Genomic DNA, 51,449 nt, shown 5'->3' on the forward strand with positions numbered 1-51,449 from the left:
GTACAACGTACCTGCCAGACCACATTGTTTGGTGGTTGGTTGGTTCCTTTTACTTTCTGGGGCTGGCAAGCTGTTATTGTTCTGGCGGCCATTACCCTGCCATTGGGAATGACTTCTGCGAAAGAATACGCAGAGCTGGAGTGGCCAATCGATATCCTGTTGGCGCTGGTGTGGATCTCCTACGCAATCGTGTTCTTCGGCACCATCGTTAAGCGTAAAACCTCGCACATCTATGTTGCTAACTGGTTCTACGGCGGTTTCATCGTCACTGTTGCGGTGCTGCACATCGTTAACAGTGCATTTATCCCGGTTACCCTGACCAAATCTTACTCAGCTTATGCTGGTGCCGCTGACGCTATGGTGCAGTGGTGGTACGGCCACAACGCGGTAGGTTTCTTCCTGACTGCGGGCTTCCTTGGCATGATGTACTATTTCGTACCCAAGCAAGCGGGTCGTCCTGTTTACTCTTACCAATTGTCTATCGTGCACTTCTGGGCGTTGATCTCCCTGTACATCTGGGCTGGTTCGCACCACTTGCACTACTCAGCATTGCCAGACTGGACCCAATCTTTGGGTATGGTGATGTCCCTGATCCTGCTCGCGCCAAGCTGGGGCGGTATGATCAACGGTATTATGACCCTGTCAGGTGCATGGCATAAATTGCGCACCGACCCTACCTTGCGTTTCCTCGTGGTAGCTCTTTCTTTCTACGGTATGTCGACGTTTGAAGGCCCGATGATGGCAATCAAAAACGTAAACGCACTGTCGCACAACACCGACTGGACCGTAGGTCACGTTCACTCAGGCGCTCTCGGCTGGGTAGCAATGATTTCTATCGGCGCGCTGTACCACATGCTGCCTAAACTGTTTAACCGCGAAGAGATGTTCAGCGTAAAACTGATCAACTTGCACTTCTGGTTGGCGACTGTAGGTACTGTACTTTACGTAGTGGCTATGTGGATCAACGGTATCGGCCAAGGTTTGATGTGGCGTGCGTTTAACCCGGATGGTTCTTTGACCTACAGCTTCATCGAAACTGTTGTGTTCAGCAAAGGTGGTTACATCATGCGCGCAATCGGCGGTGCCTTCTTCCTGACTGGCATGCTGATCATGGCATACAACACTTACCGCACCGTAAAAGCAGCTGGTTCAGCTGCTGATACTGCTAATCAGCCTGCTCAGGCACCAGCTGTTTAAGGGGAACGCCGTGAAAGGTCATGAAATAGTAGAAAAGAACATCGGTCTGATGACCGTATTTATGGTTGTTGCTATCAGTTTCGGTGGTTTGGTGGAAATCGTTCCACAATTCTTCCTGAAGCAAACTACCACTCCAGTTGAAGGTTTGAAGCCTTACACCGCTGTGCAATTGGAAGGTCGCGACGTGTATATCCGTGAAGGCTGCCACGTTTGCCACACCCAAATGGTTCGTCCATTGCGTGCTGAAGTAGAGCGTTATGGCCACTATTCAGTAGCGGGCGAATCAGTTTACGAGCACCCGTTCCTGTGGGGCTCCAAGCGTACTGGTCCAGACCTGGCACGTGTTGGTGGCCGTTACTCGGACGATTGGCACAAAGTGCATTTGTTTAATCCGCGTATCGTAGTACCTGAGTCGATCATGCCTGCTTATCCGCACTTGTATGACAACAAGTTGGATGGCAAGCACACCGAAGCCAAAATGCGCGCGCTGGCTAAAGTAGGTGTTCCATACACCGAAGAAGACTTCGCGGGCGCCAAGCAAGCGGTACAGGGCGTAACTGAGATGGACGCACTGGTAGCTTACTTGCAAAACCTGGGCTTGCTGCTCAAAGAGAAGCGCTAATGGACGCAGGGACTATTGGCGCAATTTCAACGGTACTGGTAACTATCGCCTTCTTCGGCGTGTGCTTTTGGGCGTTTTCGCCCAAGCTTAAAAAGCGCTTTGAAGAAGATGCCAAGTTGCCATTTGCCGATGAACCTACAGACAAGCAGACAGATGATCACAAGTAATCATCGATAGGGCGGATTTACTATGAGTACTTTTTGGAGTTTTTGGATCATTATCCTGACAACTACCAACCTGGTGTTGTTGTTCTGGATTCTTATGGCCAACCGCAGACGTGCGGTTACTGGCGAAGAAAGCACGGAAGCCAAAACCACCGGTCATGTGTATGACGGTATTGAAGAATATGACAATCCATTGCCGCGCTGGTGGTTCTGGATGTTCATCCTGACGTTCATTTTCTCAATCGGCTACCTGATTATTTATCCTGGTTATGGCGCTTACGAAGGCTTGAAATTTAAAGACAGTCCCGCATGGACATCAGTAGGCGAATTGCGTGGCGATCAGGCAAAAGCTGAAACTGTGTATGCCGAGACTTACGGTGTCTATTCCAAGATGCCAATTGAAGAAGTTGCCAAGAACCCGGATGCGCTCAAAATGGGCTTCCGTCTGTTCTCTAACAACTGCGCCGTATGTCATGGTGCGGACGGCGGTGGTAACCCCGGCTTCCCGAACCTGACCGACAAAGATTGGCTCTATGGCGGCACCCCGGAAAAAATTCATGAAACCATCGTTCATGGCCGTAAAGCAGCTATGCCAGCATGGGGCGGAATTTTGGGTGAACAAGGCGTAGTAGATGTTACTGAATATGTTCTACAGCTTTCAGGTGGCAAGCACGATGCAGCAAAAGCAGAAGCTGGCGCCAAGTTGTACACCGCAAACTGCGTGGTTTGCCACGGTACCGATGGTAAGGGCAACCAACTGGTTGGTGCACCTAACCTGACTGACAAAATTTGGTTGTATGGCGGTGAGCCAGCGACTATCCGCCAAACAATTCGTGATGGCCGCAACGGCGTGATGCCAGCGCAGCAAGAGTTGTTGAAGGAAGATCGTATCCACTTGCTAGCAGCCTACGTTTACAGTTTGTCATTGGAAGAGTAACTAACCACTCTTCCTGCAAGGAAGGCAGGCTCAGGCCTGCTTTTTTTTCGCACTCAATTAGCGTTTCTGTCGATAAAGTAACCAAGTTGGCAGGAGTAGTGAGGTAATACCTTGAGTGAAAAACCGTCGTTAGAAAGTTCGTCAAAACCTGCAGAACCCGTTATCCGCTACGTAAATCTCTACGAGGCGGACGATAAAATCTACACCCGCCGTATTACCGGTTTCTATCAGCGCCTGCGCCGCTACACCGGCATTCCCCTGATGCTGGGTTTTTTGTTGATGCCCTGGTTTGTTATTGATGGGCGTCCGGCGATCTTGTTCGATTTGCCTGAGCGCAAATTCCATATTCTCTGGCTGACTTTTTGGCCACAAGACGCTATTTATCTCGCTTGGTTATTGGTAATCGCTGCCTTCCTGCTGTTTACCGTGACGGTGATGGTGGGGCGAGTCTGGTGCGGGTTTACCTGCCCGCAAACTGTCTGGACGCAGATGTTTATCTGGGCGGAACACCTCTGTGAAGGCGACCGCAACAAGCGGATAAAGCTCGATGCGCAGCCTTGGAACTTTGAAAAAATCTGGCGCAAGAGCGCGACACAATCCATTTGGATTGCGATTTCGCTGGTTACATCGCTGACGTTTATCGGTTACTTCGTGCCCATTCGCAGCCTGATCGTCAATTTCTTCACCTTCAACCTGGATTTGATGACGGCGTTTTGGGTGCTGTTTTATCTCGGCGCTACCTACATGAATGCCGGTTTTATGCGCGAGCAGTTCTGTAAATACATCTGCCCTTACGCGCGTTTTCAGGCGGTGATGTACGACAAAGACACGCTTACTGTGTCTTACAACGCCGTACGCGGTGAAGCGCGCGGCCCGCGTAAACCAAGTGACGATTACAAAGCCAAAGGTTTGGGTGATTGCATCGATTGCTCCTGGTGTGTGCAGGTGTGTCCGGTGGATATTGATATCCGCGATGGTTTGCAAGCCGAATGTATCGATTGCGGGCTCTGTGTTGATGCGTGTAATACCGTTATGGATCGAATGGGCTACGAACGTGGTCTGATTAGCTTCACTACTGAGGATGCCATCAATAATGGCAAAACCAAAATTCTCCGTCCGCGCTTATTTGGCTACGGTGCAATGTTACTGGTGATGGTGTCGCTATTTATTTATTCCATCGCCACCCGTGTACCCGTGGGCTTGGAAGCACAGCGCGACCGGGGTGTAAGGCTGTTCCGCGAAGTGGAAGATACTATCCAGAACGTTTATACCCTGAAAATCAGCAATATGGATCGCGGCACCCACACCTACGATGTCACCGTGGAGGGCGATTATGACTTTAAAGTGTTAGGTTACAAATCAATCCCGGCGCTTGAAGGTGAGATGCTGACTATTCCTGTGCGGGTATCGGTGAATAAAGAAGATCTAAAAGACAAGAAGTCTGAAATTCGTTTCCGCATCCGTGCGCGTGAAAATCCGGAAATTACTGCGACCAATACCACCACGTTTATTGGTCCATAATCATCAACCCATTACTATAATGGGCTGAGTTAAAGGTGTCTGAATGAGTGCTTCTCCGAATAGTGTTTCTCCAAAAGGTGTTTCGCAAATTATGAACGACTCAACCAAAGAAGTTGTAAAACCCTGGTACCGCGAGTTCTGGTTCTGGTTTGTATTCGCCCCGCTGATCTACATCATTATTATGTGTTCGATTACCGTGACCATTGCCCTTAAAGGCGCAGATGATGTGATCATCGATAACTACTACAAAGAAGGGCGCATGATTAACCAGGCGCTTGAGCAGGACAAACGGGCGCACGAATTGGGTTTGAGCGGCGAGCTGCGTTTTGACCGTACCAGCGGTGATGTTTTACTCACTGTTACTAATGCGCCGACCGATGCCAAGTTGATGCCGAACGAGTTGCTGCTAATGATGGGGCATCCGGTAAAAGCAGCGAAAGACCAACTCATTAGCTTGAAGGAAGTTGCGCCCGGTCATTATCGAGGTGAGTTGAAAACCGAGCCGGAATATTCCTGGTACCTGACTCTTTATCCAATCAATGATCTTGCAATGCGCAACGATGCCCCTTGGACATTGAGCGGTGAAATCAACTTCCGTGAATCCGAAGTAACGGCATTGACGCCACGAGTTGAGTAACCAAGGCTAGATGACATCCACCGCGCCCTCTGGTGCCCCTCTTGAGCAGGCCTGTTATCACTGTGGCCTGCCGGTTCCCGCTGCCAGTTATTATCCAGTCGTTATTCAAGGTAAAGAGCAGCGCATGTGCTGCCCCGGTTGTCAGGCGGTTGCCATGGCGATTGTCGATGGCGGTCTGGAGAATTTCTACCAATTCCGCACCGCCAGTAGTGACCGCCCGGAGTTATCAGGGCAGGGCGGCGAACGCTGGGATATCTACGATTTACCCGAAGTTCAAGCCGAGTTTGTGATTCCGTTTGATGGCAATCTCAAACAGGCCAATCTATTGCTCGAAGGTATCAGCTGTGCTGCCTGCAGCTGGTTGATCGAAACTCATCTCAAAAAAAATTCGGCAATCCAGTCAGTCACTGTCAACCTGAGCACCCATCGCTGTGCGATTGTGTGGGATTCAGCCAGTTCCTTAAGTGAGATATTCCAGTCCCTCGCTGCGATTGGTTACACACCGCGCCCAGCTACCGATGACCAGCAACAACAGCTGATCAAAAAAGAGAACCGTATCGCCTTGTTCCGTATTGGCGTTGCAGGTTTTGGCACCATGCAGGCGATGATGGTGGCGGTGGGTATGTATACCGGCGCGACCGATTTCTGGTTGGACTTTTTGCGTTGGCTATCAATGCTGGTGGCGGCGCCGGTAGTGTTTTTCTCGGCTTGGCCGTTTTTCCAGGCAGCTTGGCGCAGCATCAAAATGCGCCATCTGGTGATGGATGTTCCCGTCGCACTTGCGATTGGCTTGGCTTACATCGCCAGTGTGTGGGCGACGGTTTCCGGCACCGGCGAGGTGTATTTTGAATCCGTCTCCATGTTTACCTTATTCTTGTTGATTGGTCGCTATGTGGAATTGCGCGCGCGCCATCGCAACCGCCTCGCATTTGGCAATCTCGCCCAACTCATGCCACTGACAGCTTGCTGTGTACGGGAAGAAAACGGCTGCGATATTGAAGAGTCGAGGCCGATTAAAACCCTGCAACTGGGTGATCTGATTCTGGTGAAAGCGGGTGAAACCTTTCCCTGCGATGGCCGTGTGATCGCCGGTGAAAGCGCGGTGGTAGAAGCGCTGCTCACAGGAGAGTCGCGCCCGGTGAGCAAAGCAGTGGGTGATACGGTAATCGCCGGCACGCTCAATAATCACAGCCCGCTCAAAGTAGTGGTGACGGCTTTGGGCGCGGCAACCCAGCTTTCGGCAATCGAGCGTTTGGCTACCCAAGCGGCGGATGAAAAACCGCAGCAGGTGATGGTGGCAGATCGCATTGCACGGTTTTTTATCGCCCGCCTGTTAATTGTCTGCAGTGTGGTGTTTGCCTTCTGGCTCTGGTATCGCCCGGAACAAGCGCTCTGGGTGACCTTGTCGGTATTGGTAGTTACTTGCCCTTGTGCCTTGGCACTGGCGATGCCGGCGGCCTTATCGGCGGCGACAGCGAATCTGCGCAAGCGTGGCTTTCTAGTCGCGCGTGGTCATGTGATTGAAACCCTTAGCAGTGTTAACCGCGTTATTTTTGATAAAACCGGCACGCTCACCAAAGGCAAATTTGCGGTGGCGGAGGTCAAACCTTTCGTGGGTGTCAGCCACAGCGAGCAGGAGCTATTAGGAATAGCCGCCGCCTTGGAGGCAGGGTCAAACCATCCATTGGCTGCCGCATTCCGCCCTTGGCAAGATGTATTCAAAGCGCAGGACATCAAGCAAACCACAGCAGCCGGTGTGGAAGGGCGTATCGGGGATGAAACCTACCGCTTGGGCACTGCGGAGTTTGCCGCAGGGGAGCTGGCTTCATCACTTGAACTACCTGATGCACTCCATAGCTGGCTGTTGCTCGCCAATACCCAGGCACCACTGGCCTGGATTGCCTTGGTTGATGAGGTTCGGCCTGATGCCGCCCCGCTAATCCAGCAGCTCAAAGCGCGGGGCATTGCGGTTGAATTACTCAGTGGCGATCAATCCGGTACAGTTGCCCAGTTGGCGCAACAATTAGGAATTGATGACTATATTGCCGGTGCAAAACCAGGCGACAAATTGTCGCATTTAAGCCAGCGACAGGCGGCAGGTGATAAAGTATTAATGATTGGCGATGGCATTAATGATGTGCCAGTCCTGTCGGGTGCGGATGTTTCTGTCGCCATGGCCTCTGCCTCGGATCTGGCGCAGACCCGCGCGGATTCCGTGCTGCTTAATGATCGTTTGGAAGTGTTGGCGGATGCCATCGAAATCGCCCATCGCACCAAAGCGGTCATCAAGCAAAACCTGCGTTATTCGCTGGTTTATAATTTGCTCGCGTTGCCACTGGCGGCGGCGGGTATGATCCCACCTTGGCTGGCTGCAATAGGGATGACCGCCAGCTCGTTGATCGTGATCTTTAACGCACTGCGTTTAACCAAGTAATTTCAATCCGTGAGCCGTTAATGGAAAGTCTGTATTTTCTTGTCCCCTGTGCACTGATCTTTATTGGTCTGGCGATCAAGGTGCTGTTTTGGGCGCTCAACAATGGTCAGTACGATAATCTCGATACTGAAGCGCACCGCATCTTGTTCGACACGGAAAAGTCCAAAAAAGACAACTCCGCTACCACCACTGACGCCGCTCCCGACGATAAGACTCCCTCCGTATGATGATTGAATGGTCAGCCCTCACGGCCGCGTTCCTTCTCGGCCTCTTTAGCAGTGCCCATTGTGTGGGTATGTGCGGCGGTATTATGGGCGCCTTGAGTATGGCTGTGCCAGCCAATGCCAAGGCGCGCCGCTGGTTTATCCTGCTCAGCTACAACCTCGGCCGAATTTTCAGCTATGCCCTGATGGGTGCCATAGTCGGCATCTTCGCCCAACAAATTACCGCATCTGGCGGCGCGATCTGGTTGCGTTGGTTCGCCGGTCTGCTGTTGATCGCGATGGGTTTGTATCTCGCTAATTGGTGGCGCGGACTCACATATCTGGAGACGGGTGGTCGTTACTTGTGGGCTTATTTACAGCCCTTGGGTAAGGCCTTGATGCCCGTTGATAACCCTGCCAAAGCAGTGGTGTTGGGTGGAATTTGGGGCTGGTTGCCCTGCGGTTTAGTCTACTCGGCACTTGCTTATGCGATGGCGCAAGGCCATGCACTTGGTGGCGGATTAATTATGTTGGCGTTCGGTTTGGGCACTTTGCCCGCAGTGCTTGCAACGGGTTTTGTAGCGCAGCAATTAGGCCGATTATTACAGCGTCGCCACGTCCGCTGGAGTTTCGCCCTCCTGATAATCCTGTTTGGATTGTGGACTGTTTGGGGCGGTGGCCACACCGGGCACGAGCATCATCACGGTGATGGTGCAGAAACTCATCAACACTCGCCTGATGCTACTTCTGATTCCACGCACGATCACCACGGACATCAAATGGAAGGTGCTGCGGATGAACATGAAATGCACAATCATCTAGACGCATCGTCTGAGCACGACCATTCGACAATGGACCACTCAGGAATGGACCACGCAACAATGGATCACGAGATGATGGATCACTCAGGAATGAACCATTCCGATATGGATCACTCTCAACATGAAAGTGGAAATGAAACAGTTGTGGATGATCAATAACCAGCTTTCTCGTCTCCCGCTTGCGCTCGCCATCACTAAAAACTTTTTAACAGCTTCCCGCTAGGTTCGCTAATACTCGCGTGCTAAGGTGCGCGTTCTTAAATGGGGCGCGTAACCGTCGTAACTGCAAGTGCAGTGCGGTTCAAACAATAATTGCCCTCTACAGCTAAGCTCGAAACCGAACAGATATTCGTTAGGGCGGTTACTTATTATTCCTAACGACAGGCTGATCTCTTTCACCGGAACGTCTATCCTTCTGTAATAGAAGATTGCAGAGCTGCATTGCGCAAGATAGATGTGAAACGAGAAGAGTATGGGAATTAGCTGCAAAAATCAGGGCGTTAACGAATATCAGTAAGTGAGCGATGAGGCATCAATATGATTAAGACCCCGTATGTCGGGTTGTTCAGTATGTTGGCATTATTCCCTGTATGGGCGAATGCTGATGAGCCTCCTGTTGCTGCGGAAGACGATCCAACTTGTGAAAATTTTTATATCTCCGGAAAAAAATTTTCCGATATCAAAAACACTCGTATCACCTCAACCCGCTTTGATGGCTTGGAAGGAAAAACCGTTCGCCATATCGAATACAACACCAAATCCGTATTTGATCCAGATGATCCGGATGAAAATAATGGCCTGTATATGTTTCTGAATAAATTGCATGTCAACACTCGTCCGAGTGTTATTCGCACGCAATTATTATTTCGTGAAGGCGACAAATTCAATCAGCAAAAAGTAGAGGAAAGCGAGCGTATTTTGCGCACGCGTCCGTATCTTTCCAATGCCTACATACTGCCAAAAAAAATCTGTGCCGATCAGGTCGATATAGTCGTAATTACTCAAGACTCCTGGGCATTGGAGCCGCAAGTGTCGGTGAGCAAAGAATCGCAGGGAACTGAGTCAGGTTTCGCTATTTCTGATGGCAACATCATGGGGACGGGAACCGAGTTCACTATTGGTTATGAGCAAAATAATGATCGCAATCTGATCAGCTACGACATTAGCAATCCGCACATTTTTAATTCGCAGATATCTACTCGCGTGTATTACGCCGATACTAGCGATGGCCGCGATACGATTGTAAAAGTAGAGCATCCGTTTTATTCATTGGAAACCCCTTGGGCGACTGGTTTTTATACACAGGATGTAACCCAGGAATTGCGCATTCGCCATCAGGATGAAGAAATAAATCGTTTTCGTCACCAGAGCATGTTTAATGAAGTTTACATAGGTATGGCGACTGATGTTCAGGATACCCACACACAGCGTTGGATTGTGGGTATATCCAATGAAGAAGATAATTTCTTTGAAATGAATGAGATTCTTCAGCCGGTACCGCAAGCACGTAAAACGGCCTACCCATGGATTGAGTACCAATACTTGGAAAACCGTTTTGGTGTATTTAAAAATTTAAATCAAATCCAGCGTGCGGAAGACGTTGCGATTGGCCAGAATTTTTCGTTGCGTTTGGGATATGCCGGAACTGGATTTGACAACCCTGATGATGTGACCCGCTTTATTGGTAAATACACCAATATTATCGGTTTGGGTGAAGAGCACATTATGGAAGCTGGCGTGAATATCGATGGCCGCCATCATTCAAAATTGGAGCAAGCCAATAGTACGGTGTTGGGAGTGAATTTTTCCTACAACTATTTTGCGGATGAAAAAAACCGCTGGTATATGGGATTCCAATATGAAGTAGGGCAGGATCTCGCCCAGTACGAAGAGTTAACGGTGGGTGATATCACTGGGCTGCGCGGCTATCCATCGGACTATCAGCGCGGTGATGAGCGTTATGTGTTTACGGTCGAGCGTCGTTATTTTTCCGATATCCATATTTTCAATATTTTGCGTGTAGGTGCTGTAGCCTTTTTCGATGTGGGCAAAGCCTGGGGGTTGGAGCAATATGGTGAAAGTCCAACACTCGCGGATGTTGGTTTTGGTCTGCGCCTCAGCTCAACTAAAGTACGTATTGGTAATGTAGTGCATATTGATGTTGCTACACCTTTGACCGCACGTGAAGGATTGGGAGAGTACCAGCTCACCATCGGTGCCCAGAAAAAGTTCTAGTCTTTTTGCAGCTGCCACCGGTATTTATCCGGTGGTTGGTTTGCCCATCTTTGTTGATAGTTATTTCTAATTAAGACTATTTTAAGGTTGTTTCTATAGCCTTTGGATAACGATTTTCTTTGCGGTTAATTTTCTGTAATTCAATGCATATCACTTTATAATCACCTCATTCTGGTTAAGTCTTATTAAATCCACAGGTTTACGATTATGCGAATTCTTCACACTATGCTCCGCGTTGGTAATTTACAAAAATCTATCGATTTTTATACCCAGGTATTGGGCATGAAATTACTGCGTCAGCACGATTATCCTGAAGGAAAGTTTAGCCTCGCATTTATTGGCTACGGCGACGAAGCTAACAATACCGTTATCGAACTTACGTACAATTACGGAGTGGAGAGTTACGATCTGGGCAAGGGGTACGGCCATATCGCTTTGGGTTGCGAAGATGTTTATGTCACCTGCGATAAAATCCGTGCAGCCGGTGGAAAAATTGTACGTGAGCCTGGCCCTATGTTGCATGGCACTACTATTTTGGCGTTTGTTGAAGATCCCGATGGTTACAAAGTTGAATTGCTGGGTATTGAATAGTTTTTCTTATTGATTTTTATTGTGGGTAAATTCAAATACAACTGGACGACCCTCGGTCGGTATCTATGATCACACAGCTCGACAAACTTCAATTTGATAACCGTTTGGTGCGCGAGCTACCGGCCGATCCTATTGCGGAAAATTATCGCCGTCAGGTTGCCGGTGCAGTTTATTCGCGGGTAAATCCGACCGCGGTAAAAAAACCGCAGTTGGTTGCCGGTGCAGCAGCAGTTGCCGCATTGATCGATTTACCGGAATCAATTTTTACCCAAACGGAATTTGCGCAAGTATTTGGTGGCAACCAATTGCTCACTGGTATGGAGCCCCATGCCTGCTGTTACGGCGGCCATCAATTTGGCAACTGGGCAGGGCAGTTGGGCGATGGCCGTGCAATCAATCTCGGTGAAGTTCGCAATCAACAAGGCGAGCACTGGACGCTGCAATTAAAAGGCGCTGGCCCGACACCTTACTCGCGCACTGCTGATGGTTTAGCGGTGTTGCGCTCTTCGGTGCGTGAATTTTTATGCAGCGAAGCAATGTTTCATTTGCGTGTTCCCACCACGCGTGCGCTCAGCCTTGTCACCACGGGCGAATGGGTGCGACGCGATATGTTTTATGACGGAAATCCGCAGTTGGAAGCGGGTGCGGTTGTCTGTCGTGTTGCGCCCAGTTTTACCCGTTTTGGCAATTTTGAAATTTTGTCGGCGCGTGGTGATGTTGAGTTATTAAAAAAATTGGCTGATTTCACTATCCGTACCGACTTTCCACATTTGCTGGATGAAGCATCCGTTATCGATACCGATATTTATGTGCAATGGTTTAACGAGGTTTGTATCAGCACTGCGCGCATGATTGCGCATTGGATGCGTGTGGGTTTTGTACACGGTGTAATGAATACCGACAATATGTCGATTCTTGGATTGACGATTGATTACGGTCCCTACGGTTGGCTGGAAGGTTACGAGCCGGATTGGACTCCCAACACGACCGATGCCCAAGGGCGCCGCTATAGATATATTAATCAGCCGCGTATTGCGCTGTGGAATCTTACCCAGCTTGCCAATGCAATTTATCCGTTGATTAATGCGGTGGAGCCATTGCAGCAGGCGCTGGAAAATTATCGCGCTGAATATGAGCGCTGCGCGCAACGCGATATGGCGAACAAGTTAGGTTTGAGTAAGTTTGATCCGGCGCAAGATCAAGCGCTCACCGACAATTTATTACAGGCGTTGCAAACCGCTGAAATTGATATGACGATTTTTTATCGCCAACTTGCCCATCTGACGCTTGATGACATTCATCAATACACCGATCAGCAGTGGGTTGATATTGTAAGATACGCCTATTATTCCGCACCGGATGCCGCCGCAGAAGCGGAAATGGCCAAGTGGATGCGCGCTTATGCACAGCGGTTGCAGCAGGATTATGTCTTGAATGGCAATGACGATGAGCAGCGTCGCGCACGCATGAATGCAGTGAATCCAAAATACGTATTGCGCAATTATCTTGCCCAGCAAGCGATTGATAAAGCAGCTGAGGGCGACAATTCCGAAGTTGAAAAATTATTGCAGATTTTGCGCAACCCTTACGCCGAACAGCCTGAATATGAGTCCTATTTTGCCAAACGTCCGGAATGGGCGCGGCACAAAGCGGGTTGCTCTATGTTGTCGTGCAGTTCGTAAGTATTTTTTAACAGGTTTTATCGGGTTTATTTGATTTGCGGGATATGTTCTGTTCAGGAATATGCTCGCTTTTTTTATGGGTGATTAAGAGAATATTATGATCGGAAAAGTATTGGGTTTTATCGCTGGTATTTTTGTTGGCGGTCCCTTTGGCGCAATCGTTGGTGCGATCCTCGGGCATTTTTTGGTGGATCGGAAAAGAAATGCTGCGCCCAAAATGTCCAGCGAACAGCTGCATGCAGTTCAGGCAAATTTCTTCACTACTGTGTTTTTATTGCTGGGGCATTTGGCAAAATCAGATGGTCGTGTCAGTGAAACTGAAATTCAGTTAACTGAATCGCTGATGAGTAAAATGGGTTTAACTCCCGATCACCGCCGCGAAGCCATCCGTTTGTTTAAAGTGGGCGCGGGCGATGATTTTAATTTTGATGCAGTGATCAGCGATTTCAAACAGCACTGCGGCGGCAGCCCCAATCTGGTCAATATGTTACTGGTTAATCTTGTCAATTTGGCGATGTCAGACGGCGTGCTTGATGAGCAGGAAGCGCAAGTGCTGCGTCAGGTTGCTGAACGCCTCGGGTTTTCGCGTTTTGCGTTCGAGCAATTGCTGCGTATGCTCAGTGCGCAAAATGCGTTTCGACAAGAGCAAGGCAATTATCAGGGGCAGTCCCAGGGTAGTTACCAGCGTGCGCCTCGCCCCGATGAATTGGCTCTTGCATATGAAGCCTTGGGGGTAGAAAAAACGGTGACTGATGCTGAATTGAAAAAAGCCTATCGTAAATTAATGAGCGAATACCATCCCGATAAACTGATTGGCCAGGGGATGCCAGACGATATGATTAAGGCTGCCACTGAGCGCTCACAGGAAATTCAAGCAGCTTATGATTTAATTAAAAAGTCGCGTTAGTTGTATATTTTAACCGGGGTTGCGTAATTGGCGATCCCGGTATTCGCTCGGTGTCATTCCTTCGCTGCGTTTGAAAAAGCTGTTAAATACCGACTTGTTGTTAAATCCCACCTCTAGATAAATATCCGTAATGGTTTTGTCGGCATAGTCCCGACGTGCAAGCAACTGTTTTGCCTCGCTAATGCGATAGCGATTAATAAACTGATAAAAATTGAGTTGATAATGCACCTTGAGCACAAGCGATAATTTTTTAGGTTGGAGCTTTACCGCACTGGCCAACTTGTCGAGGGTAATGTCCGGGTTGGTGTAGTATTTTTTCTCAGTCATAACCTGTTCAATATTGCTTATCGATTGTGGATCAATAGCCGGTGTTTTTTCTTCTTTTAATTCAAGCGTTGGTTCTTCATCTACCGACTGAACAGAGGAGAACAAAATAAACTTTAAGAAGATAAGTATATTGATCACGGCAAAATTTAAGTAGTAACCACTCAGCCCCACTATATTCAATAGATCCAGATCGAACCTACCTATAAATAATTCCGCCAGTTTTATCGACAACAACACACTATCCCAGGCAAAAAGTGCGACAAAGGATACCAGCATAATTTTAAGCCATACCAGATCGCCCAATTTCAAGTTCGCATACACATGTTGGAGTTGCTTGCTGTAGTTAAATATCAGTGAGAAGCACAGCAATGCGTAGAGCAAACGCAAATATCTACCTGCTGATTCGAGATACAAATAGGGCGAAGAGTAGGCGATATGTTGGGATTCGATAAGCCAATATTTTTGCGAATAATCTTTGCTGTAGAAAATAAAGATCATCCAACTCAAATAAACTCCGACAGGCAACAAGTGCCAGGCGTGTTGTTTTTTTAGCGCAAAGTCCTTAAATAGCATCGCCCGAACAAAGAAGTAAAGCAGGCAACCATCCAGAAAGTAGGCGTAGCTGCCGATAAAGAAATAGTTGGGTGAATGGTTCAACAACCAAATACGAAATTGGCTTCCCCAAAATGTCAATTCATGCAGCGTAATAAGCACATGTGCCAGTAAAAAGCCGACTAAAAAATAGGTGCTGAGCGCCTTCTCCTTATTAGTTGCCGCCAGGAGTATTGCAAATAGCAGACACTCAAAGGCGGTTAGCACCATGAGGACATCGTGAAAATTAAAAAGGATCGTATTCATAAGTGTGGTTATTAACTAACGTTATTATGTGTAACAACTTCGGGTGATGAAATTGTTCGCTCTATGAAGTTAATGTCTGCGTGTTATCTGTTTCCTGTAAATTTAGCACCTACTACAAAATACGCGTGAAGTTTTTATCGGCAGTGTGATCCACAAACAAAAAACCACGCCCTGGGGCGTGGAAAACTGCAGCAATTAAGGATAACGATTGGCTGCAGGGAGCTAGTGCCAGCGAGGCTGGCACAGACAGGTACAACCTATTTTGGCTGGAATTGCCATTGTTGATGAGCTCCGCCGGAATAGTCCCACTGTTGGATTGCTGTTCCATCGCTTGATGAAAGGTCTTTGACATCCAGCGATTTGTTACTGTTTTTTGCAATCACTTTGAAATAACCATTACCCAAATCAGTAATGATCCAGTTTTGATTGGTACCGTTGGAAAAGTCCCACTGTTGAATAGCTGCGCCGTTGCTGGTAGATACACCGCTGACATCGAGCGATTTACCGCTGCTATTGCTAATAATTTTATAGGTGTTGCCTGACAACTGCGTCACGGTCCACAACTGGTTTGTCCCACCTCCAAAACTCCATTGCTGAATCAGCGCACCGTTAGTGTTGGAGTTGTCGCGCACATCCAGCGCCTTACCGCTGTGTTTGGAAATGATTGCGTAAGTGCGTCCGGAAATAATTCCGGCGGCAACACTTGAACTGGATTTGCTGGAGCTGACTGAGCTGCTGCTTAGGCTTTGTGAGCTGGAGGAGCGGCTTGAACTAACAGCGCTTGAACTTTTGCTGGAGCTTACAACGCTGGATGATTTACTTGAGCTGATCGCACTGCTACTTGGCGTAATAGAACTGCTGGCGTTGCTCGCGAGGCTCAACGTGAAATTATTCAAATTGACTTCTGCACCGCTAAAGCGAATACGAATAATCTGATCGCCAGCAGTGAGTGAAATATTGCCTGCGTTTACACTGCTCCAGCTATTCCAATCACCGGTAGAGGGAATATTGGTTGTCGCTAACACTTGTCCATTTAATAGAAATTGAATCTGGCCAGTAGTTTGTGGTGTAGCGACACGATAGCTCAGATTGTAATTGCCGGCCTGTTGTACCTTGACGCTGTATTCCAGCCATTCACCTTGTGCGACCCAGCCGATGTTGTAACCGGATTGTCCGTTATCAGTCGTCGTTGAGATATCGACATCGGTGGTGCGATAAGCTCCGCCATTATTTCCACTTGTCGTGTCCGAATAAGTTAATCCCTGGCAGCCAAAATCAAAACTTTCTGCCTCAATGGTGCCAGGCAGAGTGAATGCTTGTCCGGTGTAAGGCGAGCGTGTGCCGTTGCAAGGTGTGCAGACCCTGACATCGGCGCTGCTGGTGCAAGAGCCGAGCGTTGTCACTGAATAGTTGTAACAAGTTTCTCCCATTAAGCCGACATCGTTAAACGACGTGCTATTTGCAGCAAGGGTAGTCAGTGGAACTCCATCGCGAGCGATTCGGTAACCGTCTTCTCCCGCGTTATTGTCTTGCCAATTGAGCGTGACATTAGAAAAAGAAGTTGCGTTACCAGTGAGTAATCCCGGTGCTTTTATTGAACACGCGGGTTTGGTTCCGTTGTAAAAATCCTGATGCCAGATTAATCCCGGTGCGCCGTTGCGAATATTGTTTTGCGCAAAACTAATCATCCCGGAATAACTGCTTGCCACAGTGCTGTTGCTGTTAATGGCAGAGACCACCGAGCTGTAAACGGAATTGGGAAGAATGGTCCAGAGGGTTTTATCGTGAGACATTTTTTTAAATGACCACGCAAAAGAACCAGCAATATTTGCTGCCGACCAATCGGCCATGGTGCGCAGGTTTGCGCTGGTATCTTCACCGTATTCACCGAGAATTAGCGGAACCCCCATGCGGTTGGTAATGTCATCGCGCAAATATAAATCGGCTAACCATGCGGTGTTGCCAAAAATATAATGGTGGGTTTCCACTACCAGATTATTATCCCAGCGACTGTTAATACCGGTTCTACTTTGGGTAGTGGCGTTGGTCCAATCCAGCACGTTTAAATCAGATCCCCACCAATCGCCTTCCACCACAATAATGTGGTTGTTATCGACTTCGCGAATCGCGTTGCGCATCGCAATAAGTGATGGAAGTAATTCGTAACTTCTGTTCGGTTGGGTTACCGGCTCATTGATTAAATCGTAACCCCAGATAATCGGCTCATTTTTATAATAGTTGGCGATGTGTCGCCAAATCTGGCTGGCAATCGCAACATTATTGCCGTCCCAGAATTTTACTGAGGTGCGCGGTTGGCTTGAATTAGAATCGACATTGTCGCTATGGTCGCCGGGATTCTGGTATCCGGGAGCGGCATGCATGTCCAGTAGGACGTACATCTTATTCGTTCTGCAATAGCTTATAAGTCGATCAAGGTATTGGAAACCGTGATTACTCAGTGCACCATTTTGCCAAAACATATTGTAATGAAATGGAACACGCACCGAGTTATAACCTAAATTTTTCAGATCAATAATGGTTTGTTCGGTTACATAGTTCAATCGCCACTGGTGTTCAAATTCTTTTGCTTTGGCCATATCACCAAAAGCGGTACCCAAGCTGTTTAAAAACTGGGTGTGGGTGCGGTAATTAAAATCACCCATCATCAGGTAACCTTCCCACAGCAGCCAATTACCAAGATTCATGCCGTTGAAATACAGCGGTGCACCATTTTCATCGACAATTTTGGTGCCGTTGGTGTGCACATATTGCGCAGATGCATCAGCACCAAACAGGCTGGCAGTCATCAGCGTAGCGATAGAGACAACTTTTTTTAGTTTTGTCCCTGACCGGATGGAACTGAATAGTTGATATATTCTGGACATAAATTCCTCACATTATTCATTTATTAAAAGGAGATTGATGTGTTGCAATCCTGCTGTTCCTTCTGCGCTTATTATTAAAATGCTCAACCTTGCAGAAAGAAAACCGGATAAACCGCTGGGCGATTTACCAGGAAAAGTACAAAAAATAGATTCTGTTGTAGTCTGAAAAAAGGAGAGAGTGTCACGAGTAAATATGCTTACTCGTCAATTCGATTGAGAATTTTATTCGTACGCTATATTGATGGCGCACCGCTAATCTTATTGAGCTTGTGTGATCTATCTGCCTTGTTATCAGGAATATTTTAATTTCTTAGATTTCAATGGTTTGCTTCAGTAGGGCAGTTATTCGTACGCGTAGCTACAAAAGTGGGAGAGATATTCGTGTGCCAGAGTTATTGTGGCTGCACTGGGGAGGACAAAATTTGTCGGATATAACAATTGAGCGGGCGTGAGCGATAATTTGTTGGTTGTATCCTGTTAAATCCCAAGCCGATAGCGCGCTGGATAGATTAAAATAAGTCCCAAATCACAACACTATCGTTAATGACTTGAGTATTCCCATGACATCAATTGAAAACTTTCCTATCTATGAACTGACTGTTGGCCAGACTGCCAGTTATAGCAAGACCTTGACCGAGCAAGATGTAATTCTGTTTGCGGCTTGCTCAGGCGATTTGAATCCTGTGCATCTTGATAAAGACTTTGCTGCTACTACGCCGTTTGGTGAACCTATTGCTCATGGTATGTGGACCGGGGCATTGGTTTCAGCGGCTATCGCAATGCGTTTGCCCGGGCCTGGGTCTGTTTATCGCGGCCAAAGTATCAGTTTTAAACATCCGGTAAAAATCGGCGATACAGTGACTATCACCCTGACCGTCAGTGAGATTAAAGAGCGAGTTAAATTGGTCACGCTGGATTGTGAAGCTCATAACCAAGACGGAAAGCTGATTGCTAAAGGTGTTGCGGAGGTTATTGCCCCCGCACAAAAACAACAGGTGGCGATCGGGGTGCTTCCTGCTATTGTGATCGGATAACTGGCATTTTTCGTAAGTTGTTCCGGTTTTATCAACTATACTTGTAAAAAGCCAAGCTTTACGATTTCTGTTTTCTAATTCCTGCTGCAGCACTGAGCGCTATTGCAATGAAAACCATTCAGTATTTTGTAATAGCGTTAATGGTGCTTGCCCCCAACCTGTGCATCGCATCTTCCTCATCCGCATCGGCGGAGCCATCGCCCATTGTTATTTTGGTTCCGCCATCAGTGCTGGAAAGCGCACGCACTTTTTTACAGCCAGATGAAACCCCGGAAACCTTTGCAGACTTTACCCGCGCAGGAAGCTATCGCGACCTTACCGATTATTTATTGTTGCGCCGTGCATTGGCATTGGGCGGGAATACATTGCCGATTGTGGCTGAGCCCTGGTTTGATGTGAGTTACGACCGCGTGGTGTTGCGTTTGCGCTCGGGGCATGCCTCTGTATTTAGTAACGGAATTTGGCGTGAAGATTTTGCACCGTCTGATGCGCAACTGAAAACCTCATCGCCATTGTTTCGCTACGGTGAAATGGAGGCGGGCATTTATATGAACCCGCAAAATCCCAAGCTGCAATCAACCAAAACTCTGGATGATGTGCAAAAGCTGACCGCGGTATCGAGTAAGCAGTGGCGACCTGATTGGAACGCGCTACAACAATTGGGCTTGGCAAAATTGCACGATAACGTCCACTGGGAAAGCATGATGAAGATGGTGCACACCCGCCGCGTGGATTTTATGCTGAGCGGTTTTTCCTCGCGCGAGGATTTGAGTTATCAGGCAATGGGAATAACCCTGCTGCCAGTACCGGGGTTAAAGGTCAAACTTGCCGGTAGCCGCGGTTGGATTGTTAGCCAAACCCATCCTGCCGGAGCTGATGCTTATCGCGCGATTGAAAAAGGCTTGGTGATACTGCGCGATGAAGGTGTAATTACGCAGGCTTATCGCGCGTCCGGTGTGATCAATGAGCGGGTGGCAGATTGGAAAGTGTTAAATCCGGATATGGGTGGTTTTCAGCGTAAGAATCAATAATGTCGCCCCTCCGTAATTATCCGGAGGGGCATATTTTTATTTTGCTACTTTTTTATTGGCTTGAAAGAGTTCGACTGATTTTTCAACAAAATAGGTGTTACTGCTGACTAAATCCCATCCATGTCCCTCCGATTGGATGATTCGAACAGGAATGTTTAACTTTTTCTTCTCAACTAATTTTTTAAAGTCTTCCGCCTGCTCTTTAGGGATTATGTTGTCCCTGTCTCCATGAAAAATGAGTAATGGGATTTTGATGTCGTCTATGCGTTGATAGGGTGAAATAGAATCCACAAATTTTTTGCCTTGCTGCTTCACGCCAATTAGGTCTTGCCAAAACTCATAAGCAAACCAAAGATCTTCTTTCTTATAATGTTTTAACTGTTCATTCAAATCGAGCGGTGCTGCTGCAGAAACGGCCGCGCTGTATAAATCAGGATATTTGATCGCGCTCATAATTGCCGCGTAACCACCATAGCTGAAACCAAGAATATAAACCCGGGAGGGATCTACTTTATTTTCTTTGATTAACGCTTTTACACCATCTGCCATATCAGCCAGCATCAAATCTGCAATTTGCTGTTTTCCCGCCAGCAGGTGTTGCACTCCGTAGCCGGTGGAACCTCTGAAGTTAGGCTCGAGCACCGCGTACCCGCGAGTAGAGAAATACTGCATGTGGCCATCGTAGCCATAGTAGCTGCGAGAGAAAGGTCCTCCATGTGGCATTACAATCAGTGGCCACTTTTGGTTGGCTGTTGCAACCGGTGGTGTTAGATATGAGGTGATAGTATTTCCATCTTGTGTTTTGTATTTATAAACCTCGGTGTCCTTCATCTGCGAGGGACTTAAAATTTTGGAGTAATCGGTTTGAACTATAGATTTGTTTTTGATGGCATCGAAAACAATAATCTTACCCTTTGTTTTAGCATCGCTACTAACCACTAATAACTTATCTGCTGATTCATTCCAGTCATAAATTTGGTTGATTTGTTCTGGGTATCTATTGTCCAGGGCTTGCTGGTATTTTTTGAAACGTTCATCTAACCAGACGGTTTTACGTTTGTCCGCATTGTAGCTAAAGCCTATCAATTTTTTATTTTTGTAATCGTAGTGAAGGGCAGCTTTCTCATCAGGGCTGCCTACATCATATATAGGGTCACTACCAATGACCTCTCTGGTATTGGTGATGTAGTTATACTTTACAAGTTGGTATCTATCTCCCGACGTTTTTTCCGAAAGGTACATAGTGTCTTTATCGTAGCCAATCTCATTTACCACTACCGACCGGTTTAAGTAGGATTTTGCATCGTAACTTAATTGGTAGCGTTGATTGGCGATATCGAGGTTAGCCAGTTCCAGATCATTCTGGTCACCTACCAAGCGATAAAACGAATGCTGTTCCTTTTTAATTTTTTCAACCAGGATGACTTTGCCATCACGATCTGTGTAGAGACCATCCGCTTTCAGTTTTTTTGCATCGTACAGATCTGTTTTTTCGCCGGTGTATATATTGATCTTATGAACATTTGCATGCCCATCAATATTGTAGGAGAGAAATAAAACATCTTCTTCATTTCCGCTCGGGCGTTTCAGCAGTGACCAATAGCGCAGGTTATTGACAAAGGATCTATAGCCTTTCACTTTGTCCGCGTCGTAGATGTTGCTAATTAAAACCCGCAGGTCTGCGCCATCCCGATTAACTGAATAAATAACACCACCCAAACCAAACACCAAACGATTATTGCTTATCCAGGTGAGTTGCTCCGGTGAGTTTTTAGCAACGGCAAATTCGTGTACTTCTACGAACTTTTCCAAGTCTGTGATGACGATGTTGTAGGTTTGTGTGTATTTTCGAATAAACGCTAGCTGTTTACCGTCGGGTGATATGCGGTAACTATACTCAGTGTTTTCCTTGAAGAAGTTTTCGGCAGGAATTTGTTTCGGGTCTGTAATCCCATCCAATCCATATGCTGATGACATGATGCTAGCATGGAAAAAAATCATTAGAAGGAAACAGTATTTCAACCTTGTCATAAACGCTCCTGGTAAGTTTTTATTGTTTAAAGAAGATGTGCCGCTGACCTGCCCATTTTTTTGACAACCAATGCATAAGAGTTGTCGATCATTCTTTTTATTTCTGCATCGGGAACTGAGCCGTTGATAATGACGGTATTCCAGTGCTTTTTATTCATGTGGTAGCCCGGTATTACCGCATCAAATACCATTCGTAATTGTTCGGCTTCAATTGGATCGCATTTCAGGTTGATACGTGTTTCGTCCGCGTTGCTGAAAACGAGTGCAAACATTTTATCGCGGACTTTGTATACGGCGGCCTCGGGGCCGAAGGGAAAATCCTCGACGGCCTCGGGTTTGGTGAGCAGATATTTTTTCAGGTTAAACGCCATCGTTGACCCTGTGTGGAACCTAATTGCTGCAGGAATTATTCAAGCTCGTCATCGGCATTGTCGGCAAATGAATCCCAGCCACCCAATTCCTTCCAGCGGTTTACGATCAGGCAAAATAATTCAGCGGTTTTTTCGGCATCGTAGGCGGCGGAGTGCGCAGCGCTATTGCTGAATTCCAATCCGGCCACCTGACAGGCTTTGGCGAGTACGGTTTGGCCAAAAGCGAGTCCGGCGAGTGTTGCGGTATCGAACACTGAAAACGGATGGAACGGACTGCGCTTGATATTGCAGCGCTCAATTACAGCGTTTACAAAATTCAAATCAAAATGCGCGTTGTGCCCGACAATCACTGCACGCGTGCAGCCATTTTCTTTTACGGCGCGACGCACGGCGTTGAGCAAATCGGTCATCACCATTAATTCCGGTTCTGCCATGCGCTCTGGGTCGTCGAGGTCAATGCCGGTAAAATCCAGCGCAGCTTGCTCGATGTTCGCGCCTTCAAAAGGTTCGACATGAAACGAAAAGGTTTCGTGGCGATGTAAAAAACCCTCTTGATCCATGCGGATTGTGACGGCGGCAATTTCCAACAAGGCGTCGGTTTGCGAATTAAAGCCGCCGGTTTCCACATCGACAATCACTGGCAGAAAGCCGCGAAAGCGCTGCGCCAAAGGTGAGTCGGGATCGCGGGAATTTTCAGGTGGATTCACAAATAAACCTTAAGCAGTTTGTAACTGCCAGCGAAGGGTTTCACCAGCGCGCAATGGCACTAGCGGTTGGTCGCCCAAATTCAAAGTGTCTGGCACTTGCCAGTCTTTTTTGATCAGGGTGACGGTGTCGGTATTGCGTGGGAGATTATAAAAATCTGCGCCAAAATGACTCGCAAACGCTTCGAGTTTATCCAGCGCACCAGCATCTTCAAATGCTTCGGCGTAAAGCTCGATTGCAGCGTAGGCGGTGTAGCTACCGGCACAACCACAGGCAGCTTCTTTTTTGTCTTTAGCGTGAGGCGCTGAATCGGTTCCTAAAAAGAATTTCGGACTGCCGCTGGTCGCTGCCTTTATCAACGCTTGCTGGTGGGTGCTGCGTTTTAAAATGGGCAGGCAGTAGTAGTGCGGGCGAATGTTGCCAGCGAGCATATGGTTGCGGTTGTACAGCAGGTGGTGCGCGGTGATGGTCGCGGCGATATTGTCCGGCGCATCGGCCACAAACTGGGCGGCATCGGCGGTGGTGATATGTTCCAGCACCATTTTCAGAGCGGGGAAATCTTTCACAACCTGACCGAAAGTGCGGTCGAGGAATACTTTTTCGCGGTCGAAAATATCAATCGAGCTGTCGGTTACTTCGCCGTGCAACAAAAAGTGCATACCGGCATTTTGCATGGCCGCGAGCACCGGGTAGATTTTCTTCAGGTCGGTCACGCCCGATGCGGAGTTGGTCGTTGCTCCGGCCGGATAAAGTTTGCAAGCGGTGACGCCATTGGCTTTGGCGATAGCGATTTCAGCCGGATCGGTATTGTCGGTCAGGTAAAGCACCATCAGTGGCTCAAACTGGCTGCCTTCCGGACGCGCAGCGAGAATGCGCTCTTTATAAGCCTGTGCTTGCTCGGTATTCATCACCGGCGGAACCAGGTTAGGCATCACAATCGCACGTGCGAACTGTTGTGCGGCATCGCCTACAGTACGGGTCAGTGAGGCGCCGTCGCGCAGGTGGATATGCCAATCGTCGGGGCGGATCAGGGTTAGCTGTTGGGTCATGGGGCGGGCGATTCCGTAGCAATCAAGTTGTAGACAACATACATCAAGCAAATGGCTGAACCGATACAAGCGAATAATCGGCCAAAAGTGGCGGCATCCTACCAAAATTGGCCTCAATCCGCAGCCTTAATTCCTGAGTGAGCAATAGTCTGCATTCTCCGGCTGGCTGGCTATACTCGGTACATCATTGTTTTGTGCGATTGGAATTGTTCATGCGTCTGGTGTCTTTTTACCGTTCAAGCCCCTTGCTGTTGCTGGCACTTGCCCTTGGCCAGAGCGCGCCGCTCTCTGCCCAGGTTTACAGCGCCGGTTTCAATAAAGCCGAGTGGGCAACCCAGTCCGGGTCTTTTGCCTGCAGCCTGAGTCATAAAATTCCCGGTTTTGGCAGTGCACGCTTTGTGCGCAATGCAGGGGCAGGTGAGTTTTTTGAGCTGAAAAACACCAATCAGGCATTCCCTGGTGGCACCGTAAAGATAGAGTCTGTCCCGCCAATGTGGCGCAGCGACAGCAGCCCGGCCAATATCGGTCAAGCGCAAGTCAGCGGAAAGCAGCCGCTGCGAGTGACGGGCGCGCAGATCGGGATCATCAGCCGAACTCTGGAGCAGGGCGCCAATGTGGTGTTCAGCAGCGCGCAGATAAGCTCCAATGGCACCAGCTTGCGTGTCGGTTTGGAGGCAAATAAATTTTCGCCAGCTTATAGCAAGTATCAGCGGTGTGTGGCGGATCTGATCCCCTACACCTTTGATCAACTGTCGAGAACACTGATTAATTACACTCCCAATGCTGAAGAACTCAATGCTGGTGCAAAAGGCCAGCTGGATAAAATTGTGCGTTACACCAAAGCTGATCCACGAGTGTTGGGGATCATCATTGATGCCCACAGCGAAAAGTTACCGACACCAGAAGAGGGTGAGGCTGCTGCACAAAAGCAAGCAGAGTTAGTAACGGCTTATCTCATCGATAAAGGTCTGGCGGCCGATACCATTACCACGCGTTGGCACGGCGATAAATTTCCTATCGCCAACAATGAAAACAAAGCCGGACAAGCGAAAAATCGCCGGGTGACGATTCGCTTGGAAAATGAAACAACACGCAAAGAAATGGAAAAGAAAATCGCGGCAATAAAAGATGCCGAACAAAAAGCGGCTGAGCAAAAAGCAGCAGCGGAAAGCTCCGCACAGGCTTCATCGGCCAGCGCAGAATTGCCGGTAAACCTGCAACAGCTGGAGCAAATGGTGGAACAACAAAATCTCACCAGTGGCAAACAACCTGCGGTAAAACCAGCACAATAAACACTTTGTGCTGGCTTCCTCACACTTGCATTTTTTTAGCACAATTCCCAAATTATTCTTAACCTGAAAATTATTTTCGGGTTGGAATTTTTTTAAAACTGACCAGTCTCACTTGCGAGCAGCAGCTGATTGCTTTGCGTAGCGCGAATCATTCCCGGCTGTTGAATATTCCTAAGGAGCCTTGTATGTACAAAATGACTGCCAAATGGGCGAGTCTTACCGCAGTAGTTGCCTTAATCCTATTACCTATCGCCAGCTTTGCCGCAGAGCTGCCGGATTTTACCCAGCTTATTGAGCGACATTCCCCCGCCGTAGTGAAAATTACCGCCGTGTCCAAAGGCGATCTCACCCGCACGCCACAACAATTGCCGCCCAATATGGAAGGCTTGCCTGATATTTTCCGCGAGTTGTTAGAGCGTCGCCAGGTGCCACGCGACCGCGGTTCGCTCGGTTCCGGCTTTATTATTTCCAGCGATGGTTACGTGCTGACTAATGATCATGTGGTCGACCAGATGGATACCATCACTGTGATCCTGAGCGATCAGCGCGAGTACACCGCAAAACTGGTGGGCAGCGATGAGCGTTCAGATCTGGCGCTGTTAAAAGTTGATGCTAAAGACCTGCCGACCCTGACTCTCGCCAAAAACGAAACCTTGAAAGTAGGCCAATGGGTAATTGCCATCGGTTCGCCCTTTGGACTGGATTATTCCGCAAGCGCGGGGATTGTCAGTGCCATTGGTCGCAGTATTCCGTCGGCGCGCAGCGAAAGTAATTACGTTCCCTTTATCCAGACCGACGTAGCCATCAACCCCGGTAACTCCGGTGGCCCGCTGTTTAATATGGATGGCGAAGTGGTGGGCATTAACTCGCAAATCTATTCGCCCAGCGGCGGTTCAGTCGGCCTCTCATTTGCAATCCCGTCTTCGCTGGCGATTGATGTAGTGGCGCAGCTGAAAGGCAAAGGCCGTGTTGATCGCGGCTGGTTGGGTGTGATGATTCAGGATGTGGACAAAGATCTCGCCAGTTCTCTGGGCATGAATAAGCCGGTGGGCGCCTTGATCAGTGAGGTCGATAGCGATGGTCCAGCGGGTAAATCTGGTTTGAAAGCGGGTGACTTGATCATCAAATTCAACGGCAATGATGTGCACACTTCCAGCGATCTGCCGTATCTGGTTGGCCGTACCGCGCCTAACTCCAAAGTGCCGGTGCTGATTATGCGCAAAGGTAAGGAGCAATCCTTGAACGTGACGGTAGGCATTTTGCCGGTCTCGCCTGCAGAAGCAGCAACACGTTCGGCCTCTGCACCGGCGAATAACTCAGTCGATGTGCTTGGCTTGGTTGTCAGTAATTTGGAGCAAACCCAACGCGGTGGAGCTGAAGCTGGTGTTGTCGTACGCGATGTAAAAGCCGGTAGCCCTGCGGCGGAAGCGGGAATTCAGGTCGGCGATGTCATCACCCAATTGGCGTTTGCCGATATCAAATCCCCCGCGGATTACGCCAAGGTGGTAAAAGGCTTGCCAAAAAATGAACCTCAGGCGATACGCTTCTATCGCCAGGATCGCCCAGTATTCAGGTCGATAGTGATCAAATAGCTGATTGTGCCTTGATTCATCAGCGAAAACGCCAGCTTATGCTGGCGTTTTTTGTTGGTTTTCCCGGTCGATATCCGGCTGATTTTCCACCGGTTTTGGCTCCTGCGCTGCTCATAGCACCGCCCTACCAAATAGGCTAGAATGCCGCCCATTATTTCGCCCCCCATTTCCGGGGACTAATCCAACATCCTAAAGTAGTTAAGCGCCTGTGACTGACCTGAGCCATATCCGTAACTTTTCCATTATTGCCCACATCGACCACGGTAAATCCACCATTGCTGACCGCTTTATCCAATTATGCGGCGGCTTGAGTGACCGTGAAATGGAGGCGCAAGTGCTTGATTCCATGGATCTGGAGCGCGAGCGTGGCATCACCATTAAAGCTCACAGCGTGACCTTGCATTACAAGGCGCGCGATGGCAAAACCTACCAACTTAACTTTATTGATACCCCGGGTCACGTGGACTTCACCTATGAAGTATCCCGCTCGCTGGCGGCCTGTGAAGGCGCATTGCTGGTGGTGGATGCCGGTCAGGGCGTAGAGGCCCAGTCAGTTGCTAACTGCTACACCGCAATCGAACAGGGGCTGGAAGTAATTCCCGTCTTGAACAAAATGGATTTGCCGCAGGCAGAACCTGATCGTGTTGCACAGGAAATTGAAGATATTATTGGTATCGACGCCACCGAAGCCGTGCGCTGTTCCGCCAAGTCTGGCTTGGGAATGGAAGATGTGCTGGAAGAGCTGGTGCGTCTGGTTCCACCGCCAGTGGGCGATGTTGATGCACCGCTGCAAGCGCTGATTATCGATTCCTGGTTCGACAACTACCTCGGTGTTGTTTCTCTGGTGCGCGTAAAGCAGGGCACCTTGCGTTTGAAAGACAAAATCATCACCAAAACTATCGGCAAAGCGCAGCTTGTTGACGGTGTGGGCGTATTTAGCCCGAAACCGACTCAATTAAAAGAACTCAAAGCCGGCGAAGTGGGCTTTGTGGTTGCGGGTATCAAAGACATTCACGGCGCCCCCGTGGGCGATACCATTACCCACGCACAAACTCCGGATGTTGAAGCGCTGGAAGGTTTCCAGAAGATCAAACCGCAAGTTTACGCCGGTATGTTCCCGATCAGCTCCGACGATTTCGAAGATTTCCGTGAAGCCTTGGCCAAGCTGACCCTGAACGATGCCTCATTGTTTTACGAACCAGAAAGTTCTGATGCATTGGGTTTTGGTTTCCGTGTTGGTTTCCTTGGCATGTTGCACATGGAGATCATTCAGGAACGCCTTGAGCGCGAATACGATCTTGACCTGATCACTACTGCACCAACAGTAGTGTTCGAAGTGGTTAAGCGTGGTGGCGAAGTTATCTTTGTTGATAACCCATCCAAGTTGCCGGACCCGGGTTCAATCGAAGAAATGCGCGAGCCGATTGTTGAAGCGAACATTCTTGTACCGCAAGAACACTTGGGTAACGTGATCACGCTGTGTATTGAAAAGCGCGGCGTGCAAAAAGATTTGCAGTTCACCGGTTCGCAAGTGTCAGTGCGCTACGAATTACCGATGAACGAAGTGGTGACCGATTTCTTTGATCGTCTCAAATCCGTAAGCCGCGGTTTTGCATCGCTGGATTACAGCTTTGTGCGCTTCCAGGCCGCTAATCTTGTGCGTTTGGATGTATTGATTAACAGCGAGAAAGTGGATGCATTGGCGATCATCGTGCACCGCGATAAAGCGCACGGCATGGGGCGCTCGCTCACCGAAAAAATGAAAGAGTTGATCCCGCGCCAAATGTACGATGTTGCAATCCAGGCGGCAATTGGTGGTCAAATCGTTGCGCGCTCTACCGTTAAAGCCTTGCGTAAAGATGTAACCGCAAAATGTTACGGTGGCGATGCAACACGTAAGAAAAAGCTGTTGGAAAAACAAAAAGCCGGTAAGAAGCGCATGAAGCAAGTGGGTAGTGTAGAAATCCCGCAGGCAGCATTCTTTGCGGTATTGAAAATAGATAGCTAACTACTTGTTAAGAATAACAAGCTAAGGACTCTCAATGAGCAGTATTAACCTTCCTCTGATTCTCACTCTCGCCGTTTTTATCACTGGCTTGGTGTGGTTGTTTGATGCACTGGTGTGGGCGCGCCCGCGCAAGGCCAAAGTTGCTGCGGTAGAAAAGCAGTTCAGTGGTGCCTCATTACAAACTGAACAGCAAAAAGCTGCTTATGAAGAAGCAAAAGCAGTTGCTGGTAGAGAGCCAGTGTTGGTTGAGTATTCCAAATCTTTCTTTCCGGTATTGTTTATTGTTTTCTTTCTACGCTCCTTTTTGGTTGAGCCATTTCAAATTCCCTCCGGCTCAATGATCCCAACCCTGGAAGTGGGCGATTTCATTCTGGTGAATAAATTTGCTTACGGTGTTCGCGCGCCGGTATTGAATAACACCATGATCCCCACGGGTAAACCACAGCGTGGCGATGTGATGGTGTTTTTCCCACCGCATCAACCAGAGACTTATTACATCAAACGCGTTATTGGTGTTCCCGGAGATCACATCACCTACAACAATCACGTGCTGACCTTGAATGGCAAGGTCATTGAGGAAAAACTGGTAGCAGAGCTGCCTGCGGGAGCGCCAGTATTGCGTATGGTGACCGAGAATATTGACGGCAAAGAATTCACTGCCTATAAACATTTGCAGCCCAGCCGTTTAAGCCAGCATGGTTCCTGGGTGGTGCCGGAAGGGCATTACTTTATGATGGGTGATAACCGCGATAACAGTTTGGATAGCCGCGAATGGGGTTTTGTTGGGGAAGAAGCGATTGTCGGCAAAGCATTTGCGGTGTGGATGCACTGGGATAGATTCTTGAGCATCCCATCTTTTGATCATGTCGGCGTTATTAAATAAGTGCATGTGCTAAGTTGAATGACAGCCATTCCTCTCATCGGAGTCAAGCGCAATGAAAATGAATAATCTTAGGTTGATCAAACACCAGCGTGGTTTGGGGATGTTGCAGTGGGCATTGGTGATTGCTATTGCGGGTTTCTTTCTGCTGTTTGCTTTCAAGGTGGTTCCGTTGTATGCCGAGAATCGTTATGTTGAATCTGCTCTGCGCTCCTTGGAAAATGGCGGAGAAAAATTTGATCAAATGACAGATGCAGAAATTAAAAAGAAAATTACCAGCTTTTATGTGATCAACAATGTGCGTAGTGAAGGTCCAAGTAATAATATTAAGATCTTGCGTGAAAGCGAAAAGGCAATAGTTACTATCGATTACGAAACCCGCGTCCCTCTTTTTTATAATATTGATCTGGTATTGAGTTTTCAGAACCATCTCGATAGCACTCGCCCTGGGCAATGCTGTAAACCACCTGCTACCCTAAAGACCAAGTAATTTGTGTTAACTCTTAAATACCAACGCCTTGAACAACGTCTTGGCTACCATTTTGAAGATCAACGCCAGTTACAACTGGCGTTAACCCACCGCAGCCATGGTGCCATCAATAATGAGCGCCTTGAGTTTCTTGGCGATTCCATTTTGAATTTTATTGTAGGCGAAGCGCTGTTCAAGCGTTTTCCCGAAGCGCGCGAGGGCCAGTTAAGTCGCCTGCGCTCGCAGATGGTAAAGGGCGATACGCTTGCTGAACTCGCGCGCGAGTTTGAACTGGGTGAATGCCTGGTGCTGGGTGAGGGTGAAATGAAATCCGGTGGTAACCGCCGCGATTCTATTTTGGCTGACAGTGTTGAAGCTATTATCGGTGCTATTTATCTTGCGAGTGGGTTGGATGTTTGCCGCGAGCGAGTGCTGGTTTGGTTTGCTCCGCGCTTGAATGAGTTAGGCTTGGATACCAGCGCAAAGGATTCCAAGTCGCGCTTGCAAGAATATCTTCAGGCCCAGCGTCAACCGCTTCCTGAATATGTTGTTGCTGAAGTTGGGGGTGAAGGTCATGCGCAGGTATTCACAATTGAATGTCGCGTTGTGCTTGCCAAAAAGCCTACAGTTGCAACAGCATCAAGTCGCCGCGAAGCGGAAAAACAAGCCGCAGCCTTAATGCTGGCCCATTTAAAAATCGATTGATATTGGTCTATTAGCGGTTGTTAATAGATTGCCCGAAGTTCCTCTTTTTCTTCCAGTAATTCTTATGACTTTTGATTCAGATACAGATTCATCCGAACCCACCGGCAGTCGCTGCGGTTATGTTGCTATTGTTGGTCGCCCGAATGTGGGCAAGTCCACTTTGCTCAACCATATCCTCGGGCAAAAAATCAGTATCACCTCGCGTAAACCGCAAACAACTCGCAATGCTGTAGTGGGAATTAAAACCGAAGGTGATGTGCAGATTATTTTTGTTGATACACCCGGGATGCACCTTGGGCAGCAAAAAGCGATTAACCGCTACATGAACAAAGCCGCAACCAGTGCGATGAAAGATGTCGATGTGGTGGTGTTTGTTATTGATCGTTTTATTTGGACGGAAGAGGACGAAGCGGTTGCGGAAAAGTTGCAGCATCTTAATTGCCCGATTATTTTGGCAGTTAATAAGGTTGATCAAATCGAAGATAAGGAAACATTGCTACCGCACTTGCAGACTTTGTCAGAAAAATTAAACGTTGCTGAAATTGTTCCTATGTCAGCACTGCGCAATACTAATCTGGATCGATTGGAACAGCTGATTACGGAGCGATTGCCGGAAGGCATACATATGTATCCGGAAGATCAAATTACTGATCGCAGTTCGCGCTTTATGGCTGCGGAAATTGTACGTGAAAAAATTACTCGCCAGCTGGGCGATGAATTGCCCTACGAAATGGCGGTGGAAATTGAAGAGTTTAAGCAGGAAGGCAACTTGCTCAATATTTCTGCGCTGATTTTGGTTGAACGCGATGGTCAGAAAAAAATTCTGATCGGCGATAAAGGTGCCCGTATCAAATTGATTGGCACCGAAGCGCGCGTCGACATGGAAAAACTGTTTGAGCTGAAAATTATGCTTAAACTCTGGGTGAAAGTAAAATCCGGCTGGTCCGATGATGAGCGTGCTCTGCGCAGTCTCGGCTACAACGAATTCTAATCAAACCTCATGCGTGTTGACCTGCAGCCCGCTTATATCCTCCACGCCCGCCCATATCGTGACACCAGTTTACTGATTGATTTGCTCACGCCCGATTTCGGGCGTGTTACCGCAGTGGCGCGTGGTGTGCGTAAAAATAAAACCCCCAAACGTCAACTCTTGAATCCTTTCAGCCGATTATTGGTTTGCTGGCAAGGCAAAACGGATATGAAGTTGCTTACCAGCTTTGAATCGGATAATCATTTTCTGACGCTGACGGCCAACCATTTATATTCCGGTTTTTATCTCAATGAATTATTAGTGCGTCTGTTGCCAGAGATGGATAGGCACAACGGACTCTACTTTGCCTACGAACAATCCTTGCTTGCATTGCAGCGCTGCGAAGACATTGAGCCATTGCTGCGTGAATTTGAGTTTCGCTTGTTGGGCGAGTTGGGATATGGATTGGATTTTTGTGTGGACTCGCGCAACGAGTGCGAAATCCATCCACAGGGATTATATGAGTGTCATGTGCAGGAAGGTTTTTTCAGTGCGGCGCCGGATATCCCGGAACAATTCTTATTGAAAGGTGAATGGCTATTGGCGATTGCACAGGGCGATTATTCCCTGCCTGCTACACGCCTTGCAGCCAAACACCTCACTCGTCGTATGTTAAAGCCTTTATTGGGCAGTCGTCCGCTCAATAGCCGTGCGTTATTTGCGCAAGCAAAAAAATAATCAGCAGAGTCTGCTTTATTTATGCTTCGGCTTTTTCCAATCCAAACAGTGCATCTATATCCTTATCTCGCCCCCAATTAATTAAATCATCCAGTGCATGGTTGAGTGCAGGCATGGCATCGCGCGCTTGTTCGTATTGTTTGCTTTGGAAAAGTTTATCGAGCAGCCCGCTGATATGTTTTAAGCGCGGAACACCGCAATAGCAACTGCTGCCATAGAGCTTGTGAACTAACTCTTCCAATTCATCGAAAGCTCCGTTGGCTAAAGCAGTATTGATTTGTTGTTTTTCGCTTTCCAATCCGCTCAACAGCATACTGAGCATGTCGCGTGACAACGCGGGTTTGTTATTGGCTAATTTCAAACAAAGTTGTATGTCAACGGAGCCAGTGAGATCTTCGGTGGGAAGTGGTTCGCGCACATTGGGGTTGGCTGGTTTTTCTTCTATTTGGATAAAAACTTCTTTTTTCCCTGACAGGCTCGCCCAGCGATTAATAATGTGTGCCAATTGGGTTTCGCTCACAGGTTTGCTAATGCAGTCGTCCATACCTGCAATTAATAATTCTGCTTTTTGTTCAGTAATAGTGTGCGCCGTAAGTGCGATGATGGGTGTGCGGCGTTTGCCTTGCTCTAACGCGCGAATATGGCGAGTTGCCTCCATTCCATCCATGCCTGGCATTTGGATATCCATAAAAATCACATCGAATTCATTATTGTTGCAGGCTTCGATGGCTTGTTTGCCGTTATTTGCTTGTACAACTTGTGTGTTCAAACCGCGCAGTAATTCTGATGCAAGTTGCAGGTTTGCCAGATTATCGTCCACCAACAAGACCGATATGTTTGGCTGTTGTGCATCTTCCTCATCTTGTTCGCGCATGTCTTTAATGTGCAAATCCAATTGTCGTCCGAGGGTTTGCAGCAGCGATTCATAGGCAATCGGTTTGTTGATGAATAATACTTGTGAGCGCTCAGAGTGAGCGCGAAATAATCGTTGATGTGCAGGTGTGCAACAAGCAACTAGCGTGCAGTTAAATTCTACGTTTAATTGTTCGGCAAGGTTGTTGAGTAACACGGGCGGGATTTTTCGCTCGTTGGGTGCAATATCTAAAATCAGCAAATCAAAATTATTATTACTGTTGCGCGCATTGCGCAAAATGGGGAAGCAGTCATGAATTGCAGCAATGCATTGGGTATTGCCGCTCCATTCACGCAACAGGTTGTCGATTTGTTTGACCGAGGCTGGATTCTCTCCGCATAGCAAGATGCGGTATTCGCTCAGGTTCGCTAACTGGCTCACTGATGGTTGGCGTTTATCGATTCCCAACCTTGCAGTAAACCAAAATGTAGAGCCTTGTTTGGGCTCGCTGACCACACCTATTTCGCCATGCATGCGCTCGACCAAACCTTTGCAGATTGCCAAGCCCAAACCTGTTCCTTCATGTTCGCGTGTACTTGATGTATCCGCCTGATTAAATGGACTAAATAACTGATCTTGCTCCTCACGTGTAAGGCCAATCCCTTCATCGCTCACACATACTTTTAGCGTAATTTGTGTTTCCTGCCGCTGCATGATGCTGACATCAATCAGGATGTTGCCCGTGGTGCTGTATTTGATGGCATTGCTCACCAGATTGGAGAGGACTTGCTTAAAGCGCAGTGCATCACCTAGCAAATTTTTAGGGATGCTGGATTCAACATAATTGACTAACTCCAAATTTTTTTCATGGGCATCGGGTGCAAGGATATGAAGCACTTCGTCAATGCAATTGCGAATAGGTACAGGTGCATAATCGAGTGTGAGCTTGCCTGATTCAATTTTAGAAAAATCGAGAATACCGTTAATAACGGTGAGCAGGTTTTGAGCAGAGTCGCGAATAGTTTCCAAATATTCGCGCTGCTGCTCGTTGAGTTCTGTTTTTAACGCGAGATTGATAAAGCCGAGAATCCCATTAAGTGGTGTACGAATTTCATGGCTGGTATTGGCGAGAAATTCAGATTTTACCCGGCTGGCTTCCAGTGCTTCTTTGCGCGCTAAATCCAATTCCACGTTTTGGATTTCGATGGTTTCCAGCGTCTCACGTAAATCTTCAATCGCATGATCAATGTGGGATTGCATATCAGCTTGCGCTGCTTCCATGTAATCCGCCATGGTATTGATTGATTCTGCGAGGCCAAAAAACTCACTTGAGTTTTGTTGTTCAACGCGTTCGCTCAATCTTCCGCGCGCTAATGCGTGCACAATATTTTTAATATGATCAAGCGGGTCGGTAATGCGGTAATAAAGTGCAATCGCAAAATAAGCACCAATGATCAAACATAACAAGGTGAGGGCAATGGTGAGCACTATCGCCTCGTAACGCACCACTGCGTAGGGCGCCGCCATTAATTCGATTTCTACCCAGCCAATTGGATTTTTATTGTCGAGATTGACCAGTGGATGGGAGAAGCGCAGAGTGCGGTCGGTTTTGCGCTCCATGGGTTGTTGCATGTTGGGTTCGCTAATGCCTTTGCTCGGCATAAACTGCGGCCCGCTGTGAAAGCTTTTATCAGCATCGGTGTAGTAGGCGTGAGCGGCGCGAATGTAGGGTTCTTCGAGTGATGCATCGAGAATGTATTGCACCAGCTGTTGGTTATTTTCCAGCATGGGCTTGTGCAGCAGGTGCGCTGTTTTTTGCGCGAGTACACTGCCGCGCAAGTCGATAAATTTATTGATTTGCGAAATGCACAGAAACGTAAGGCTTACCGCAATCAGGATAACAATGCTGATGGAGGGAATGAAAATCAGGCGCCAGACATCGGATTTAATACTGCTGCGTTTATTCTTCATGTGGTTAGCCTTATTTCTTATGCTGACAAGCGATGAACCCAAGGGTGCGTTGCTACAACAAAGTGTTCGCAGGATGGGTGATCACAGGTAGAATAGCCGCCCCGCGCGCGCTAGCGCAACCGGCTAATTACCTGAATTATCTGCCTTGAGGTCAGTATGGATTTCCCAACCATAGAAGCATATGTCGGCAACACGCCGCTCGTTCGGCTGCAGCGTCTGCCCGGTGCGACCACTAATCATATATTAGTGAAACTGGAGGGGAATAATCCTGCTGGTTCTGTTAAGGATCGTCCTGCGCTGTCGATGATCACCCACGCCGAATTGCGCGGTGATATCAAACCCGGTGATACGCTGATCGAAGCTACCAGCGGCAACACGGGTATCGCCTTGGCAATGGTGGCGGCGATCAAGGGCTACAAGATGATTTTAATCATGCCCGATAACTCCACTGCAGAGCGTAAGGCATCAATGGCGGCCTACGGTGCCGAACTGATTCTGGTGAGTAAAGAGGCTGGAATGGAAGGCGCACGCGACTTGGCGCTGCAAATGCAAGCCGAAGGTAAAGGCAAGGTACTTGATCAATTCGGCAATGCGGATAACCCACTTGCGCATTACACGACTACTGGCCCCGAAATATGGCAACAAACGGGCGGGACCATCACACATTTTGTTAGTTCCATGGGCACTACTGGCACCATTATGGGCAGCTCCCGTTTTCTTAAAGAGCAGAATCCTGACATTCAGATTATTGGCTTGCAGCCTTCAGAGGGCGCACAAATTCCTGGCATTCGCCGCTGGCCCGAAGCTTACCTTCCCAAGATATATGAGCGTGATCGTGTGGATGGCATCGTCAGCATGCCGCAACAGCTTGCAGAGCATACGATGCGCGAGCTTGCGCGTAAGGAAGGAATTTTTTGCGGAGTTTCCTCTGGTGGTGCAGTAGCCGCTGCATTGGAATTAAGCCAGCAAGTAGAAAATGCGGTAATCGTGGCAATTATTTGTGATCGTGGCGACCGTTATTTGTCGTCCGGTTTATTTAATTAAAATTTGTAGTCGGTTCATTATATTTTCGGATTTTCCTAACAATAATTAATCAGGATGTTTATATGGCGGCAATCAATCGTGTTTCACTTATTATTTTATTAGGGTTACTGCAGGCGTGTGGCGGCGGTGGTGGGGGCTCCGGTTCGGGCTCAAAGAGTTCCGCGGCGAAATCATCAGTTGCTCCAAGTTCTGTTGCAGTGATTATCTCATCAAGTAGCAGTAGCAGTAGCAGTAGCAGTAGTGTCGGGTCTAGTTTCAGTTCGGTCGTTATAGCGAGTTCCAGTTCAAGCTCCGCGACAAGCACACCGGCGGATTTACCGGTGGGCACTGTGGAGACTCTGCCTGTTTTGAATATTACGACAACTGGCAGTGCGCCAATTGTGTCGAAGGAAAATTACCTGACGGGCTCATTCGCATTGAACGGTGAAAATATTACCGCGGCTAATGGCACTTTGGAGATTCGTGGACGTGGTAATTCCACCTGGTCATGGGTGAAAAAACCCTATCGCTTAAAGTTGACGGATTCTGTTGGCTTGTTGGGAATGCCTGCAAGCAAGCATTGGGTGTTGCTAGCGAATTACGCCGATAAAACGCTAATGCGTAACGATGTCGCGTTTATGTTTAGTCGTAGTCTGGGTATGGAGTACACGGTTAGAAACCAATACGTAGAGTTGAACCTTAATGGTAAATACCAGGGTGTTTATCAATTAGTTGAACACATTCGTGTGGCTAAAGATCGTGTCAATATTCCCGAGTTGAAAGTAGCGGACACCGATGCAGAAAAAATCACTGGTGGTTACCTAATGGAAGTGGATTTCCGTATGCATAAGGATTATTGCATCGGTAATACCTGGGAATCATTTTGCTCTAATGGCGTTAATCTGGATCGCCAAAAAACATTCTGTGTTGACTCAACTCACGGTATGAATCCGTTTTGTTTGGACACTCCTGAGACATTGCTGGAATCAGCTTGGTCAGCACAGCGCGACTATATTGCTAAATACATAGCCGACACAGAGAGTGTATTGTTCGGCAATAATTTTGCTGATCCTGCGCTGGGTTATGCGGCTTATATCGATGTGGATTCTGCAATTAATTATTTTTTAATTAATGAGTTATTCAAGAATCCCGATGGTGCAGTGGCTAGCTTTTATCTGTACAAAAAACGCAACGGGAAATTATTTTTTGGCCCGGTGTGGGATTTTGATTTGGCCTTGGGTAACGCAGGTTATGACGATGTAGATAAGACCTACGGCTGGCATATCCGCAACGCTACTTGGTTTGATCGTTTGTTTCAGGACCCGGCATTTAAAGCCAAAGTCAGTGCACGCTGGAACAGCTTAAAAGCAGAAGGAAAATTGGACTATATTTTCCAATACGCCGAGGCGCGCGCAACCTGGCTCGATAAACAACAAAAGAAAAATTACACAATTTGGGATGTCACTGATTTTGCTGGTTGGATTTTGCACGGTACACATGGCGGCACCGGCAGTTATGAGGCTGAAGCGAAAGAGATGGTTCGCTGGCAGCGCGAGCGTTATCAATGGATGGATACGCAACTTAAATAAGTGGATAACGGCGCATCCTTGCAGGGAGATGTGCGCCGTTATTTTCTGTAATACCGGAAATATTGATGTCCAATCGCAGTGGTAAAAGCGGCAATCCGCCCAAAAAAGGTGGCAGCTTGCTCGGTAAAAAACCTCGGCCGAAAAAAGCTGATGGCAGTGTGTATGTACGCGATGATGCCCCACGGCTAAATCATGCACGCGTCGCAGAAAAAGTATTGCCACAAACAAATAAACGCCTGGGTGAATTTACTATTGATCGGTTGAGTCATGACGGTCGAGGTATTGCAAATCTTGATGGCAAAACCTTATTTATCGACGGTGCATTGACCGGCGAAAAAGTCACTGCACGCTTGGTGGAAGATCACCCGCGTTTTATTGATGCACGCATTGACCAGTTGATAAGTGCATCGCCCGAGCGGGTAGAGCCACCTTGTCCCCACTACGCAAATTGCGGCGGTTGCCAGTTGCAACATATGCAACCGGCTGCACAGTTGGCGATGAAGCAGCAATCCTTACTGGAGCAATTGCAGCGATGGGGCGGGGTGGTGCCCAAGCGGATATTGCCGGCGATTAGCGCGGGTGATACCGGCTATCGCAGTCGAGCGCGACTGGGCGTTTGGTATGAAGCGGATGGCAGCGTTAGCCTCGGTTTTCGCCAGCAGTACAGCAATGCAATAACCCATGTAAATCAATGCATGGTGTTGCTGCCAGAGTTGAATGCATTACTGGCGCCGCTGCATGAGTGGCTGACGAATTTACGGTCAGCTAAAGCGGTGACCCATATCGAGTTGGTTAAAGGTCAGCAGCATACAGCGATTATTTTGCGCCACACCAAAAAACTGGTTGAAGCTGATCTTGCTGCGCTCGCCGAACTTGCCGGGCAGCAGGGTTGCAAGGTTTGGTTGGAGCCAAATGGTAATCTTGGGCTGACCGACCTTAACGAGGTGGCCTGTGATCCGCGCCTTGGTTATCAACTCGAACAGCTTGAGTTGGCCTTTCATCCGCAAGACTTCACTCAGGTAAACCCACAAGTAAATCAGCAGATGGTGGCGCAGGCGTTGGAATTGATGGCGCTCAAGCCGGACGACCGCGTGCTGGACTTGTTCTGTGGCATTGGCAATTTCACCTTGCCCATTTCCCGCCATTGCGCCGAAGTCATCGGCATTGAGGCGGTTGAGTCCATGGTGCTGCGCGGGCGGGAAAACGCCGAGCGGTTGGGGATCACCAACGCAAAATTTATCGCCGCTAACTTGGCAGATATGACCCATACTCAATTGCAGCGCTTGGGCGGTGCTAACCAAGAACAAGACATAGCGGCAATATTGCTCGATCCGCCCCGCGATGGTGCAAAAGATATTATTGCCAGCATCCAACGTTGGGTGGCAGGCAAGCAACTTTCTCCCAAGCGGATTGTCTACGTCAGTTGCAACCCAGCGACACTGGCGCGAGATTCTGCATTGCTGGTTGAAGCTGGATACCAATTGGATGCTGTAGGTGTGCTGGATATGTTCCCCCACACCGGTCATGTTGAGTCGATGGCGCTGTTTTTGCTTAAGTGATCATCTTTGGATGCACTTAAGTTTGAGTGCTCCGCTCACATGCTGAAGCGATGGATTTATAGCGGTTAGGGCGTAAAGTCGAACCGCCGCGAAAGAATAAGTAAGGCGAATACACATGGTTAAAGTCAGAGCAGACCATCCCATCGCAGCGGATGGGCAAGTTGATATCGATGCCTGGATTGATCGTTTAAACCAGGCCCATGCACAGTCTGACAGCAGTCGTGCCGAACTCCGCCGTGCCGCTGAGTTGAGTCTCTCGTTGGTGGATATCCACGCGGAAGATGACCATAACTGGGGCGAAGATTTCTCCTGTTTCCGCATCGGGCTGGAGATGGCCGAGATTCTTAACGACCTGCAACTCGATCAAGATGCGTTGATGGCGGCGATTCTCTATCGCGCCGTACGCGAACAAAAAATCACCCTCAAAGAAATTCAAGAACGCTTTGGCGACACCGTTGGCAAATTGGTCAAAGGTGTTATCCGCATGGCGGCGATCAGCTATCAGCGCAATGAAAATGAAGATCGCGTGCTGGGCTCACAAGCGACCGAGCAGGCCGAAAAAATCCGCAAAATGTTGGTGTCGATGGTGGATGATGTCCGCGTTGCACTGATCAAATTGGCCGAGCGCACTTGTGCAATTCGCTCGGTAAAAAATGCATCCCCCGATCGCCGCCGTCAGGTCGCGCGTGAGGTTGCTGATATTTACGCACCTTTGGCCCATCGCTTGGGAATCGGGCATATCAAATGGGAACTGGAGGATTTGTCGTTCCGCTACCTTCAGCCCGATGAATATAAACGCATCGCCAAATTGCTGGATGAGCGTCGTCTCGCGCGTCAGGAATATATCGACAATCTGCTCAACCTGTTGCGCACCGAATTGAAAAAGGCCGGCATTGAAGGTGCAGTGGGTGGACGCGCCAAGCACATTTACAGTATCTGGCGCAAAATGCAGCGCAAAGGGATCCCTTTCTCGCAGGTGTATGACATCCGCGCCGTGCGGATATTGGTGCCCAGCGTGCGCGATTGCTATGCGGTGCTCGGCATAGTGCACAGCCTGTGGCGCAACATTCCCAATGAATTTGATGATTACATCGCCTCGCCTAAAGAGAATGGCTATCGCTCATTGCATACCGCTGTGTGGGGGCCGGAAAGCAAGGTGTTGGAGATCCAGATCCGCACCCAGGAAATGCATGAGGAATCCGAATTCGGCGTCTGTGCACATTGGCTTTATAAAGGCACGGATACTAAATCCACCCAGGATGCCTACGAGCAAAAAATTGCCTGGTTGCGCCAAGTGCTTGAATGGCACGAAGAGCTGGGCGGCGATTCCGAGCAATTGCAAGATGACCTGCGCTCGGTTAATCAGGATCGCATCTACGTCTTTACTCCTGAAGGCCATGTGGTGGATTTACCGCGCACCGCAACGCCACTCGATTTCGCCTACAAAATTCACACTGATGTCGGCCATCGCTGCCGCGGTGCAAAGGTTAACAACCGCATAGTGCCGCTCAACTACCAACTAACCAACGCGGATCAGGTGGAAATCCTCACCGGTAAATTGGAATCGCCTAGTCGCGATTGGTTAAACGCAGCGCTCGGTTATGTGAATACACCGCGAGCGCGTGCGAAAATCCAGCATTGGTATAAACAGCAGGCGCGCGATAAAAATATCGCCGAAGGTCAGGCGTTGCTTGATCGCGAATTCAAACGCCTTGCGCTGCTGGATTTGGATTTTGAAGAGCTGGCGAAAAAGCTGCGTTTTAATACCCTTGATGATCTCTATGCAGCAGTGGGTGCGAGCGATATTGGTGTCGGACAAGTATTGAATGCCGCGCAAAAACAAGTGGATGACGCTGATCCGCAGCAGCCGTTAATTCCGTTCAGGGCGAAATCCACCAAGCAGAAAAAAGATTCCGATTTTTATATCGAAGGTGTGGGTAATTTGCTCACCCAGATCGCCAATTGCTGCAGCCCGGTGCCGGGCGATGCTATTACCGGCTACATTACGTTGGGCAAAGGTGTTTCCATTCACCGTCAGGATTGCGCCAATATTTTGCAGCTGCAAACCGACGAGCCGCAGCGCATCATCAAAGTGGAGTGGGGCGATACACCGCAAAGCTTCTACTCGGTTGATGTGGTTATTGAAGCTTATGACCGCTACGGTTTGTTAAAAGATATTACTGCGTTGCTGGATACCGAGCGCATCAATATCGTCGCCATGCAAACGCTATCGGACAAACGCAAAAACACTGTGGACATGCAAGTCACAGTGGAGATTCGAAGCTTCGATGAATTGAGCCGCATACTCACCAAACTGAACCAGCTGCCGAACATTGCCTCGGCGCGGCGCAAACATTAATTTTTGGATATCGCTTGTGACTCAATACACCATCGACGATTTGCTTTATCTCATGGCGCGCCTGCGCGATCCGGAAACCGGTTGCCCTTGGGATATCACCCAGGATTACGCGAGCATCACCCCTTCAACACTTGAAGAGGCGTATGAAGTTGTCGATGCGATTGAGAAGCAGGATTTTGTGCACCTCAAAGAAGAATTGGGCGATCTTTTATTCCAGGTCATCTTCTACAGCCAATTGGGCAAAGAGGAAGATCGCTTTGAGTTCGCCGGTGTAGTGTCCGGTCTGGTCGCTAAACTTATTCGTCGTCATCCCCATGTATTTCCCGATGGTACTTTGCATAGCCGGGTAGAGAATCGCCATACCTTGCCCTCTGATGTTAAAGAGCGCTGGGAAGCAATCAAAAAGCAAGAGCGGGAAGAAAAGGGCGCATTAGGTTTGTTGGCCGATGTCCCGCTGAACTTGCCATCACTCAGCCGCGCGGCCAAATTGCAAAAGCGCGCTGCCAGTGTTGGTTTTGACTGGGATGACGTTTACGGCCCTATCGCCAAAGTGCGTGAAGAATTGATGGAAGTAGAGGCTGAGTTGGACTCAGGTGATGCCGCCGCGCTCGAAGAAGAGTTGGGTGATCTGTTGTTTGCGGTGGTAAATATTGCGCGCTACCAGAAGATTGATCCGGAGCAGGCATTGCGTATCGCTAACCAGAAGTTTGAACAGCGGTTCCACTATATTGAAAACAACGTCAGCCAACCCTTGGCTGAGACTTCGATTGATGAAATGAATCGCCTGTGGGATGAAGCCAAGCAGCAGTGAGTTGGGATTTCAACGATTGGCACCAAAATCATATTTTTAAGTATAAGAGCTTCTCACCCTCATAGCTTTTTGTTACATGTGACCCGTTTCAAAAGCAGCTATGATTCATGAGTACAAAACAAAAAAAGCCCCCCTGCTGTAACAATAAAAATAGTAAAGTGAGGTTCCTTTGGATCGGCGAGAAGTTAAGCCGGGCTATGTGGATAAGAAACTCAGTACCATTAAGATCCACATTTCTGAGCTAAAGATAGGCATGTTTGTCTCCAAGCTGGATCGCGACTGGCAGGAAACGCCGTTTCTGATGCAGGGCTTTATGATTGAAAGCCTCGATGACATAGATGCCGTCGCCGAGTTCTCCCAACATATCTGGATTGATGCGGTGCGCGAGGAGTGGGTGCCTCCTGAAGAGCGTGGCGTAGCTGGTCCTGCAATCGCTAAATCAAAATCCTACATCAATAAAATCGAAGCCCAAAAAGAGCACGCTGCTGCACTTAGCGTATTTCGTGAAGCAAAAAAATTAACTAAAACTTTGCTTGATGATGTCCGCTTGGGTGGTGTGGTCAATACCGAACAAGCCAAAGCGACAGTGAAAGATTGTGTGGGCAGTATTCTGCGAAATGCGGATGCGCTCATCTGGATGTCGCGTATGCGCAACGAAGATGAATATACCGCTGAACATTGTTTAAATGTCTGCATCCTCGCCATTGCCTTCGGGCGTCACCTGGGAATGAGTGAAGCCGAGTTGGAAAAATTGGGTTTGTGTGGCTTGCTGCATGATGTGGGTAAGATGCGTATTCCACCCCAGATCCTGAATAAAAGCGAACAGCTGACCGATAAAGAATTCAACATGATCAAGGCGCACACTGTACATGGGCGCAATTTGTTGATGTCATCGCCCGGCGTACCTAACTCCACCGTCGATGTTGCCTACAGTCACCATGAACGTGTTGATGGCACTGGTTATCCACGCAAATTAAAAGCGGCGGGCATTTCTGATTTCGCACGAATTATTTGTATTGTTGATGCCTATGATGCGATGACGGGGGATAGATGTTATTCCCGCGCAATTCCCAGTACCGATGCGCTCAAGCGTATTTTTCAGGATCGCGGTACGCATTTTGATGAGCGCTTGGCGCTGGAATTTATCAAGTGTGTGGGGCTTTATCCTCCCGGTAGTATCGTGGAATTGGTTAATGGTTTAGTGGGGATAGTGCTGGAGTCTAATCACCGCTATCGCCATTTACCAAAAATCATTACAGTGAAAGATCTGAACAAGCCGCTCGAAAAAGAGCAGGTCATTAATTTGAATGAAGTGGAACAAAAAACCTTGGATAAAGGCTATTTGATTAAGCGCGCGCTGTGTGACGGTAGCTACGGAATTCGTATCCGCGAGTACCGCGAGAAAGGGCTGGCTTTTTCGTACGGTTAATTTGGTCTGTCGTTTTTCAAATAAGGCGCGCTTCGGGGCGCCTTATTTTTTTGCAGCTAAAAATTTATTCAGAATCAACAATCAGTTTGGATTTCGGCTTTTGAATCACGACTGTTTTAACCGCAGGTTTAGCTGGCGCCGGTTTTGGGGGCGTTTGTGCTGGGCGCTTATTTCGTTGATCTGTTGTGCGTTTGTTAGTTGGCTTGTTGGTTGGTTTATCACCGGGTTTGGTGTTCGGCGAAGTATTGCCTGATGTTGGTTTATTGGTGGATGATTTTCCGCGGTTCGCCGTGTTTCCACCTGCTGGTTTATGACGTGGATTGCTAGTTTTATTGCGCGCACCGCCCGCTGCCGATTTGGGAGTTTGCACCGTTTCAGTTTTGTATTTGCCTTGTTCGATTCCCTCAAGCGTCCAATTACCAATTTTCACCCGTACTAAGCGCAAGGTAGGGTGGCCAACAGCGGCAGTCATGCGACGAACCTGACGGTTGCGTCCCTCGGTAATTACTAATTCCAGCCATTGGGTGGGAATATTGGCACGTTCGCGGATTGGTGGAACGCGCTCCCACAATTTGGGGGTGGGGATCAGGCGTACTTCTGCAGGTTGGGTCATGCCATCATTTAACTCAACGCCTTGGCGTAATTTGGTGAGCGCATAACTGTTTGGTGCCCCTTCGACTTGCACCCAGTAAGTTTTGGGTTGTTTGTGGGCCGGGTGGCTGATGTGATGCTGCAATTCGCCGTCGTCGGTTAGCAGCAGCAAACCTTCCGAATCATGATCCAAACGGCCGGCGGGATACACATTTGGGACCTTGATATAGTCCTTAAGTGTGGGGCGGCCCTCGCCATCAGTGAATTGCGAAAGCACGCCAAAAGGTTTGTTAAACAGGATCAGTGAAGCCATAAACTCTTATACAACTCGATGTTGGATCAGTAAAAATGCGGATTCTAGCCGAGATTGGTATTGCCGCCCAAGCAACATAACTCATGCATTCATAGCTGCACCCGTGTAGAATCCCCGACGCTCTGGCAAGGGGGCGTTCCCTGTGGCGGGGCTCTTTTTCTAAATTTTCATAATGTTAATGGCAAAGCTCACAAGGCCGAGCCGCATGAATTGATGGAGCCATCTTTAAAATGACTGATTCAAAAATTATCTATACCCAAACTGACGAAGCCCCAGCCTTAGCGACTTATTCCTTACTCCCCATCGTTCAAGCCTTCACCAAATCTTCCGGCATTGCCCTCGAAACCCGCGATATCTCCCTGTCTGGCCGTATTATCGCCGCTTTCCCGGAATTACTGACCGATGCCCAACGCATTGGCGATCACTTGGCAGAACTGGGCAAATTGGCAACAACGCCAGAAGCCAACATCATCAAGTTGCCTAACATCAGTGCTTCTATCCCCCAGTTGAAGGCGGCGATCAAAGAATTGCAATCGCAGGGTTACAAGCTTCCTGACTACCCTGAGAACCCAGCTAACGATGCTGAAAAAGATGCAAAAGCGCGTTACGACAAAATCAAAGGTTCTGCGGTAAACCCGGTATTGCGTGAAGGTAACTCTGACCGTCGCGCACCGCTTTCGGTGAAAAACTACGCGCGCAAGAACCCGCACAAAATGGGTGCTTGGGCTGCTGACTCCCAATCCCATGTTGCACACATGTCTAACGGTGATTTCTACGGCAGCGAAAAATCTGTCCTGATCGCTGATGCTGGTAACCTGAAAATCGAATTGGTTGCCAAAGACGGCAGCACCAAAGTGCTGAAAGAAACGGTAAAAGTATTGGCCGGCGAGATTGTTGATGCATCAGTACTGAGCAAAAAAGCACTGCGCTCTTACATCGCTGAACAAATCGAAGATGCCAAAAAAGCCGGTGTACTGCTCTCTGTGCATTTGAAAGCAACCATGATGAAAGTGTCTGACCCGATTATTTTCGGCCACTTTGTATCTGTGTTTTACGCTCCGGTATTGGAAAAGCACGCCGCTGTGTTGGAAGAGTTGAAAGTTGACTTGAACAACGGCCTTGGCGATCTGTACACCAAAATCAAATCATTGCCTGCTGAAAAGCAAGCAGAAATCGAAGCTGATATCAAAGCGCTTTACGCTACTCGCCCTGAATTGGCGATGGTGAATTCAGACAAGGGCATCACCAACCTGCATGTTCCAAGCGACGTAATTGTTGATGCCTCTATGCCTGCGATGATTCGCGATTCAGGCAAAATGTGGAATACCGCAGGCAAGCTGCAAGATACCAAAGCCTGTATCCCTGACCGTTGCTACGCCGGTGTTTACCAAGTGGTAATCGCGGACTGCAAAAAGAACGGCGCATTCAATCCAACCACTATGGGCAGTGTGCCTAATGTAGGTTTGATGGCGCAGGCGGCAGAAGAATACGGTTCACACGACAAAACTTTCCAAATCCCAACCGACGGTGTTGTGCGTGTAGTAGATGCAGCTGGCAAAGTACTGATTGAGCAAACCGTTGAGCAGGGCGATATCTTCCGTGCCTGCCAAGTTAAAGATGCTCCAATCCAGGATTGGGTCAAACTTGCAGTTAATCGCGCGCGCGCTTCCAGCACACCAGCAGTGTTCTGGTTGGACCCAAAACGTGCCCACGATGCGCAATTGATCACCAAGGTAAACACCTACCTGAAAGATCACGACACTACTGGTCTGGAAATCTACATCAAGACCCCAGAAGAGGCGACCCAGTTCTCTCTTGACCGTATCCGTGAAGGTAAAGATACTATTTCGGTTACCGGCAACGTGTTGCGTGACTACCTCACCGACTTGTTCCCGATCATGGAATTGGGAACCTCAGCCAAAATGTTGTCGATCGTTCCATTGATGAACGGCGGCGGTTTGTTTGAGACGGGTGCAGGTGGTTCGGCTCCTAAACACGTTCAGCAGTTCGTAGAAGAAGGGCATCTGCGTTGGGATTCATTGGGTGAATTCCTGGCGCTGGCTGAATCTTTGGATCACTTTGGCAATGTCACCAGCAACGCCAAAGCCAAAGTCTTCGCCAAGACTCTGGATCAAGCCAACGGCAAGTTCCTCGACGAGAACAAATCACCAGGCCGTGCTGCAGGTGAGTTGGACAACCGTGGCAGCCACTTCTACTTGGCTCTGTACTGGGCGCAAGCCTTGGCTGCGCAAACTGAAGATGCTGCATTACAAGCAGAATTTGCTCCGGTGGCCAAAGCCTTGACTGAAAATGAAGCCAAGATCGTCGCTGAATTGAAAGCTGCTTCTGGCAAGCCGGTCGATTTGGGTGGTTACTACCGTCCTGATTTCGCCAAAGCTTCAGCAGCACTTCGTCCAAGTGCAACCTTTAATGCAGTATTGGCAAGCCTGAACTAAGTTTTTCGGTTTCAGGAAGCACCAAAAGCCCCCTGTAGCGATACAGGGGGCTTTTTTATTGGAAGTTCACTCCGGTATCAGGCGAGCGCCGCGCTCGTTCGGGTGAGGTGCTGCTCAGTAGCGTCATTAGCTGGAGCGGTGATATTGATCGCATGCAGACCTTTGTCGCCCTTGGTAACTTCAAACGTCACCTGTTGGCCTGCTTTGAGGGTTTTGTAGCCCTCCATAGTAATGGCGGAATAGTGTGCAAACAGGTCTTCTCCACCTTCATCCGCCAGGATAAAGCCGTAACCTTTTGCATTATTGAACCATTTGACGGTGCCAGTTGGCATGATTGGAATCCTTCTGCCCAAGTGATGCCCTTGAAAAACATCACTGTCGTTATTATTGTCCCAAGTACAGCAGTTGCTCGGGGTTGGACGAGATGTGCGCTTAACCGTAGTAGGTTATATGTGAATCTTGATGCTTTTATTTAAACTAAGTGCCGCATTTGTGTGCAGTTGCGCTCTTTTTTTATCCAACAATTGACCCAAAGTCAAGCATTTATCCGTATTAGGCCTCATTAGGGCTTGTTATGCCGATGAGTTACAATACTGCCGATCAACTAATCATTTTTACTTTGTATTGAATCTCTATGGGCAATCTGCAAAACCTTCAACTAACCTTAAGTAAAGACGACGACAATTCCCCCGATGAATTTGACGGCGGTCTTGCGGTCTTAACTTCCAAGCCGAAGCTAAAACGGCCACCAATGTACAAGGTGATGCTGTTAAACGACGACTACACACCGATGGATTTTGTGGTGGAAATATTGGAAGTGTTTTTTTCCATGTCGCGCGAGAAGGCAACCCACGTAATGTTAACGGTCCATGTTCACGGCAAAGCGGTTTGTGGAATATATACTCGTGATATAGCTGAAACTAAAGCCGCGCAAGTGAATCAATATGCTAGAGAAAATCAACACCCGCTGTTGTGCGAAATCGAAGCGGTTGAAGATGGTGAGTCGTAGTAAGACGTAAGTAGTTTTTAAATTTGTTGGTTAGAAGAGGGTAGGCGCGATGTTAAGTAAAGATCTTGAAGTGACTTTAAATCTTGCTTTCAAAGGTGCGCGTTCCAAGCGTCACGAATTTATGACGGTGGAACATTTGCTGCTGGCACTTATCGACAACGATTCAGCTGCAAATGTATTGCGTGCGTGCGGTGCTGACTTAATGAGTTTGCGCAAAGAGCTAATCGAATTTGTCGATTCCACAACCCCGCTCATTCCCGAAAACGATTCCGAGCGTGAAACCCAACCAACGCTGGGTTTTCAGCGCGTGCTGCAGCGTGCGGTATTTCATGTGCAGTCTTCCGGTAAACAAGAAGTGACTGGCGCCAATGTATTGGTCGCTATTTTTAGCGAGCAAGAAAGTCAGGCTGTTTACTACCTCAAACAACAAAGCATCGCTCGCATTGATGTGGTGAATTACATCACCCACGGTATTCACAAAGTGTCTGGTCACACTGACCACAGTCACGATCATCATTCTCCCCAAGAGAATCAGGATGAAGATGCAACTACTGGCGAGTCTTCAGCACAAAGTCCGTTGGAGAGTTTTTCCAGCAATTTAAATGAAGCGGCCATGCAAGGTCGTATTGATCCTTTAGTCGGACGTGAATACGAAGTCGAGCGTGTGTGCCAGATTTTATCCCGTCGCCGCAAAAACAACCCGCTACTTGTCGGTGAGTCAGGTGTCGGTAAAACTGCTATTGCAGAAGGTTTGGCGAAGCGTATTGTTGACGGTGACGTGCCTGAAGCCTTGGCTGATAGTGTTGTTTACTCGCTTGATATGGGTGCACTACTTGCGGGCACTAAATATCGCGGCGACTTTGAAAAACGTTTCAAAAGTTTGCTTAATGAGTTGAAGAAGCAAAAAAATTCCATTTTGTTTATCGATGAAATTCACACCATTATCGGTGCAGGAGCTGCTTCCGGTGGCGTGATGGATGCATCCAATTTGTTGAAACCTTTATTGTCATCCGGCGAAATTCGCTGCATGGGTTCAACCACCTATCAGGAATATCGCGGCATTTTTGATAAAGATCGCGCGCTGTCCCGTCGCTTCCAAAAAGTGGATGTGAACGAGCCGACCGTGGATGAAACTTATCAAATCCTGAAAGGGCTGAAGAGTCGTTTCGAGAAACATCACAACTTGCGTTACACCGACGCTGCGTTGCGCGCTGCTGCTGAGTTAGCTGAGCGTTACATCAACGATCGTTTCTTGCCGGATAAAGCAATTGACGTGATTGATGAGGCGGGTGCTTATCAACAATTGCAAACCGCGAGCAAGCGTAAGAAGACTATCGGCGTGACTGATGTGGAAAATGTCGTCGCAAAAATCGCGCGCATTCCGCCAAAAAGTGTTTCTTCATCTGATAAAGAGCAACTGCGCAAACTAGATCAGAATTTGAAGATGACTGTGTTCGGTCAAGACGAAGCAATCGATACGCTGGCGACAGCAATCAAGTTGTCTCGTGCTGGGTTGGGTGCAGCGGAAAAACCAATTGGTTCCTTCCTGTTTGCCGGTCCTACCGGTGTGGGTAAAACTGAAGTTTGCCGTCAACTTGCCAAGAGCATGGGGATGGAGTTGATTCGCTTCGATATGTCCGAGTACATGGAGCGCCATACCGTATCGCGTTTGATTGGTGCGCCACCAGGCTATGTTGGTTTTGACCAAGGCGGTTTGCTGACTGACGCCATCACCAAGCAGCCGCACTGTGTGTTGTTGCTAGATGAAATTGAAAAAGCCCATCCAGAAGTCTTTAACTTGCTGCTGCAGGTTATGGATCACGGTAGCTTGACGGATAACAACGGCCGCAAAGCCGATTTCCGTAACGTCATCCTGATTATGACTACCAACGCAGGTGCCGAGGTGATGAGCCGCGCTTCAATTGGCTTCACTCATCAGGATCACACCACTGATGGTATGGAAGCAATCAAGAAGATGTTTACACCGGAGTTCCGCAACCGTTTGGATGCGATCGTCCAATTCGCGTCGTTGACACTCAACACCATCAAAACTGTGGTTGATAAATTCCTGATGGAGTTGCAAACCCAGTTAGATGATAAGCACGTTACGCTGGAGATCAGCGATGAGGCACGCGAGTGGCTCGCCATCCACGGTTACGATGTGAAAATGGGTGCTCGCCCAATGGCGCGTTTGATTCAGGATAAGCTGAAAAAGCCGCTGGCCGAAGAGATCCTGTTTGGATCACTGTCCCAAGGTGGCGGTACAGTTGATGTTGATGTGGATTCGTTGGAAGACAAGCTGGTAATTGAAGTAAAAGCCAAGCATGCTCAACCGGCGTAACCTAGCGCTCTATTAAATCGCCAGAAAAACAAAAAGCCGCACATGTGCGGCTTTTTGTTTTTACGCAAAACGTTAATGGATCAAATTAACGTGCGCGGTAGGTGATGCGGCCTTTGGTGAGGTCATAGGGAGTCATTTCCACCATGACCCGATCGCCAGCCAGCACGCGGATGCGGTTCTTGCGCATCTTGCCGGCGGTATGGGCGATGATTTCGTGATTGTTGCTGTCGAGTTTCACGCGGAATGTTG

Annotated in this window: 41 protein-coding genes and 1 pseudogene; 32 read left to right on the forward strand and 10 right to left on the reverse strand. The window is 48.4% G+C overall.

What is annotated here, in order from left to right; all coding sequences use genetic code 11:
* From ccoN to djlA, 13 genes are all read left to right on the forward strand, one after another.
* The coding region (ccoN, locus tag AAGC78_RS16345; protein WP_435785169.1) for a cytochrome-c oxidase, cbb3-type subunit I at positions 1-1,197 on the forward strand (1,197 nt) is incomplete at its 5' end.
* Positions 1,198-1,207: 10 nt separating this feature from the next.
* On the forward strand, positions 1,208-1,819 hold the full coding sequence (ccoO, locus tag AAGC78_RS16350; RefSeq protein ID WP_435785170.1) for a cytochrome-c oxidase, cbb3-type subunit II: 612 nt from the start codon (positions 1,208-1,210) through the stop codon (positions 1,817-1,819).
* Positions 1,819-1,986 (forward strand): cbb3-type cytochrome oxidase subunit 3, encoded by a 168-nt coding sequence (locus AAGC78_RS16355; protein ID WP_435785171.1) that lies wholly within the window; start codon positions 1,819-1,821, stop codon positions 1,984-1,986. The genes ccoO and AAGC78_RS16355 overlap by 1 nt, the downstream gene beginning before the upstream one ends.
* A gap of 22 nt (positions 1,987-2,008) precedes the next feature.
* The gene (gene ccoP, locus AAGC78_RS16360) at positions 2,009-2,920 is read left to right on the forward strand and encodes a cytochrome-c oxidase, cbb3-type subunit III (protein ID WP_435785172.1); all 912 of its coding nucleotides are present in this window, start codon (positions 2,009-2,011) and stop codon (positions 2,918-2,920) included.
* 111 nt (positions 2,921-3,031) lie between these two features.
* Positions 3,032-4,441: a cytochrome c oxidase accessory protein CcoG gene (gene ccoG / locus AAGC78_RS16365; RefSeq protein WP_435785173.1), complete on the forward strand. Its 1,410-nt coding sequence runs from the start codon at positions 3,032-3,034 to the stop codon at positions 4,439-4,441.
* 43 nt (positions 4,442-4,484) lie between these two features.
* Complete coding sequence (locus tag AAGC78_RS16370; RefSeq protein WP_435785174.1) at positions 4,485-5,078, forward strand: FixH family protein; 594 nt, start codon at positions 4,485-4,487, stop codon at positions 5,076-5,078.
* Between the two features lie 10 nt (positions 5,079-5,088).
* Positions 5,089-7,512 carry a heavy metal translocating P-type ATPase gene (locus AAGC78_RS16375; RefSeq protein ID WP_435785175.1) on the forward strand — a complete coding sequence of 808 codons (2,424 nt, stop codon included), beginning with the start codon at positions 5,089-5,091 and terminating at the stop codon, positions 7,510-7,512.
* A gap of 20 nt (positions 7,513-7,532) precedes the next feature.
* Entirely contained in the window at positions 7,533-7,739 is a 207-nt protein-coding gene (gene ccoS / locus AAGC78_RS16380; protein ID WP_435785176.1) for a cbb3-type cytochrome oxidase assembly protein CcoS, read from the forward strand.
* Positions 7,736-8,695: a sulfite exporter TauE/SafE family protein gene (locus AAGC78_RS16385; RefSeq protein WP_435785177.1), complete on the forward strand. Its 960-nt coding sequence runs from the start codon at positions 7,736-7,738 to the stop codon at positions 8,693-8,695. Before ccoS ends, AAGC78_RS16385 begins: the two co-directional genes overlap by 4 nt.
* A 378-nt stretch (positions 8,696-9,073) precedes the next feature.
* Positions 9,074-10,771, forward strand: a complete 1,698-nt coding sequence (locus tag AAGC78_RS16390; RefSeq protein ID WP_435785178.1) for a hypothetical protein — start codon at positions 9,074-9,076, stop codon at positions 10,769-10,771.
* A 207-nt stretch (positions 10,772-10,978) separates the two neighbouring features.
* Entirely contained in the window at positions 10,979-11,362 is a 384-nt protein-coding gene (gene gloA, locus AAGC78_RS16395; protein WP_435785179.1) for a lactoylglutathione lyase, read from the forward strand.
* Between the two features lie 65 nt (positions 11,363-11,427).
* A complete protein-coding gene (locus AAGC78_RS16400) occupies positions 11,428-13,044 on the forward strand; it encodes a protein adenylyltransferase SelO (RefSeq protein WP_435785180.1) in 1,617 nt (538 codons plus the stop codon).
* A 97-nt stretch (positions 13,045-13,141) separates the two neighbouring features.
* Positions 13,142-13,951 (forward strand): co-chaperone DjlA, encoded by an 810-nt coding sequence (gene djlA / locus AAGC78_RS16405; RefSeq protein ID WP_435785181.1) that lies wholly within the window; start codon positions 13,142-13,144, stop codon positions 13,949-13,951.
* A gap of 9 nt (positions 13,952-13,960) precedes the next feature.
* On the opposite strand, the gene AAGC78_RS16410 is transcribed toward djlA, so the two are convergent.
* Together AAGC78_RS16410 and AAGC78_RS16415 are read right to left on the reverse strand one after the other, a co-directional pair.
* On the reverse strand, positions 13,961-15,100 hold the full coding sequence (locus AAGC78_RS16410; protein WP_435785182.1) for a helix-turn-helix domain-containing protein: 1,140 nt from the start codon (positions 15,098-15,100) through the stop codon (positions 13,961-13,963).
* A gap of 293 nt (positions 15,101-15,393) precedes the next feature.
* Complete coding sequence (locus tag AAGC78_RS16415; RefSeq protein ID WP_435785183.1) at positions 15,394-18,021, reverse strand: RICIN domain-containing protein; 2,628 nt, start codon at positions 18,019-18,021, stop codon at positions 15,394-15,396.
* A gap of 560 nt (positions 18,022-18,581) precedes the next feature.
* Between AAGC78_RS16415 and AAGC78_RS16420 the strand changes: the two genes are divergently transcribed.
* Together AAGC78_RS16420 and AAGC78_RS16425 are read left to right on the forward strand one after the other, a co-directional pair.
* Positions 18,582-19,055 carry a MaoC family dehydratase gene (locus AAGC78_RS16420; protein WP_435785184.1) on the forward strand — a complete coding sequence of 158 codons (474 nt, stop codon included), beginning with the start codon at positions 18,582-18,584 and terminating at the stop codon, positions 19,053-19,055.
* Positions 19,056-19,162: 107 nt separating this feature from the next.
* Positions 19,163-20,086 carry a hypothetical protein gene (locus AAGC78_RS16425; RefSeq protein WP_435785185.1) on the forward strand — a complete coding sequence of 308 codons (924 nt, stop codon included), beginning with the start codon at positions 19,163-19,165 and terminating at the stop codon, positions 20,084-20,086.
* A gap of 36 nt (positions 20,087-20,122) precedes the next feature.
* Here AAGC78_RS16425 and AAGC78_RS16430 read toward each other — a convergent pair whose 3' ends face one another.
* The 4 genes from AAGC78_RS16430 to pyrC are packed head-to-tail and all read right to left on the reverse strand — an operon-like array spanning position 20,123 to position 24,242.
* Positions 20,123-22,117 (reverse strand): alpha/beta fold hydrolase, encoded by a 1,995-nt coding sequence (locus tag AAGC78_RS16430; RefSeq protein ID WP_435785186.1) that lies wholly within the window; start codon positions 22,115-22,117, stop codon positions 20,123-20,125.
* Between the two features lie 26 nt (positions 22,118-22,143).
* Positions 22,144-22,488 (reverse strand): MmcQ/YjbR family DNA-binding protein, encoded by a 345-nt coding sequence (locus AAGC78_RS16435; RefSeq protein WP_435785187.1) that lies wholly within the window; start codon positions 22,486-22,488, stop codon positions 22,144-22,146.
* A gap of 35 nt (positions 22,489-22,523) precedes the next feature.
* Positions 22,524-23,195, reverse strand: coding sequence for a ribonuclease T (rnt, locus tag AAGC78_RS16440; RefSeq protein ID WP_435785188.1), 672 nt, complete (start codon positions 23,193-23,195; stop codon positions 22,524-22,526).
* Between the two features lie 9 nt (positions 23,196-23,204).
* A complete protein-coding gene (pyrC, locus tag AAGC78_RS16445) occupies positions 23,205-24,242 on the reverse strand; it encodes a dihydroorotase (RefSeq protein ID WP_435785189.1) in 1,038 nt (345 codons plus the stop codon).
* Between the two features lie 212 nt (positions 24,243-24,454).
* On the opposite strand from pyrC, the gene AAGC78_RS16450 reads away from it, so the two are divergent.
* The 8 genes from AAGC78_RS16450 to recO all read left to right on the forward strand — a co-directional run bounded on the left by AAGC78_RS16450 (position 24,455) and on the right by recO (position 32,896).
* Positions 24,455-25,534: an OmpA family protein gene (locus AAGC78_RS16450; protein ID WP_435785190.1), complete on the forward strand. Its 1,080-nt coding sequence runs from the start codon at positions 24,455-24,457 to the stop codon at positions 25,532-25,534.
* A gap of 185 nt (positions 25,535-25,719) precedes the next feature.
* Positions 25,720-27,126: a Do family serine endopeptidase gene (locus tag AAGC78_RS16455; RefSeq protein WP_435785191.1), complete on the forward strand. Its 1,407-nt coding sequence runs from the start codon at positions 25,720-25,722 to the stop codon at positions 27,124-27,126.
* 208 nt (positions 27,127-27,334) lie between these two features.
* A complete protein-coding gene (gene lepA, locus AAGC78_RS16460) occupies positions 27,335-29,134 on the forward strand; it encodes a translation elongation factor 4 (protein ID WP_435785192.1) in 1,800 nt (599 codons plus the stop codon).
* A 34-nt stretch (positions 29,135-29,168) separates the two neighbouring features.
* On the forward strand, positions 29,169-30,017 hold the full coding sequence (gene lepB, locus AAGC78_RS16465) for a signal peptidase I (RefSeq protein ID WP_435785193.1): 849 nt from the start codon (positions 29,169-29,171) through the stop codon (positions 30,015-30,017).
* A 52-nt stretch (positions 30,018-30,069) separates the two neighbouring features.
* Positions 30,070-30,504, forward strand: a complete 435-nt coding sequence (locus AAGC78_RS16470; RefSeq protein ID WP_435785194.1) for a DUF4845 domain-containing protein — start codon at positions 30,070-30,072, stop codon at positions 30,502-30,504.
* Between the two features lie 3 nt (positions 30,505-30,507).
* The gene (gene rnc / locus AAGC78_RS16475) at positions 30,508-31,188 is read left to right on the forward strand and encodes a ribonuclease III (RefSeq protein ID WP_435785195.1); all 681 of its coding nucleotides are present in this window, start codon (positions 30,508-30,510) and stop codon (positions 31,186-31,188) included.
* A 64-nt stretch (positions 31,189-31,252) separates the two neighbouring features.
* Positions 31,253-32,179: a GTPase Era gene (gene era / locus AAGC78_RS16480; protein WP_435785196.1), complete on the forward strand. Its 927-nt coding sequence runs from the start codon at positions 31,253-31,255 to the stop codon at positions 32,177-32,179.
* A 9-nt stretch (positions 32,180-32,188) separates the two neighbouring features.
* Positions 32,189-32,896, forward strand: a complete 708-nt coding sequence (gene recO, locus AAGC78_RS16485) for a DNA repair protein RecO (RefSeq protein WP_435785197.1) — start codon at positions 32,189-32,191, stop codon at positions 32,894-32,896.
* 19 nt (positions 32,897-32,915) lie between these two features.
* Here the strand turns inward: recO and AAGC78_RS16490 are convergent, their stop codons facing one another.
* The gene (locus tag AAGC78_RS16490) at positions 32,916-35,720 is read right to left on the reverse strand and encodes a response regulator (protein ID WP_435785198.1); all 2,805 of its coding nucleotides are present in this window, start codon (positions 35,718-35,720) and stop codon (positions 32,916-32,918) included.
* A gap of 156 nt (positions 35,721-35,876) precedes the next feature.
* Here AAGC78_RS16490 and cysM point away from each other — a divergent pair, with 156 nt between their 5' ends.
* The 6 genes from cysM to AAGC78_RS16520 all read left to right on the forward strand — a co-directional run bounded on the left by cysM (position 35,877) and on the right by AAGC78_RS16520 (position 44,490).
* Complete coding sequence (gene cysM, locus AAGC78_RS16495) at positions 35,877-36,764, forward strand: cysteine synthase CysM (RefSeq protein WP_435785199.1); 888 nt, start codon at positions 35,877-35,879, stop codon at positions 36,762-36,764.
* Positions 36,765-36,826: 62 nt separating this feature from the next.
* Positions 36,827-38,332 (forward strand): CotH kinase family protein, encoded by a 1,506-nt coding sequence (locus tag AAGC78_RS16500; protein WP_435785200.1) that lies wholly within the window; start codon positions 36,827-36,829, stop codon positions 38,330-38,332.
* A 65-nt stretch (positions 38,333-38,397) separates the two neighbouring features.
* On the forward strand, positions 38,398-39,891 hold the full coding sequence (rlmD, locus tag AAGC78_RS16505; protein WP_435785201.1) for a 23S rRNA (uracil(1939)-C(5))-methyltransferase RlmD: 1,494 nt from the start codon (positions 38,398-38,400) through the stop codon (positions 39,889-39,891).
* Positions 39,892-40,006: 115 nt separating this feature from the next.
* Positions 40,007-42,250 (forward strand): GTP diphosphokinase, encoded by a 2,244-nt coding sequence (gene relA, locus AAGC78_RS16510; RefSeq protein WP_435785202.1) that lies wholly within the window; start codon positions 40,007-40,009, stop codon positions 42,248-42,250.
* A gap of 16 nt (positions 42,251-42,266) precedes the next feature.
* The gene (gene mazG / locus AAGC78_RS16515) at positions 42,267-43,061 is read left to right on the forward strand and encodes a nucleoside triphosphate pyrophosphohydrolase (protein ID WP_435785203.1); all 795 of its coding nucleotides are present in this window, start codon (positions 42,267-42,269) and stop codon (positions 43,059-43,061) included.
* 199 nt (positions 43,062-43,260) lie between these two features.
* Positions 43,261-44,490 carry an HD-GYP domain-containing protein gene (locus AAGC78_RS16520; RefSeq protein WP_435785204.1) on the forward strand — a complete coding sequence of 410 codons (1,230 nt, stop codon included), beginning with the start codon at positions 43,261-43,263 and terminating at the stop codon, positions 44,488-44,490.
* A gap of 352 nt (positions 44,491-44,842) precedes the next feature.
* Here the strand turns inward: AAGC78_RS16520 and AAGC78_RS16525 are convergent.
* Positions 44,843-45,394: pseudogene (locus tag AAGC78_RS16525) on the reverse strand (pseudouridine synthase); the annotation flags it as partial.
* Positions 45,395-45,624: 230 nt separating this feature from the next.
* Here AAGC78_RS16525 and AAGC78_RS16530 point away from each other — a divergent pair.
* On the forward strand, positions 45,625-47,850 hold the full coding sequence (locus AAGC78_RS16530; protein ID WP_435785205.1) for an NADP-dependent isocitrate dehydrogenase: 2,226 nt from the start codon (positions 45,625-45,627) through the stop codon (positions 47,848-47,850).
* A 77-nt stretch (positions 47,851-47,927) separates the two neighbouring features.
* Here the strand turns inward: AAGC78_RS16530 and cspD are convergent, their stop codons facing one another.
* Positions 47,928-48,182, reverse strand: a complete 255-nt coding sequence (gene cspD, locus AAGC78_RS16535; RefSeq protein WP_435785206.1) for a cold shock domain-containing protein CspD — start codon at positions 48,180-48,182, stop codon at positions 47,928-47,930.
* 302 nt (positions 48,183-48,484) lie between these two features.
* Here cspD and clpS point away from each other — a divergent pair, with 302 nt between their 5' ends.
* Together clpS and clpA are read left to right on the forward strand one after the other, a co-directional pair.
* On the forward strand, positions 48,485-48,859 hold the full coding sequence (gene clpS, locus AAGC78_RS16540) for an ATP-dependent Clp protease adapter ClpS (protein ID WP_435785207.1): 375 nt from the start codon (positions 48,485-48,487) through the stop codon (positions 48,857-48,859).
* Positions 48,860-48,908: 49 nt separating this feature from the next.
* The gene (gene clpA / locus AAGC78_RS16545) at positions 48,909-51,200 is read left to right on the forward strand and encodes an ATP-dependent Clp protease ATP-binding subunit ClpA (RefSeq protein ID WP_435785208.1); all 2,292 of its coding nucleotides are present in this window, start codon (positions 48,909-48,911) and stop codon (positions 51,198-51,200) included.
* 85 nt (positions 51,201-51,285) lie between these two features.
* On the opposite strand, the gene infA is transcribed toward clpA, so the two are convergent.
* Positions 51,286-51,449 (reverse strand): translation initiation factor IF-1 (infA, locus tag AAGC78_RS16550; protein ID WP_435785209.1); only part of this gene is annotated, 164 nt, incomplete at its 5' end.

Source organism: Cellvibrio sp. (genome assembly GCF_039207905.1).
In the GTDB taxonomy this organism is placed as follows: Bacteria; Pseudomonadota; Gammaproteobacteria; order Pseudomonadales; family Cellvibrionaceae; genus Cellvibrio.

Excerpts from the sequence above, each read along its gene's own strand:
- AAGC78_RS16355 (WP_435785171.1), top strand. The coding sequence starts at position 1,819 with ATGGACGCAGGGACTATTGGCGCAATTTCAACGGTACTGGTAACTATC.
- ccoP (WP_435785172.1), top strand. The coding sequence starts at position 2,009 with ATGAGTACTTTTTGGAGTTTTTGGATCATTATCCTGACAACTACCAAC.
- AAGC78_RS16370 (WP_435785174.1), top strand. The coding sequence starts at position 4,485 with ATGAGTGCTTCTCCGAATAGTGTTTCTCCAAAAGGTGTTTCGCAAATT.
- AAGC78_RS16375 (WP_435785175.1), top strand. The coding sequence starts at position 5,089 with ATGACATCCACCGCGCCCTCTGGTGCCCCTCTTGAGCAGGCCTGTTAT.
- ccoS (WP_435785176.1), top strand. The coding sequence starts at position 7,533 with ATGGAAAGTCTGTATTTTCTTGTCCCCTGTGCACTGATCTTTATTGGT.
- AAGC78_RS16385 (WP_435785177.1), top strand. The coding sequence starts at position 7,736 with ATGATGATTGAATGGTCAGCCCTCACGGCCGCGTTCCTTCTCGGCCTC.
- AAGC78_RS16390 (WP_435785178.1), top strand. The coding sequence starts at position 9,074 with ATGATTAAGACCCCGTATGTCGGGTTGTTCAGTATGTTGGCATTATTC.
- gloA (WP_435785179.1), top strand. The coding sequence starts at position 10,979 with ATGCGAATTCTTCACACTATGCTCCGCGTTGGTAATTTACAAAAATCT.
- AAGC78_RS16400 (WP_435785180.1), top strand. The coding sequence starts at position 11,428 with ATGATCACACAGCTCGACAAACTTCAATTTGATAACCGTTTGGTGCGC.
- djlA (WP_435785181.1), top strand. The coding sequence starts at position 13,142 with ATGATCGGAAAAGTATTGGGTTTTATCGCTGGTATTTTTGTTGGCGGT.
- AAGC78_RS16410 (WP_435785182.1), bottom strand. The coding sequence starts at position 15,100 with ATGGTGCTAACCGCCTTTGAGTGTCTGCTATTTGCAATACTCCTGGCG.
- AAGC78_RS16415 (WP_435785183.1), bottom strand. The coding sequence starts at position 18,021 with ATGTCCAGAATATATCAACTATTCAGTTCCATCCGGTCAGGGACAAAA.
- AAGC78_RS16420 (WP_435785184.1), top strand. The coding sequence starts at position 18,582 with ATGACATCAATTGAAAACTTTCCTATCTATGAACTGACTGTTGGCCAG.
- AAGC78_RS16425 (WP_435785185.1), top strand. The coding sequence starts at position 19,163 with ATGAAAACCATTCAGTATTTTGTAATAGCGTTAATGGTGCTTGCCCCC.
- AAGC78_RS16430 (WP_435785186.1), bottom strand. The coding sequence starts at position 22,117 with ATGACAAGGTTGAAATACTGTTTCCTTCTAATGATTTTTTTCCATGCT.
- AAGC78_RS16435 (WP_435785187.1), bottom strand. The coding sequence starts at position 22,488 with ATGGCGTTTAACCTGAAAAAATATCTGCTCACCAAACCCGAGGCCGTC.
- pyrC (WP_435785189.1), bottom strand. The coding sequence starts at position 24,242 with ATGACCCAACAGCTAACCCTGATCCGCCCCGACGATTGGCATATCCAC.
- AAGC78_RS16450 (WP_435785190.1), top strand. The coding sequence starts at position 24,455 with ATGCGTCTGGTGTCTTTTTACCGTTCAAGCCCCTTGCTGTTGCTGGCA.
- AAGC78_RS16455 (WP_435785191.1), top strand. The coding sequence starts at position 25,720 with ATGTACAAAATGACTGCCAAATGGGCGAGTCTTACCGCAGTAGTTGCC.
- lepB (WP_435785193.1), top strand. The coding sequence starts at position 29,169 with ATGAGCAGTATTAACCTTCCTCTGATTCTCACTCTCGCCGTTTTTATC.
- AAGC78_RS16470 (WP_435785194.1), top strand. The coding sequence starts at position 30,070 with ATGAAAATGAATAATCTTAGGTTGATCAAACACCAGCGTGGTTTGGGG.
- era (WP_435785196.1), top strand. The coding sequence starts at position 31,253 with ATGACTTTTGATTCAGATACAGATTCATCCGAACCCACCGGCAGTCGC.
- recO (WP_435785197.1), top strand. The coding sequence starts at position 32,189 with ATGCGTGTTGACCTGCAGCCCGCTTATATCCTCCACGCCCGCCCATAT.
- AAGC78_RS16490 (WP_435785198.1), bottom strand. The coding sequence starts at position 35,720 with ATGAAGAATAAACGCAGCAGTATTAAATCCGATGTCTGGCGCCTGATT.
- cysM (WP_435785199.1), top strand. The coding sequence starts at position 35,877 with ATGGATTTCCCAACCATAGAAGCATATGTCGGCAACACGCCGCTCGTT.
- AAGC78_RS16500 (WP_435785200.1), top strand. The coding sequence starts at position 36,827 with ATGGCGGCAATCAATCGTGTTTCACTTATTATTTTATTAGGGTTACTG.
- rlmD (WP_435785201.1), top strand. The coding sequence starts at position 38,398 with ATGTCCAATCGCAGTGGTAAAAGCGGCAATCCGCCCAAAAAAGGTGGC.
- relA (WP_435785202.1), top strand. The coding sequence starts at position 40,007 with ATGGTTAAAGTCAGAGCAGACCATCCCATCGCAGCGGATGGGCAAGTT.
- AAGC78_RS16530 (WP_435785205.1), top strand. The coding sequence starts at position 45,625 with ATGACTGATTCAAAAATTATCTATACCCAAACTGACGAAGCCCCAGCC.
- cspD (WP_435785206.1), bottom strand. The coding sequence starts at position 48,182 with ATGCCAACTGGCACCGTCAAATGGTTCAATAATGCAAAAGGTTACGGC.
- clpS (WP_435785207.1), top strand. The coding sequence starts at position 48,485 with ATGGGCAATCTGCAAAACCTTCAACTAACCTTAAGTAAAGACGACGAC.
- clpA (WP_435785208.1), top strand. The coding sequence starts at position 48,909 with ATGTTAAGTAAAGATCTTGAAGTGACTTTAAATCTTGCTTTCAAAGGT.